Source organism: Chryseobacterium sp. sg2396, assembly GCF_042610505.1.
Lineage (GTDB): Bacteria > Bacteroidota > Bacteroidia > Flavobacteriales > Weeksellaceae > Chryseobacterium.
The window spans coordinates 57672-115342 of the sequence record NZ_JBHGAQ010000016.1 but is presented as its reverse complement, the minus strand read 5'-3'; the positions used below and the strand labels follow the sequence as shown (position 1 = coordinate 115342).

The following is a 57671-nucleotide window of genomic DNA, read 5'->3' as shown; positions in this document are numbered from 1 at the left end:
TATGTTTACAAAAACTTAGTGGTAAAGGTTTCATTAATAGGCTTACACAAGCAGAAGGAAGACTTGTTCCTGATTTAACAGTAACTGAAATCAATCTTTTCCACATTATAGAACTTAGGACTGGACAATATAATCATCGTCCATACAATTTAGGATGGGGACATCATCATTGTAATGTTGTTTGTAAAGACTCAGGGATTTCTGAAACACTTAGATGGATAAAATCTATTTATGAAAGGAATTTAGAAGAGAGATTTGAGTATTAAGTTCTTAACTAATTTTCTCAGCATATACCATTTGAAAAAATTGATGATTAGTAAGCTTATTAATAATAGAATCACACCATTGTTTTTCTACGTCAATACTTATAGTTTTTCTATTTAAATTTTTAGCTGCAATTGCTGTATTACCTGAGCCAGCAAAGCAATCTAAAACTATATCGTGCTCATAGGTAGTTGCTAATATACAATGTTCAAGCATATCTAATGGTTTTTCAGCTGGATGTTTTCCTTTATAAGGTCTTACTGAACTAAAATTCCATACATCAGTAAACTCTATATTTGAATTTACATCAAATTTTCTTATAGCATCCTCATAAACAGGCATTGAGCTTATTTTCCCTGTATCTAAAAGAGCTTTACTAATTTTTTCATATTGTTCTCTACTAGGAATATTTCTACCTGCTTCCCAGTTAGAAACTGCCCCCCCATGATTAACTTTGCCATATGCGCCAACAATCTCAGTGAGTTTATTACCTGAGAGGCCTGCTATTTTTCTCTGATTACGTAAAAAATGACCAAAACTTGAACGCTTTAAATTACCTTCTTCTGCTACTTCAGCAAAAATTATTCTCTCAGAGTGTGGATACCATTGTCTTAAAGATTCTTTTTTTGCTTTACCTTTCCATCCATCAAAACCAGGTTCATTTGGCTTTGTCCAAACTATATTTGATAATATATTAAAATCTTGAGACATTTTCACTTCTAGTTTAGCAGACATTGCACTCGAGCAATACATAAATAGAGAACCATTAGGTTTTAAAATCCTTTTCCATTCCTTAAAAAATTTTGACATCCAGTCAATAAAGAGCTCATCAGTTGCAAACGACTTGTCATTAGTAATATTATTCTTTTTAGTCGAATGATAAGGAGGGTCTGTGAGAATTAGAGAAATTGAGTTATCTGGAATTAACTTTAAGATATTTAACGAATCTTCATTTATAACAAGATCATTAGGGCTACTATAAAAGCTTCCCTTACAAATATTTGCTTTTATTTTCTCAAACTGAACTCTTCTTAATTCTTCAAAAGTCATACCATGCTAATTATAGTATGCAAATATAAATGATTTTTTAGATAAAAAAAAATAGATTTAAATATTTACTATATAAGACGAGACTGTCTCAAAAGTAAAACAGCCTCGTTTTTTATTGCTACATTATCAAAATTTCAATCATTTGAATCATGAATTTTTTTAAATCATAAAAATACACCTGATTCTACCTTTTCATCAATGTTTAAATTCAAGTTTTGACTTTGATAGAGCCTCTTTTTAACGTAAAAACCAATGATAATTAGAATCACCATTGAGACTTTGTTGAATACCTTTAGTAAAGTCAAAAGCATTCAATTTCTATCTAAAAATGTATGTATATAACTGCACTACTTCTGCAAAAATTTTCATCTTCATAATAATCTTTTGTAATGGTATTTATGACCTTCAGCAAATTTGAATAATGGCATCTTTAATTTTTTTATCGTAAGTAATGAAAAATATGTGATTTAATATGCAATCAAAAACTTAAAAGTTGTAAACAAATTGTATGCTTTTTAGATAACAAAATCAAACTTCAGTAAATAAAGTAATCTATTGAAAAAACAGCTTTAATAACCAAAAAAGCACCTACAACTGTAAGTGCTTTTCAACGTGGTCCCACTTGGGCTCGAACCAAGGACCACCTGATTATGAGTCAGGTGCTCTAACCAACTGAGCTATAGGACCTCAAAAATTTGGTTAAATTTTGTGATTGCAAAAATAGCAAAATTTCTGTTCCTACAAAATTATTTAGGGTTTTTCTTGGCACAATTCTATGAGGACACCGTTGGTGGATTTCGGGTGAAGGAAGACAACGAGTTTATTATCAGCACCTTCTTTGGGTTCTTCGGAGATAAATTCAAAGCCTTCTTTTTTCAGTCTTTGCACCTCGGCCGCGATATCGTCTACCCCGAATGCCAGGTGATGGATGCCTTCTCCTTTTTTACTGATGAATTTGGCGATCGGGCTTTCTTCCCGACTCGCTTCCAGCAGCTCGATTTTGCTTTCGCCGGCGGCATAGAATGAAGTGGTCACGCCTTCCCGTTCCACCGATTCTTTTTTATAGGATTCTTTTCCCAGCAGCTTGGCAAAAAGTTCGTCGGAAACCCCTAAGGATTGTACGGCAATACCGATATGTTCTAATTTCATAAAGAATAAAATAAATTAAGTCGTAATTTTGAAAGAGCCGCCGGATTTCGGGGCAGCAATTCAAACAAAAGTACTAAATTTGCAGAAATTATGGAAAGTAACAGACAAAGAAAAGTAGCCCAGATCATACAGGAAGATTTCGCAGAGCTTTTCCGCAAGCAGGCATCAGAAAGCAAGCAGAGCATTCTGGTAACGGTTTCGGATGTAAAGGTGACGCCGGATCTCAGCATTGCCAAGATTTATTTAAGCATCTTCCCGCAGGAGCACCGCAAGGCCGTGATGAAGGAGATCGAGGAAAACAAGGCGCAGTACCGGAATTTTATCGGCCAGAAAATGGCCAAGCAGGTACGTGTGATCCCGAATCTCAGCTTTTACCTGGATACGACGCTGGACGATGTGGAAAAACTGGAGCGCGAACTGAGAGGCGAAGGCGATAATCCGATTCTGTAAATTTTGAAAAACATTGCTTTTTATATTGCTTCCCGTTACCTTTTGTCAAAAAAAGGGAGCACGGCCGTGACCTTTATTACCTGGTTGGCGGTGGGTGCCATGACGGTAGCGGTAACGGCAATGTTTGTCATCATCTCGGTTTTTTCGGGCCTTGAGGATCTCAATAAAGACCTGATCTCCAACCTACACGCCGACCTGACCATCAAAAGCACTTCCGGCAAAACCTTGAAAGACCTGGACCAGATCACCACCGTTCTGAAAAACAACAAGGAGATCAGCCATTTTTCGAGGGTGATCGAAGAAAAAGTCTACATCAGCTTCAACGGCAAAGGCGACATTGCCTATCTGCGGGGTGTTGATTCGGCCTATACCAAAGTGAATCCCATCGATAAAGAAGTGTTCTTCGGTGTTTATCCGGGATTCAAGTACTCCAATGAAGTCCTGATGGAAAATTCGCTGGACATTCGGCTGTCCGTTCCGGTAGCCACGGAGAACGGATATGCCACGATATTCATGCCGAAGCCGGGAACCGGGATCATCAATAAGGAAGAAGACATCTACAACAAAAAAGACATTCTGGTCACCGGGCTTTTCCCCGGCAAGGACCAGCTGGACAATTACATCATTGCCCCGATCGAGCTGACGGAGGAATTGCTCAGCCTGCCGAAACATTCCGCTTATCAGATCGTCATTAAATTAAAGAATCCTGAAAACGCCGATGCCGTGAAACAACAGCTCACAATCTCACTCGGCGGCAACCTTCAGGGTGAAAAAACACCTTCGGGACAACAGATCGAAATCAAAACCAAGCAGGAGGAGAATGCCGCGTTCTGGAAAATGATCAACACCGAAAAATTATTTATCTATTTAATTTTTGCGCTGGTTATTTTCATTACGACCTTCAATCTTGCAGGAGCCATCATTATCCTCCAGCTGGATAAGAAAGAACAGGCTAAATCTCTCGTTTCGTTAGGTTTCCCGTTAAGCCATCTGCGGCAGGTGTATTTTTACACCGGGATCCTGATCGTTGTATTGGGAATCATTTCCGGGCTGATTCTGGGCACCGGTCTCTGCTACTTCCAGCAGTACACCGAATTTTTCAAGGCGAACGAAAGCCTTCCTTTCCCGGTAAAGATCGTCGGCAAAAACTACCTGATCGTGGCCCTTACCGCTTCCCTTTTCGGATTCGGTATTTCATGGGTATTTTCAAAAATAAGCAGGGAGTATATTACTAAAAATTAACACATTCCGTGTTCATTTTTTTGTACCTTTACGCCCCAATTTTTAAAAATGAAACGACATCTATTCCCCTATTTGCTGATTTTCGCGTTTGCCAGCACGTTTGCGCAGATTCCGACCGGTTATTACGACGGAACGGCAGGCCTTACCGGAGCGGCTTTAAAAACCAAACTTAAACAGATCATTACGAACGGCCATATTGATAACGGCTACAACGGTCTCTGGACCGGCTATCAGACCACGGACCGCGATAACATCGCCATGCCGGGCTATGAGAATGACAACACCATCCTGGATCTTTATTCCGAAAACCCAAACGGTACAGACCCTTACACTTATAATTATCCAAGCGGACAATGCAGTGGAAACAGCGGACCGGAAGGACTTTGCTACAACAGGGAACACGTAGTTCCCCAAAGTTTATTCAACAGCAATGCACCGATGGTTTCGGACATTCATTTTATAAGACCTACAGATGCCAAAGTAAATGGAATGCGATCCAACTTCCCTTATGGAAAAGTAGGGTCCGCCTCGTACACTTCCCAGAACGGATCGAAATTAGGAACCTCCATTTCCCCGGGATATTCGGGGACGGTTTTTGAGCCGATCGACGCCTTTAAAGGAGATATTGCGAGAATGATCCTGTATTTTGTGACCCGATACGAATCCCAGCTTTCCGGTTTCGGAACGGGCAATATGCTGGGAGGTTCCGCTTTTCCGGGATTACAGACCTGGGAACTGAACCAGCTGCTGGCGTGGCATGTGGCAGATCCTGTTTCCGCCACCGAAATCGCCAGGAACAATGCCTCTTATAACTATCAGGGAAACCGGAACCCGTATATCGATCATCCAGAATACGTAGCGCAGATCTGGGGAACACCGGTAGCCGATACCCAAGCTCCGACCACGCCTACGAATTTAGCGACGAGCAATCCATCTTCAAACTCCATTTCGTTAAGCTGGACAGCGTCTACGGATAACGTTGGAGTCGCTGGTTATGACATTTACAAAGACGGAACATTCTATACAACGGTAACCGGAACAACGGCAACTGTTTCCGGATTGAATCCGTCCACTACTTATAATTTCTATGTTATTGCAAAAGACGCAGCAGGAAACTCGTCTACGGCAAGCAATACCGCACAGGGAACCACCCTCGCAGGCGGACAGCCGGGCGGAAGCTGCGGAACGGAAGACTTTTCAAACATTCCGGCAGCATCCTCTTCTTATGCTACCCAGACCTGGACCGGCAATAATATTACCTGGACAGCCACCGATGCAAGAACAGACCAGACGATCAACGGTAAAGCCATTACCATCAGAAACGGGAACCTTACAAGTTCTACCATTTCAGGAGGGATCGGCTCTTTAACGGTTACCACCAAACTTCCTTTCTCGGATACCTCAGGAAATCTTACCTTACAGATCAACGGAAACAATGTGGGTACAATTCCTTTCGGGACTTCAGCTGCCACGACCACCGTTAACAACATCAATGTTGCCGGAAACGTAGTGATCAAAATCATCAATTCCGAAACAGGAAAGAGAATTTCCATTGACGATCTGAGCTGGACCTGTTACAGTGCACTGGGAACCGCGGAAACAACGAAAGATAAAAATGCTTTCAGTATCTATCCTAATCCTGTAAAAAACAATGAATTGTCTGTAAAAGGGGAAAATCTGGACAGAATCTCAAAAGCACAGATCTATGATTTCTCAGGAAAACTGATTGAAACCATTGAGAATCCTTTTAAACATTCAAATAAAATCAATCTCAAAGGCCTGGTAAAAGGGAATTACATCCTGAAAACCGATGCCTTCGCAGCGAAATTCATCGTAGACTAAGATTTAAAAAATATTTCATTATGAAGACCGGTTTTTTCCGGTCTTTTTTTTATTTTTATCCCATGGATTCCAATAAAAAACTAGGGCTTATCGGAAAAAACATTTCCTATTCCTTTTCAAAAAAGTACTTTGAAGACAAATTCCAGAAGCTGATGCTGAAAGGCTATTCGTATAGCATTTTCGATCTGCCGGAAATCCATGAGATAGAGAATCTTTTTTCCAGTCCTGAACTATTGGGATTCAATGTCACGATTCCATACAAAGAAAAAATCATTGATTACCTGGATGAATTGAGTGATGAAGCCCGTGAAATAGGCGCCGTCAACTGTGTCCGGATTGAAAACGGTAAAAAAACAGGCTATAATACGGATGCATTCGGATTTGAAAAAACCCTGATGCTCCATAAAAAGCAGCACCAAAATTCAGCAATCATTCTGGGAAATGGCGGGGCTGCCAAAGCTGTCAAGTATATTCTTGATAAACATGAAATTCCTAACATAACCGTTTCAAGAACTACGGAAATCAATTATGAAAATCTTGATAAAGAAATGGTGGAACAGCATAAACTCATAATTCAGTGTACACCGGTAGGAACTTTCCCCAATGTGGAAGACTGCCTGGAGTTCCCTTTCGAAGCACTCACCAGCGATCACCTGATCATTGACCTGATTTACAACCCGAATTACACGAAATTCATCATCAATGCCTCTGAAAAAGGTGCCAAAACAGTGAATGGTTACTATATGCTCGAACAGCAGGCAGAAAAAGCCTGGGAAATTTGGAATTTTCAAAAAAAATAACTTAACTTAGTATTGTATTTGGCTTTTTAGCCATATATTTAGAGGATATTATAATGCCACTCACATAAACGATTTGCTATGATTACAGAAAACAACCTTTCTGAAAACGGGGAAAATAAGAACGACCAGGAAATTCCTCAGGAAAAAACATCAGAAAATGTTGCATCTCAGGATGAAAACATTCCGCATGAAGAAACAGAACATGAAGAAGAGCACGAAGAGGTAGATATTACCCTCGCTGATGCGCTGAAAGAAATGGAAAAAATCATCAATGCGCCGAATGCCGGTGAAGATTTCAAGAAATTCAATCAGCTGAAGGAAAAAGCAAGTCATTACATCCATGATGAAGTGGAAGACAAAAAGCATGAATATACAGAAGCCGGAAATGCACCTGAAAACTTCAGCTACGAACATCCTATGCAGGCAAGATTCTCTGCTTTGGTAAATATTTTCAGAGAAAAGCACGACGATTTCCAGAAAGGCCAGGAGGAAGAGCAAAAGAAAAACCTGGAACACCGCCAGGGCATCATCGAAAGACTGAAGAACCTGTACACCAATTCCGAGCCGGGAACCAATCTTTTCAAATCGATCCGTGAGATCAAGGAAGACTGGTCCAACGCCGGACAGGTAGCCAAATCCGAATTCAGGATCCTTAATAATAATTATTTCCATCACCTGAACCAGTTTTATCAGATGCTGGACCTGAATAAAGAATTTCTGGAGCAGGAGTACAGCCATAATCTTGAAAAAAGACAACACATCATCGAGCGTGCCAAGCAGCTTGAGCATGAGCCGGTAATCCAGAAGGCACTGAACGAGCTTCAGTACCTTCACAAGCTTTGGAAGGAGGAGGCAGAACCGGTGGCAGAAGAATTCCGTGAAAAAACATGGGAAGAATTCAAGGAAATTTCCAATAAGATACACGAAAGAAAATCCGAACTTTCGGCAGCAATCGAAACGGAACAGACCGGTAATCTTGAAAAGAAAAACCAGATTATCTCAGAAATCAAAAAATTATCTGAGCCCGCCGAAAAGCCGAACCACAATTACTGGCAGAATGCCATCAGAAAAGTGGAAGATCTCCGTACGGAATTCCTTAAAACCGGAAGCGTACCGAGAAAACTTTCCAACCAGAACTGGAATGATTTCAAAACCACGCTCAGAAATTTCAACACAACAAAAAATACTTATTATAAGTCATTAAAAGGTTCCCAACAGGCCAACCTGGAAGAAAAATTAAAGCTCATCCAGACGGCAAAGGACAACCAGAACAACGAAGAATGGGACATCGCCGTTCCTTTATTTAAAAAGCTTCAGGAAGACTGGAAAAAGATCGGGCATGTTCCTAAGAGCATGACCAACAAAATCTGGGATGAATTCCGTGATGCCTGCAACGCTTTCTTCAACAATTACCGTGAAAAAAGCAATGCTTCCGCCGACAACTGGAAAGAAAACTACAAGCATAAAAAAGCCATCCTGGAAGACCTTAAAACCGTAAGCAACGAAGAAGGCAGCATCGAAAGAATTGAAGCTATTAAAACGGCCTGGAACAATATCGGAAAAGTACCGAGGGATAAAATTTCCATCAATACCGAATTCAACAAAACATTGAGGGAAAAGCTGAAGCTGAACAAGATCAATGAATTTGAGCTTAAAGAAGAAGGATTATCTGAAAATCAGCTGACCGACAAAGCAAGAAAGATGAAGAGCCAGATCTCTGATCTTGAAGCGGAAATCGTGAAACTGGAAAACAACCTGGCATTTTTCAAGAACCCGTCCAGAGAAAATCCGCTGCTGAAAGATACTTACGATTCAATTGATGAGAAAAAAGCCCATGTTGAAACATTAAAACAAAACCTTCACAGCATTATTGCCGGAGAATAAAAAATAATCTTAAATCTTAAAAGCGGAGCAAAGCCATTTGACTTCGCTTTTTTCATGAAATATGGAGGACGAAGTATTTATTAAAAGAGGAATTGAATTAGCTCAAAAAGCCATTGGCAAAACCTACCCCAATCCTTTGGTGGGAAGCGTAATTGTACACAACGGTAACATTATTGGAGAAGGCTATCACCGCAAAGCCGGAGAAAACCATGCGGAAATCAACGCCATTGAATCGGTGGAGAATAAATCCCTGATTCCGGAATCCACCATTTACGTTACTCTTGAGCCGTGTGCCCATTACGGGAAAACACCACCTTGTGCTCTGAAAATAAAAGAACTGGGCTTTCGGAAAGTCGTGATCGGAGCCATGGATTCTCATGACAAAGTAAACGGAAAAGGCAAAAAAATCATTCAGGATGCCGGAATCGAGGTGGTGTCCGGAGTTTTAGAGAAAGAATGCATCGAACTGAACAAAAGGTTTTTCACTTATCATGAAAAAAAGAGGCCTTACATCATCCTGAAATGGGCCCAGTCAGCGGACGGTTTACTGGATAAGGATTTTCAGCCGACTTCCATCTCGAATCCGTTGGCCAATCAATTTGTCCATCAGCTGAGAGCCGACGAACATGCAATCCTGGTGGGAACCCAAACTGCGTTGAACGACAACCCTGCCCTTACGGCAAGAAACGTGGAAGGGGTAAATCCGGTACGGATTTTAATTGATTTTGACCTGAAAGTTCCTTATGATTTCAATATTTACAACAGAGAAGCTAAAACCATTGTCATCAATTCTGTTAAAGAAGAAATTCAGGAACACATTCATTTTATTAAAATTAAAAAAGAAAATTTCCTGCAGGAACTGATGGATGCTCTGTACAAAGCGCAGATCCAGTCGGTGATTATCGAAGGCGGGAGGTTTACGCTGCAGCAGTTCATTAACGGAAATCTCTGGGATGAAGCTATCGTGATCCGCAATGAAAACCTGAATCTGGAAAACGGGACAAAAGCTCCGGTTTTATTGGATATCCAGCCGTTCAAAAAGGAAAATTTCAGAGATAACAGTCTGGCATTTTATAAAAATAAACAATATAAGGCTTTAATTATCAGAACTTATCGTAGCAAATATTTTTAATTTATCACCATACTTTGAAATTAATTCCGTACCTTCATGATCCATTTAAACCAATATCTCATGAAAAATTTAAGAAAATTATCAAAGAAAGAATTAAAATCTGTAAACGGGGGAATCCAGGCCTGTAACCAATATTGCCCTACGGGAACTTACAGATGCTGTATTCCGCGGGAAACTTATTATTGTGCGCTTGACGGCAGTCCTTGTGTAAAGCGTACAGGTCCGGGTAACCCGGGTGAGCCGGCAGATGGAGAATAAAATAATACAGAAAGGGAATCTCAACGGTTCTCTTTTTTGTTATCTTGTTTTTGAGTCTTTCCCTTAAAAAATTTTACCTTTGGAAAATAATTCCAGAATCCATTCAGAATCATTTTTCCAATTTCTTATGTTCAATTTTAAAACAATAGAATCTCCGGTTAAAAATATATTATTAAAAGAAAAAGGAAGCAAGTTCATCGGCTTTGCTTTCCCTGTAAATAATGAGGAAGAGCTTAAAACCGCTTTGGAGAAGATCCGCTCCGAACATCCGAAAGCAACGCATCATTGTTACGCATTCAGAATGGGGCTGCATGGGGAAAACTACCGCGCCAATGACGACGGCGAACCTTCGGGAAGTGCCGGACTGCCGATCTATAACCAGCTTCTGGCCAATGAGATTACAAACGTCCTTGTGATTTCCGTCCGCTATTACGGCGGGACAAAACTGGGCGTTTCCGGTTTGGTAAAAGCTTATAAGGAATCGGCAAAGATTACGCTGGAAGAAGCCCATATCATTACCCGGGAACTGGAAACGACAATTGAAATTCAGTTTAATTTTAACCAGCAAAATCTTATTTTCACATTACTTTCGAAATACGATGCAATGGTTTTACAGTTTGATGCTCACGAGAAATGTATTGTTACCGCATCTCTGAAGCTTTCCCAAAAAGAAAGCATCTCGGAAAAGCTTTCCGAGATGCAGTATGTTTCATTTAAATATAAAGATTAATTCCTTCTTCCTCCCATCAAAAGAGAAATAAAGTACAATAGCTGAACCAGAGAGCCGATCGCTGCTACAACGTAGGTTCTGGCTGCCCACTTAAGACTATCCTTTACACCGATATATTCTTCCGTAGTAACCGTCCCGGTATCCCTCAGCCATTTCATCGCACGATTACTCGCATCATATTCCACAGGAAGTGTTACAAAGGCAAAAAGCGTAGTTAAAGCAAACATAACAACACCAATTGTCAGGATCAGCTTGTTGCCGCTCATCATCATTACAAGGATCCCTCCCATGATAACAAACTGCATCAGGTTTGAGCTGATGCTTACTACCGGTACCAGCTTGGAACGGAGCTGCAACATGGAATACCCGACTTTATGCTGAACCGCATGTCCGCATTCATGGGCTGCAACTGCCGCTGCTGCAGCATTTCGTTGCATATAGACCGCTTCGGAAAGATTTACCGTTTTATTTTCAGGATTGTAATGATCGGTAAGCTGTCCCGGAACCGACATTACCTGTACGTCGTTGATTCCATTGTCCCGCAGCATTTTTTCCGCCACCTCTTTTCCCGACATTCCATTACGGAGATGTATATGCGAGTAATGTTCAAATTTCGACTTCAGCCGCCAGGAGACAAACCAACTTACGGCCATCGAAAGTATGATGATTATATAATATCCGCTCATCTATAAACTTGTAATCTATTTTTTCATACCGAATGATGTAAAAACTGTGCCAAAGTATTGTATTAATTTATTTATATTTGTTCCATAATTCGCACAGAAATCATGTCAGAAATTTCCGTTATTGAAGTAAAAAATGCCGATCAGCTCAAGGAGTTCGTAAGGTTTCCGATGGATCTTTATAAGAATAATCCTTATTATGTTCCTTCTTTCGTGAATGAGGAAATCAATATCTGGAATCCTGCTGAAAATCCGGCCCTTCAATATTCTGAAGCCAAACAATTCCTGGCATTTAAAAACAATACGGTTGTCGGGAGGATAGCGCTGATAATCAACCACAAGGAAGAACGTGAACTAGGGATCAGAAAAGTGCGTTTCGGGTGGATCGATTTCATTGATGATGAAAAGGTTTCCCAGGCTCTTATTCAGAAAGCCATCGATTATGCCATAGAAAAAAATATCGGGAAAATTGAAGGACCGATGGGTTTTACCAATCTTGATAAAGCAGGAATGCTGACCATGGGCTTCGACAAGCTGGCTACGATGATCGGGATTTATAACCACGCCTATTATCCGAAGCATCTGGAAAAGCTGGGCCTGACGAAAGAAAAAGAATGGGTGGAATTCGAGTTGCAGTTCCCGGAAGTACTGCCTGAAAAAATACACAAGTTCAACGAACTGATTTCCCAGAAATACAAACTCAAAGTTTTAAACTTTAAATCGAAAGAGGAGATTATCGAATACGTGGATCCCATGTTTGACCTCCTGGATGAAACCTATAAGCATCTGTCTACTTACACCCCTATTTCCGACGAACAGCGTAAAACGTATAAAGAGAAATATTTTAAACTTATCGACAAGGATTATATTGTCTGTGTCGCTGACGATGCCAATCAGCTGGTTGCCTTTGCCATCACCATGCCTTCTTATTCCGGCGCCCTGCAGAAATCCAAAGGAAAGCTGTTGCCTTTCGGATGGTGGCACTTCCTGAGAGCCGGAAAAAAGAACGACCGGGCGAATTTTTACCTGATCGGGATTCATCCCGACTATCAGAGAAGAGGCGTTACTTCTATTATTTTCAAGGAAATCTGGAAACTCTTCAGGAAAAAAGGAGTCAAATACCTGGAAACCAATCCTGAACTGGAAGAAAACAAAAGCGTCCAGCTTTTATGGCAGGATTACGATCCGGTGAACCATAAGAGACGACGGACCTATTCTATGGAGATCAAATAATTCCATTGTTGAAAAGTAGACTTATCAGAAATTTGAAGATATGAAACCACACCTAATTGTTTTCGGGATTTTGATTGCCGGATTTATCGCCTACAATTTATTTTTCCGGATCGGTGACGAAAGAACGAACACCGCAGTCAATATCATTTATGCCAGTGTGCTTTTTGCATACATTTCATTTATGGCATATTCTCTCCTCAGAAAAATGAAGAAATAATCCTTATTTTTACTGATTCTAAATTATACGTTTCATCTATTTTGAAGCGACTTTTAACCACATAAATTTCATGCTTTCTTGTTTATTCGCTAAATTTGCAAATTGAGATAATAATGCAAAAATGAATTTACCTGAAAGTTATATTCCAATCCTTTTACAGGCAGGTGTCGCGATAGGTTTCGTAGCCATTTCTTTGCTTGGAGCGCATTTTTTAGGTCCTAAACAGAAAAAAGGAAATTCTGTGAAAAACCAGAGCTGGGAATGTGGAGTCCCGGTGGAAGGAAATGCAAGAACGCCTTTTTCTATCAAATACTTTTTAACAGCAGTACTGTTTGTATTATTCGATATTGAAATCGTATTCTTCTATCCTTATGCCGTCAACTTCAGAGAATTCGGGATGGAAGGCTTCCTGGCGGTGCTTACTTTTGTAGCAATCTTCTTTATGGCATTTTTCTATGTCTGGAAGAGAGGGGCACTGGATTGGGATAAGTAAAGAAATAGAAATTGTAAATGACCGTTTTAGACAGGACAATTAGGTTTAATGACTAACATTAACACGTATCCGGGATCTAAATTAAATCTTAAATCAATCAAATGTCAGATAACAAACCAGTAATAAGAACAGATGCACCGGCTCCGGAAGGATTTGAAGGAGAAGGGTTTTTCGCAACGAAACTGAGCAGCGTCATCGGGATGGCCAGAAAATTCTCTCTTTGGCCGTTGCCTTTCGCAACCTCTTGTTGTGGCATCGAGTTTATGGCAACCCTTAACCCAACGTATGACGCTTCAAGATTCGGGATGGAAAGAAACTCTTTTTCCCCGAGACAGGCAGACTTACTGATGGTGTGCGGAACCATATCCAAGAAATTAGGACCGGTCCTAAAAGAAGTGTACACCCAGATGGCCGAGCCGAAATGGGTGGTTGCCGTAGGAGCTTGTGCTTCGAGCGGCGGTATTTTTGACACTTACTCCGTATTGCAGGGAATCGATAAAATAATTCCGGTAGACGTCTATGTTCCGGGATGCCCTCCCCGACCTGAGCAGATCATCGAAGGGGTAATGCAGGTTCAGGCCCTGGCTGAAAGCGAAAGCATCAGAAGAAGAGACACTCCTGAATATCAGAAATTATTAGATTCTTACAATATTAGCAACTAACGGAAATGACCAACGAATTTGTATTAGAAGCCATCACAAGAGAATTTCCGGAATCTGTTATTGCCAGTTCAGAACCGTATGGAATGCTGACGGTTGAAGTAAAGAAAGAAGACCTGAAGAAAATCGTTCATTACCTGAAAGATTCGTCACTGGAAATCAATTTCCTGACGGATATCTGCGGGATCCATTATCCTGAATTTCCGGAGAAGGAAATCGGTGTGGTGTATCACCTGCATAATATGATGACGAACTTCAGACTGCGTCTGAAAATTTTTATGTCCAGGGAAAATGTGGAGGTTGATTCTTTAGTGGATCTTTACGCCGGAGCCAACTGGATGGAAAGGGAAACGTATGATTTCTTCGGAATTAAATTTAAAGGACACCCTGATCTGAGACCTATCCTGAATATGGAAGACCTCGGCTATCACCCTATGCTGAAGGAATATCGTCTGGAAGACGGCACAAGAACCGACAAGAACGACGATATGTTCGGAAGATAATATAGCTTCTGGTGAATGGCAATTAGCCGATAGCCAAAAGCAAATAGCTAAAAGCAAATATTATGAAAGATAACTCATTATCTAATATACTTAACCAATACGACAGTAAGGAACAGATTGACGGACAGTTGTATACCCTCAATCTAGGACCTACCCACCCAGCTACCCACGGGATTTTCCAGAATGTCCTGACCATGGACGGAGAAAGAATCCTTCACGCAGAGCAGACCGTAGGCTATATCCACAGGGCATTTGAGAAAATTTCCGAAAGAAGGAATTATTCCCAGATCACTACCCTTACCGATCGTATGAATTACTGTTCTGCGCCGATTAACAACTTAGGCTGGCACATGACGGTTGAAAAGCTGATCGGGGTTGAAGTTCCGAAACGTGTAGACTATATGCGTGTTATTTTAATGGAGCTTGCCAGAATCGGTGACCACCTGATCTGCAACGGGGTAACCGGGATGGACTCAGGTGCAATTACAGGACTTACCTATATGTTCATCGAAAGAGAACGTATTTATGACATGTACGAACAGATCTGCGGAGCGAGGATGACGACCAATATGGGAAGGATCGGAGGTTTTGAAAGAGATTTCACTCCGAAGTTCCATGAGCTGATCAAGGATTTCCTTAAAACGTTCCCGCCGAGATTTAAAGAATTCTGTACGCTTCTTGAGAGAAACAGAATCTTTATGGACAGAACCATCGGTGCAGGAGGCATTTCTGCAGAAAGAGCATTAAGCTATGGTTTCACAGGTCCGAATTTACGTGCAACAGGTGTGGATTATGACGTGAGAGTTGCGCAGCCTTATTCTTCTTACGAGGATTTCGACTTTATCATTCCGGTGGGAACTTCCGGAGATACCTACGACCGTTTCATGGTTCGTCAGCAGGAAATCTGGGAATCTATTAAAATCATCAAACAAGCATACGAAAACCTTCCTGAAGGACCATTCCACGCGGATGTTCCGGATTTCTACCTTCCTGAAAAGGCAGATGTTTACCAGAAAATGGAAGCCCTGATCTACCACTTCAAGATCGTCATGGGAGAAACCGACGTTCCGAAAGGAGAAGTTTACCATGCCGTGGAAGGAGGAAACGGTGAATTAGGGTTCTATTTAGTAAGTGACGGCGGAAGAAGCCCTTACCGACTGCATTTCAGAAGACCTTGTTTTATTTACTACCAGGCGTATCCTGAAATGATTACAGGTTCTGTGATCTCCGATGCGATCGTTACCATGTGTAGTATGAATATTATTGCGGGCGAATTAGACGCATAAAACGGTAAAAAGTACAATGTATTGATATACAATGTACTTGGAAAATATAAACAGATAATAATACTTTGTACTTTGTACAATGTACATTTTACAACCAAATAAAATGAGCGAAACAATAGCTTTTAAACCGGAAAGTTTAGCACAGGTGCATAAGATGATGGCAAGATATCCCGAGGGAAGACAAAAATCGGCCCTTATTCCTGTTCTTCACCTGGCACAGAAAGAATTCGGCGGATGGCTGGACGTTCCGGTAATGGATTATGTTGCGGAACTACTGAGCATCAAGCCGATCGAAGTATATGAAGTGGCGACTTTCTACACCATGTTCAATATGAAGCCTGTGGGTAAATATGTGCTGGAAGTCTGCAGAACGGGACCTTGCATGGTTTCGGGAAGCGAAAAGATCCTGAACCACATCAGAACTAAACTGAACATTAAAGACGGGGAAACGACGGAAGACGGAATGTTCACGTTAAAGCCCGCAGAATGCCTTGGTGCGTGCGGATATGCCCCGATGATGCAGCTGGGAAAATTCTTCCACGAAAATTTAACGATAGAAAAAGTAGACGAAATCCTTGATCTTTGCAGAGAGGGGCAGGTTGCTTTGGACTAATAGAAAATTTTAAATTCTATATTTTAGATTTTAAATGATTCACTTAACGTTTAATACTAATTAATGCAAGACGCTAAAAGCCAATTGCAATAAGCACATAAAAATGAGTAAAAAACTTTTACTTAAAGACGCACATATCGAAGGCATACGCTATTTTGAAACCTACCGCAAGCAGGGAGGTTACGGAGCAGCAGAAAAAGCCCTGAAAATGACACCGGACGAAATCCTGGAAGAAGTGAAAGCTTCGGGACTTCGCGGACGTGGAGGAGCCGGATTCCCGACCGGGATGAAATGGAGCTTCCTGGCAAAGCCTGAAGGCGTTCCAAGACACCTTGTGGTAAATGCCGACGAATCCGAGCCGGGAACATTCAAAGACCGATACCTGATGGAATTCCTTCCGCATCTTTTGATCGAGGGAATGCTGATTTCATCATACTGTTTAGGTTCCAACACTTCATACATCTATATCCGTGGGGAATATTCATGGATTCCGGATATTTTGGAAGAAGCGATTGAAGAAGCGAAGGCCGCAGGGTTTTTAGGTAAAAATATTTTAGGAACAGGTTTCGATCTTGAAATCTATGTTCAGAGAGGTGCCGGAGCCTACATCTGCGGCGAAGAAACCGCATTGCTCGAATCTCTTGAAGGGAAAAGAGGAAACCCAAGACTTAAACCGCCATTCCCGGCTGTAAAAGGACTTTGGGAAAGACCAACCGTAGTGAACAACGTGGAATCAATCGCAGCGATTGTTCCGATCATCGATATTACCGGAGCGGAATATGCCAAAATCGGCGTAGGAAGATCTACCGGGACCAAACTGATTTCAGCCTGTGGAAACATCAATAAACCGGGCGTTTATGAAATCGATATGACGATTACCGTTGAAGAATTCATTTACTCTGACGAATACTGTGGCGGAATTAAGGACGGAAAAAGACTGAAAGCCTGTATTCCGGGTGGAAGCTCCGTTCCGATCGTTCCTGCCAATTTATTACTGAAAACCGTGAACGGAGAACCGAGATACATGAACTACGAATCTTTGGCTGACGGTGGTTTTGCTACCGGAACCATGATGGGTTCAGGAGGTTTTATTGTACTGGATGAAGATCAGTGTGTGGTGGAACATACCATGACCCTGGCGAGATTCTACAACCACGAAAGCTGCGGACAATGTACGCCTTGCCGTGAAGGTACGGGATGGATGTATAAGATTCTGAAAAAAATCGAGAAAGGAGAAGGAAAAATGGAAGATATCGATCTGCTTTGGGACATCCAGAGAAAGATCGAAGGAAATACGATCTGCCCATTGGGTGATGCGGCGGCATGGCCGGTAGCAGCAGCGATCCGTCACTTCAGAGACGAGTTTGAATGGCACGTGAAAAACCCTGAGTTGTGTAAGACACAGAACTATGGGCTGGCCCATTATGCAGATCCAATCCCTGCTGTTGAGAAAAATGCTTAGGATGAAAAGTTTACTGGCTGCCGGGTTAATGATTTCGGGTTTTGTTTTTGGACAAAGAGCGACAAATGATACCTTACCGAAAGAAAGATCCCTTGAAGAAGCTATTGGATATGTGAATGTTGCCAATCAATCCAAAAAGATTACAATTGAAACAGTTCCATTCCAGAATGAAAAGAAAGAAAAACCCTTACCATTAAGCAAAAAAGGACAGATGTTCGCTTTCTTCGGTTGGAACAGAGGGGCTTTTAGCAACTCGGACATTCATTTCAGCGGAAACGGCTATGATTTTCAGCTGAACAATGTATCGGCGAGAGACAGACCTACGAAATTGGGGATTGTATATATCGACCCGTCTTGGTTTACGGTAGTCCAATATAATTTCAGAGCAGGTTATTTTATTAAAGATAATTTGGCCTTAGTGCTAGGAATCGATCACATGAAATATGTAATGAATCAAAACCAAACGGTTGGTTTTTCAGGAAATATTTCAGATCCGAAATATGCAGCCATGGTACAGAACGGACAGGTAAATTTATCTGATGAGCAGTTCCTTACCTTTGAGCATACAGACGGTCTTAATTATGAAAATTTAGGCCTTGAAAAATATAAAAGTCTTGTTCACAAGAAAAATATAGACCTGGTATGGTCTTACGGAGCCGGTCTAGGTTTCATGTTTCCTAAGAGTAATGTAAAACTTTTCGGCAATGAAAGAAGCGACCGTTTCCATGTAGCCGGTATGGCAACCGATCTGAGATCGAGTTTAAACCTGGTTTTCTGGAATCACTGGATGATCAGGGCAGAAGCCAAAGCCGGATACATCAACATGTGGGATATTAAAACCACATTGAACAACAAACCGGATAAAGCCCGTCAGGATTTTGTTTTCGGACAGGTGCTGGCAGGAATCGGGTACACATTTAATACGAAAAAGTATAATTAAACAGAGCTTAATGGCTAAGGCATAAGCGAAAAGCATAGAATATGAGCGAAGAGGTTAAAAAATTTAAAATAACTATAGACGGACAGACCACCGAAGTTTTGCCTGGAACTTCTATCCTGGAAGCTGCCAGACAGATCGGCGGAAAATCCGTACCTCCGGCAATGTGCTATTACAGCAAATTGGAAACCAGCGGAGGAAGATGCAGAACTTGCTTAGTGGAAGTTTCCAAAGGATCTGAAGCAGATCCGCGTCCTATGCCGAAATTGGTGGCAAGCTGTAGAACCAATGTCATGGACGGGATGGAAGTAAAAAACCTTTCTTCCGAAAAGGCACAGGAAGGCAGAAAAGCCGTAACTGAGTTTTTGTTGCTAAATCACCCGTTGGATTGCCCGATCTGTGACCAGGCGGGAGAATGCCACCTTCAGGATCTTGGTTATGAGCATGGTGTGGAGAGCACCAGAACGGAATTCGAAAGAAATACCTACGATGCCGACGACTTAGGTCCTCACATCAAACTGAATATGAACCGTTGCATCCTGTGTGCAAGATGTGTACTGGCTGCTAATCAGCTTACCGGAGAAAGAGAGCACGGAATCCTTTTCAGAGGAGATCACGCTGAAATTTCAACGTATCTGAATAAAGCCCTTGATAATGATTTTATCGGAAACGTAATCGACGTTTGTCCGGTAGGTGCATTAACGGACAGAACCGCACGTTTTGCGAGCAGGGTTTGGTTTACCAAGCCGATGAATGCTTCTTGCAATTGTGGAAAATGTTCCGGAAAAGCAGTGGTTTGGATGAAAGGTGACGAAATTGTAAGGGTAACGGCCCGAAAAGACCAGTGGGGAGAAGTAGAAGAATTCATTTGCGATACCTGCCGTTTCGAGAGAAAGAGCTTAAGCGACTGGAACATAGAAGGCCCAAGACATATCGACCGGCATTCGGTAATTTCCCTGAACCACTACGAGAAGCCTAAAGACGAATTAAGAGTCCTGGACAATCCGATGGCGAAAGAAATCAGCGAAAAAGACGAAAAATAAAAAAGTTGGATGCTGAAGGAAGGAAGCTGGAAGTTTAACCTACTGCTTCCAACATCAGCTGTCTAAGAATATAAAAAATTGGTAATGTGATGATGAGTTGATACCACAGTGTACTGAACATCCGGCTTACGGCTCCCATCTTCAAAACATTTAAATTAAAAAATGGATTTAATTACATTTAAACTTATACTTGTATTAGCCCTTTTCCTGCTTTCATTGACGATTGCAGCCTACTCTACCTGGGCGGAACGGAAAGTGGCCTCGATCATGCAGGACAGGATCGGTCCCAACAGAGCAGGACCTTTCGGATTGCTACAGCCTCTTGCGGATGGTGGAAAGTTTTTCTTTAAAGAAGACTTCACCCCTGCCAATGCGGAAAAATTCCTTTTCGTATTGGGCCCTGCTTTGGTGATGTTTATTTCACTGATTACCGGAGCGGTTATTCCTTGGGGTAAAAGTTTAAATATTGCCGGTACCTCTTACGATCTGCAGGTTGCCAACATCGACGTGGGGGTTCTTTTCATTATCGGAATGGCTTCCATCGGGGTTTACGGAATTATGATCGGAGGCTGGGCTTCCAACAACAAATATTCATTATTAGGAGCCATCCGTGCTTCTTCACAGATGATTTCCTACGAACTGGCGATGGGATTGGCTTTGCTTTCCATCATTATGATGACGGGAAGTCTTGATCTTAAAGAAATTACGGCTAGCCAGACCAACGGAAAATTGTGGGGCTTTATTCCATGGGTTTCCGGACTGAACTGGAATATCTTCTATCAGCCGATCGCTTTCCTTGTGTTCTTCGTTGCTGCTTTGGCAGAAACCAACAGACACCCTTTCGATTTACCGGAGTGTGAATCCGAACTGGTAACCGGATATTCTACAGAATATTCATCAATGAAACTGGGACTGTATATGTTCGGTGAATATGTGAATATGTTCATCTCCAACGCTTTTATGGTGGTTCTTTTCTTCGGAGGATACAACTATCCTGGAATTGAGTGGGTAACGCAGCACTGGGGCGAAAACACCGCAGGAATCCTGAGCGTTGTGGCATTCTTAATCAAAACAATAATCGGAATTCTGATCTTTATGTGGATCAGATGGACGCTGCCGAGATTCAGATACGATCAATTGATGCACTTAGGATGGAAAACATTAATTCCAATGGCATTGGTAAACTTATTAATTACAGGAGCGGTAATTTTAGCTTTTGCGAATTAATAATTTGGAATAAATTAATTTGAAAATTTGATAATGTGACGATGAGTTGGTGTGGTGATGCAATATACTTCCATCTCCCGGCTTCCATCTTCTAACATTTAATAATAAAAAAATAATGAAACTTACAAACAGATCAAAAGTTGTTTCCAATAAAGAAATGACCCTTGCTGAAAAAATCTACCTGCCCGCCATTTTTACGGGGATGGGGATTACCTTTAAGCATGCTGTAAGAACCGTACTGAAAGGGGCTCCCGCAGTATATGCGTATCCCGAAGTACAGAAGCCGAGGGCAGAAATCTGGAGAGGCCAGCACGTTTTGAAAAGAGACGAGGAGGGCCGCGAAAGATGTACCGCCTGCGGACTTTGTGCGGTGGCATGTCCTGCAGAGGCCATTACCATGACGGCTGCAGAAAGAACGAAGGAGGAAAAGAACCTGTACAGAGAAGAAAAATACGCATCGGTCTATGAAATTAATATGCTGAGATGTATTTTCTGCGGAATGTGTGAAGAAGCCTGCCCGAAATCCGCGATCTATCTTACCGACAGACTCGTAGATGTAGAAACCAACAGAGGTTCTTTCATTTACGGAAAAGATAAATTGGTAGAAAAAATAAATGAAAGGATTGACATCACTGAAAGACAGTCCGAGAAACAAAAAAATGCGGTAAAATAATGGATCAGTTTTTATTTTTCTTGGTGGCATTTTTAGCAGTGGCAAGTGCGGTGTATTTCGTGTTTGCAAGAAATCCTCTCTATGCTATTCTGTCATTAATTGTTACGATGTTTTCGATCGCCGGCATGTACATCCTTCTGAATGCACAGTTCCTTGCGATTATCCAGATCATTGTCTATGCAGGAGCCATCATGGTATTGTTCCTGTATATCCTCATGATGCTTAACCTTAATAAGCAAGACGAAAGTAAGAAGAACAATACTTTAAAATTCGTCGGTGTTTTTACAGCCGGTCTTTTACTGATCGGTGTGTTGGGTGTTTTCAGAGGCGTACAGCAGAACCACGTAGCCGTAGCAAATGCAGACGGAAGCATCGGGCTTACCAAAAACCTGGGAAGACTTTTGTTCAATGAATATGTTTTACCGTTTGAGCTTGCATCCATCCTCATTCTGGCAGGTATCGTAGGTGCGGTATTAATCGGTAAAAAAGATTTATAAAATTATGGGAGAAGTAAATACATTTATACAAAGCATCCCTCTGAACTACTTCATCATTCTTTCGTCAGTATTATTCTGTCTGGGCGTGTTGGGCGTATTGCTGAGAAAAAATGCGATTGTTATTCTGGGTTGTGTAGAGCTTATGCTGAATTCTGTAAACCTTTTGCTGGCTGCATTTTCAGCCTACAAAGGGAACGGAGACGGACAACTTTTAGTTTTCTTCATTATGGTGGTGGCTGCTGCGGAAGTGGCGGTAGGTCTGGCAATTATTGCTATGCTATATCGAAATACCCGTTCTGTTGATGTAAGTATATTTAATAAATTAAGAGGATAAGAATGGAAAATTTAGTGTATGCAATAATACTTTTACCCCTTTTAGGTTTTCTTATTAACGGACTGTTCGGGAAAAATCTTCCGAAAATTGTGGTGGGTAGCCTGGCTACGGCAATGGTTTTTGCTTCTTTCTGCATCGCAGTTAGCATTTTCCTGGGTTTCAATTCAGAGAGCCAGCCCGTTATTGTAAAAGCTTTTGAATGGTTCAGGGTAAATGGTATTCAGATCAATTTCGGGTTCCAGATCGACCAGCTGTCTTTAATGATGGTGATGATCATTACGGGAATCGGTTCTTTAATCCACCTCTACTCTATCGGATACATGAGCCACGACAAAGGGTTCTATAAGTTTTTCACTTATTTAAATCTCTTCATTTTCTCCATGCTGTTACTGGTAATGGGAAGCAACTACCTGATCCTTTTCATCGGATGGGAAGGTGTAGGATTGTGTTCTTATTTACTGATCGGTTTCTGGTATACCAACGAAGAATACGGTAAAGCGGCAAGAAAGGCATTTATTATGAACAGAATCGGTGACCTTGCGTTACTGATCGGAATTTTCATGCTTGCTTCTCAGACGAATGCTGTAGATTATTTAACCATAAAAGAAAATGCCGGTAAATTTGAACTGGACGGAAGCGTTATCATCTTTATCACGGCGAGTTTATTTATCGGAGCTACCGGTAAATCGGCTCAGGTTCCTCTATATACCTGGCTTCCTGATGCAATGGCAGGTCCTACCCCGGTTTCTGCATTGATTCACGCGGCAACGATGGTAACGGCAGGGATCTATCTGGTCGTAAGATCTAACTTTTTATTCACATTGGCACCAAGCGTTCAGGACGGGATCTTATTCATCGGATTCCTAACGGCGGCATTGGCCGGATTCTACGCACTGCGCCAGAACGATATTAAAAAAGTACTGGCCTACTCTACCGTTTCACAGCTTGGATTTATGTTCATTGCTTTGGGATTGGGTGCTTATACCACTGCAATGTTCCACGTGATGACACATGCTTTCTTTAAAGCATTATTGTTCCTTGGAGCAGGTTCTGTGATCCACGCGATGAGCAACGAGCAGGATATGCGTTTCATGGGTGGCCTGAGAAAATACATTCCTATTACGCATGCCACATTCCTGATCGGTACACTGGCCATTTCCGGGTTCCCTCTGTTATCCGGGATGATTTCAAAAGACGAAATTCTCGTAGCTGCTTTTTCTAAAAACCCGATCTATTGGGTAATGTTATTTATTTTAGCGGCAGTTACGGCAACTTATATGTTCAGACTGTATTATCTTACTTTCCACGGGGAGTTCAGAGGTACGGAAGAGCAAAAGCACCATTTACATGAAAGCCCGTCTAATATGACGCTGCCTTTGATCGTATTGGCCATCTTTTCCGTAATAGGCGGTTTTATCAACCTTCCTCACTTCATCGGACACGGTCATTACGCCAAATTAATGGAATGGCTGAAGCCGGTGCTTACTGAGGAGAGCTACAACCAGATGGAAGCTACCCTTTCAGGAGTTCCTTTCGGTACTGAAATGATCCTTTTAGGTGCAACGGTTCTGATGTTCTTCTGTGTTTGGTTTTTTGTTAAAAATACATACGTCAACAAGAAAAAGCAGGCTCTTCCGGAAGAAATGTACACCGGATGGGAGAAACTGTCTGCCAAGAAATTATACGTTGACGAACTTTACAATGCGATTGTTGTAAAAACTGTTGAAGGATTAGGACGCGGAGGAAGAATGTTTGATAAAGGAATCCTTGACCGTTTTGTAGACTTCGTAGGCGATGGCGCTGAAGACAGCGGAAGAGCTATGAAGCGTATCCAGAACGGAAATGTGGAGAACTATATTCTTATCATGTCTTTAGCGGTGGGAATTATATTAATTGTTAACTTTTTATTACAATAATAATGTCGGGTTTGTTATTAACATTATTGCTATTACCTCTTGTAGGTTCGGGATTAGTTTTTGCCTGGAAAAACAATTCCAGCAAATATTTGGCACTGGGAATTGCGTTGGTACAAATGCTGGTTACCTTCTACATCGCAGCGGATTTTGATTATAATCCGACGGTAGACAGCGTACTGCAGCACGAGATCAATTACCCCTGGTCACAATTTATGAAGAGTTCCCTTCACTTCGGAATCGACGGGATGAGCCTTCTTCTTTTATTGCTGACAAATATTTTAACGCCGATCATTATCTTATCTTCTTTTAATGAAAATGTAAGCTACAGAAATACCTTCTACGGACTGATTCTGATGATGCAGTTCGGTCTGGTAGGTGTTTTCACTTCTCTGGACGGATTGCTGTTCTATATTTTCTGGGAAGTAACTCTGATCCCGATCTGGTTTATTGCCGGGCTTTGGGGACAGGAAAATAAAAGATTTGAATTCACAACGAAATTCTTCGTATATACTTTTGTAGGATCCTTATTCATGCTGGCCGGATTGATCTATGTGTACAACCACTCTGCATCATTCGCGCTTACGGATTTATACAATGCCCAGCTGAACGAAACGCAGCAAACGGTGGTATTCTGGTTTATCTTCTTTGCTTTCGCAGTGAAATTGCCGGTATTCCCTTTCCACACGTGGCAGCCTGATACCTATACATATTCTCCGACACAGGGATCAATGCTTTTATCGGGGATTATGCTTAAAATGGCAGTGTATGGAGTGATGCGTTATTTATTACCAATCACACCAATTCCGATTGCCGGGATTTCCGGACAAATCGTTATCATCCTGGCGATTGTTGGGATTGTACACGGTGCTCTGATCGCGATCATCCAGACGGATATGAAGAAAATCATTGCCTATTCATCTTTCTCCCATGTTGGACTGATGGTAGCAGGTATTTTTGCCTCTGCCGTAATTTCCCTGAGAGGAACGTTCAACATCGAAGGAGCGGAAGGAGCTTTGGTACAGACTTTTGCCCACGGGATTAACGTGGTGGGTCTGTTCTACTGCTGTGACATTTTATATAAGAGATTTAAATCCAGAGACATCCGACAGATGGGAGGACTTGCAAAAGTAGCGCCTAAGTTTGCCGTGTTGTTCCTGATTATTATACTGGGTTCCATGGGTGTTCCGTTAACCAACGGTTTCATCGGAGAATTTATCCTGCTGAAATCGGTGTACGATTTTAACGGATTGGCGGCAGTTATTGCCGGACTTACGGTAATCCTTGCCGCAGTCTATCTGTTGAGGTTTTACGGAAAAGCGATGTTCGGACAGGGTGATGAAGCGGTTTTGAGTACAGCCAAAGACCTTTCTGCCGTAGAATTCTCGGTATTGGCAAGTTTAGCGGTTTTTGTGATCGTATTCGGTATTTTCCCGCAACCGATCATCGAAATGGTGAATAGTTCGTTGAAGTTTATCTACCAGTCAATGGTAAGCTAATTTGATATTTTAAGAAATGAGTGTTTTAATTATTGTTTTCCTAACGGCAGTTGTTGCGTTATTTTCAGGAGTTTTTGAACAAGGGAAATTCGCAAGATACATTGGGATTTTGGGATTAATCATCGCATTATGGGTAAGTTTCATGCCGGAACTTTCGTTCTTCGGACAGTACAGGCATATGTATGACTACACAGAAAATACTGCGCTTTTTACTAAAATATCAATCGTAACCACTTTATTACTGTTCTTTCTGGGAGGTTTTGCATTCAGCAACCACAGAAGCCACCAGTCGGAACTGTACGCTTTGATGCTTTTTGCCCTTTGTGGAGGGATCATCCTTTTCGGATACCAGAATATGGTCACGCTGTTCTTAGGCGTTGAGATCCTTTCAATTCCTCTGTATGTAATGGCAGGAGCGAATAAAACAGATTTAAGGTCTAATGAAGCTTCGATCAAATATTTCCTGATGGGTGCGTTTGCCACAGGTTTCTTACTGTTTGGTATTGCATTTATTTATGGAAGTGTGGGAAGTTTCGATTTATATAAAATCCAGGATTTCGGAGTTTCGAATCCTAAAGATGTGATGTTTATTCTTGGGGTGTTGCTTATTCTTTGTGCCCTTGCATTTAAAGTAGCATTGGCACCTTTCCACATGTGGAGCCCGGATGTGTATTACGGAGCACCTTCACTGATCACAGCCTTTATGGCAAGTGTTGTGAAGATCTCAGGATTCTTTGCCCTGTTCAGACTGATGACCATCGGATTTGGAGGGGTTACAGCAGAATGGATCAACGTTTTCGGAGTATTCCTGATCATCACTTTACTATTGGCGAATGTAATGGGTCTTGCCCAGACCAACGCCAAAAGAATGCTGGCTTATTCTTCCGTTTCCCATGCAGGATATATCGGATTGGTATTTTTCGGAATGACCAGTCTTTCCACGTATAATTTAGCATTTTATTTATTTGCATATGCTTTATCTACCGTAGGGGTTTTCATGTGCCTGATCTATGTAGAAAAACTGAAGAGAGAAACTTCTTTCGGCGCTTTTAAAGGATTGGCGAAAACGGAGCCTTTACTGGCAACGGCAGCAGCGATCTCCATGCTTTCTATGGCGGGGATTCCTTTGACGGCTGGATTTATGGGGAAATTTGCTTTATTCTCCCAGGCAATGAATTCTAAGCACGGCGTATTCCTTGTATTGGTCGCGGTATTGGGGTCTGCCCTTTCTATTGCTTATTATTTAAGACTGATCATTTCCATGTTCTTCTTTAAAGAAAGCACATTCAAATCTTCAGAAAAAGTAACGGTTACTTACAATATAGTTGGCGTATTCGTTATCGCTTCAGTAGTTGTTTTGGGCGTTTTCCCTGACTTATTTGCAAAACTCTTCGGATTGTAAAAAATATTTATAAATCATTATAAAAAGCACAGCCTGAGGTTGTGCTTTTTTGTATGGCGTATTGGAAAATAATTCTTTACTATTTCGATTTGTCAGCTATTTTAAAAAATCCACAATTTATAATACGCAGGGAAGAGACGCTTACTTATTAAATCTTTTATCCTGTTTTTTTCTTCTAGGTTAAAATTACCATTACGATACCCTGATCTTCCATATCAATCATGGTTTTTTCATACCTTTACTCTAAATTTCAGCTTTGTCGGACTTCTATAAAAAAGATACTCCTTTTCAGGTGTATATCTCATTTAAAAAATATTTGGATGTACTGGAACATATCCGGTACAACGATCGTCTGGAGTACCGCGTTAATTATGCTGAATCGCTGATTGAAAAGACAAAAAATTTCCGGGAACTGAGGGATGGCTTTCAGGACATTTCCCTGCTGGAAAAAAGTGAAGACCTTATCCGCCTTCTGCTCGCAGACCTCTTTCCTACCGGACTTACCCATAATGAAATAAAAGCAGCCGGTATCCCGCTGTCCAATGTTACATTTAATTATACCGAACGGTTCAAATCGATACTGAAAGACGCCGGAAAAGATTTTGAAATCGAGCTGAGGAATATTGATGATGATGAGTTTTATGTTTTCTGCTGCTGCCTGATCCTCCAGGCCTATTTTAAAAGAGACATTAAAAGCACGCTCCCGTTGTACTATGATATTCCCAACAGACTGGGTATCATGAAGCATTATAAAATATCAGTAAATGTCGATTTTACAGAAGTATATCCTACGGAAGATGCACGGATCCCCTCGGAGGAAGTCATCGATATGCTGTTGGAAAACCTCGACGATTACAGGCTCTGGAAAAAATATTTCCCCTCAAAATCCTGGGTTCTGAAAGGTTTTTCCATTATTTCCCTTGTCGACTGCACCTCTGAGGTTGCCCTGTCAGATCTTAAATCCAGCATGATCCGGATTGATCCGGAAAATATAAAGCCGGATGAAAATCTGACAGAAATCTTCAAATCATATTTTGATGTTGCACAACTCAGCTTCGGGCTCATGCTTTTTAACGGAAAAGACCAGCGGCTGGAAAAGCTCCCGATCTATGAAAATGTATTCACCAATTATATTCTGGATTTCTGGATCAATACATTTGATTCGGAAACCAGAAAGAAAACATTTACCAACTTAAACCATAATTCGAAGCCCATCGTGGTTTCCAATATCGAAAATCTGGACCACGAGATCAAGTCTCTTCCTTCATTCAGTATTTTAAGAGACAACGAAATCAACAGTTTTATGGTCATTCCTATCATGAAGGACAACGAACTGATTGCCATCATGGAGTTTACTTCCCCTATTCCAAACAGTTTCAACGGACTTAAGCTTAAAAAAATTGAATTTTTCACGGATATGATCCTGTTTTCCCTTAACCGTTTCAGCTTTGAAAAAAATTATCAGATCGAAGCCATCATCCAGCGGGAATATACCACCATCCACGACAGTGTGGTCTGGAAATTCAGGAATGAAGCCGAGAAATATTTCAATGCTTCATTGGGAAAAAAAATATATTCGCTAAAACAGATTTCCTTTAAAAATTTAACTCCGCTCTTCGGCTTTTCAGACATCCGCTCTTCTTCCGAGAAACGGTACCAGCTGATGCTGGAGGATCTCAACAGGCAGATTGACGCTCTCCGGGAAATTTTCTCAATGATTAATTCAGATTCCGAAAAATACATATTGGCACTGGATATTTTTGAGAATGAGCTGGACCACGAAATAAAGGCAGATACCGAACAGCGTTTTCAAAGGCTGCTAAGGGATGAGATCCACCCTTTTTTGCAGGGCAGGCTCGAGGTAAAATCCTCCAGTGAAGTAAAGGCAAAAATTAAAGATTATTTTTCTCTTATTTTTATGCAAAGCGGGCTTTTCTACAACAACAGAAAAAGCCTGGATGATTCCATTACCTTGGTGAACCGGAAACTGGCAGATGTGCTGGACGAAGCACAGATCACGGCCCAGCAGATCTTTCCGCATTATTATGAAAGATTTAAATCCGACGGCATCGAACATAATTTATATATCGGACAGAATATTGCTCCCGGATTACATTACCACTCCAAAGTGGTCCATAAACTGAGGTACTGGCAGCTGAAAACCATCTGTAATATGGAGCTGGAATTCCGCAACTTCAGGAAAGACCTTCCGGTTGATCTTGAGATTGCCTCCCTGATTTTTGTATATAATGAAAAAATTGATATCCGTTTCAGGATGGATGAAAAGCGCTTCGATGTAGACGGAGCCTATAATTCTTATTATGAGATCATTAAAAAGCGGCTGGACAAAGCCCATGTAAAAGACTCCGGCGAACGCATTACCTGCCCCGGAAAAATCACCGTTGTTTATTTCGGAATGGAAAACCAGCGGGAATACCTCGACTACATCGGCAGGCTGCAGAAAAAAGGGATTCTTCAGAGTGACATTGAGTTTTTAAAAGTCGAAGACCTGCAGGGCATCACGGGACTTCTGGCTTTAAGGGTTTCCTTGGTGCAATGAAAAGTAAGTGGGAATCAATCTATCAAGGATCTCAAGGATTTTCACAGATAGATGATCACGCTTTAATTTTAACACATAAGTCACAGAGAGAATTTTAATCGTTTGAAAATATTTTAGAACACATCAGATAAAAAATCAAAGATTTTTAAAAACTTTTGAGCGATTTTATCAGTACGCATCATTAAACTTCTTTATACAGCATTAATATCTTTTGTGACTTTTGTAGTGAAATTTTCTCTTACCGATTAGATCAACCACCCCGTCAAAAATTCTTTGAATTTTCGCCACCCCTCCACGGGAGGAAATTTTGATCCTTATGATATTTAATATTTTGTATTCAATTTACTCTTCTTATGTCTTAATGGCTTAGCACGTTCCGAAATCCACCTGCTTTATAACCTATCACATAAAAATCAAAGATTTTTAAAAACTTATGTGCTCTGAAATGTTTTCAAAGCTTTCATTTTATATCTTCTATTTCTAATGTGTTTAAAAAGCTTTTGTGTCTTTTGTGGTAAAATTCTCCCACGACTCACTTTGCTTTCTCTTGACTATCGGACATTAGCTTTTCTGGATTCTACAGGCTCAGGAAAGCATATCCGAAAGAAAGCACGGAAATAATAATCCCGGCCATAAAGATCTGATACGTTATTGAAAGCAGCCTGTACTTCCGGTCCAGCACTTTACCCAGGTAATACAGATCCTTTACCATAGAATCATAGATATAATCCCGGTCTTTGATCAGGATATTCATCGCCGAATGGTAGTCATCAAACATCATCCGGTTAAAGTTTCCGAAAAACAAAAGATTGACCTTCCGGTCGGCAACATCCTGGGCGGTAAATCTTACCTTGGTTACGTTCGGTTTAGTCGATAAAATGGCAAAAACGATCGTCAATACACTTGATACCAGAAGGATAAAACTCGGGATAATCAGGTGCGAATTTTTAGGTGCATCAAGTTTCGGAACCAATACGGAAAGGCAGACCGAAATGATAATTGCATTCACCGAAAGGAGGATATTCGCCTTGCTGTCGGCAATATCGCTCAGCCGGGTATGATTTCCCAACGTTACCCTGAATAAGGTGTCTACGCTTCGGTCGGATTTCGGCTCTTTCTCTTTTTTACTTTCGGAAGATTCTTTCATGCCGTCATCCTTCTCAAGCTTTTTCTCGATCTTCTTAATGTTCTTTTCCTTCAGGGGCTGCCAATGCTGCTTTGCATAATCGGTGTAGAAACGATGCCTGTTTTTCAGCATATCGAGGTTGCCGGCATTCCACTCATCGTTGGAATAGCACCTTACGTTCGTCAGTTCCCACTCTTTTCGCAACGCATCGGAAATCTCATTGTAATCGCGGCTTGCAAAATGGCTGTAATCGGCATCCTTTACGATTTTTTCCAGGAGGTTCTGGGGTTCATACATAATCTTGGTGGCCAGGATCAGCTGCGATACCTCATCGACGTATTCTTCAGGATACCTTTCATTTTGCAGAAAATCTTTTGCAATTTTTACCCCGGCTTCTTCATGATCTTTGGCACATTCTATGTACCCGGTATCATGAAACCACATGGCCAGCAGTACTTTTTCCCGATCTTTTTCAGAAACGCCTGTATTGTTAAGGATCTCCTCCGCTTTGTTTACCGTGAAAGTAGTATGTATGAAATTATGATAAAAATATACCGAAGATAGTTTATCTTTGAATAGGCTTTCCACATAATCTTTGGCCTTGTGTAAAATATTCATCACCGAGATTTTATTAATGTAAATTTATGAATTTATACTTGAAAACGCATCTAAAAAATACTTCCGTTGCTTTCAGGCTTTTTCTGTCTGCCGGCGTTCTGTATTCATGCGCAACATATAACGTAAAAAAAGGCAAAAACTTATCCGAGGTAAGCCGTTCCGAAACCCTGTCCGGAAACGATTTCAAGCTTTTCCTGGTCGGTGATGCGGGAAATGCGGATGAGCCACAGGGGCAACGGACTCTGGATATGCTGAAAAGCCAGTTGGAAACCGCAGACAGCAACTCGATGCTGATTTTCCTGGGAGATAACATTTATCCGAAAGGAATGCCCGACAAATCCGATAAAAACTACGAAACGGCCAAAAAGAAACTGGAAGACCAGCTGGCCATCGTGAAAAACTTCAAAGGTAGAGCACTCGTTATCCCCGGAAACCACGACTGGTACAGCGGACTTGAAGGCCTCAAAGCACAGGAAGATTTCGTAAAAGACTATTTAAACGATAAAAAAGCTTTTCTTCCTAAAAACTCCTGCCCGATTGACGACATCAGCCTCACCAAAGATATTAAACTGATTGTCATCGATTCCGAATGGGCCTTGCTGAACTGGGACAAATACCCGGGTATCAATAAAAACTGTGACATCAAAACCCGCGAAGACCTGTTTGTTGAATTTAAAGATCTAATCAATAAAAACCAGGATAAAAGGATCATCGTAGCGATGCATCATCCTTTGATCAGCACCGGAACCCATGCCGGATTTACTTCTGCCCGATCCAACCTTTATCCTTTAAAAAGCAGGATTCCGGTGCCCGGTGTGGCAAGTCTTATTAATATCTTGAGAAGTTCTTCCGGAGCCAGTCCGGAGGACATTACCAACCAGCATTACGCAGATCTTGCCGGCCGTATCCGAAGCATTGTTCAGGATAAGGAAAACATCATTTTTGTTTCCGGGCACGACCACAACCTGCAGTATCATAAAAACAGGAACATCCGGCAGATCGTCAGTGGTGCCGGTTCCAAAGTAGAACCTGCTTCCATTCGTGAAGACAGTGATTTTTCTTACGGAGGAAGCGGTTTTGCCGTATTAAATCTCCGGAAAGACCAAAGTTCCGATGTGGAATATTTTTCCACAAAAGACAATTCCCCGGAAAGCCTTTCCCACATTCAGGTAATAGCTCAGCCGAAAGAATTTGTAAATAACTTTCCTGATTCTTTTCCATCAACCGTTTCATCTACTATTTACCCTGAAAAATTAACCCGGAAAGGAAAGTTCTATACCTGGCTTTGGGGTGAGCATTACCGGAAATATTACGGTATGCCGGTAGAAGCACCGACTGCCGATATTTCAATGCTTGACGGCGGTTATACCCCGTTCCGTGAAGGAGGCGGGAACCAGTCGAACAGCCTGAGGCTGAAAGCAAAGGACGGGCAGGAATTCGTGATGCGGGGCGTAAAGAAAAGTGCCGTGCGTTTCCTTAACAATATGGCTTTCCGGAAAAGTACTTTCGGAAATGAGCTGGACAATACCTTCCCGGAAAAGTTCCTTCTGGATTTTTACACGACCAACCATCCTTTTACCCCGTTTGCCGTGGGAAATATGGCAGATAAGATCGGGCTTTACCACAGCAATCCCAGACTATTCTATATTCCAAAGCAAAAAACCCTGGGTGAATATAATACGCATTTCGGGGATGAAATGTATATGATCGAGGAGCGTTTTTCATCAGATCCGAAAACCCTGGCTTCGCTGGACGGCGCAGAGGATATCGTTTCTACAGACGACGTGCTGAAAAATTTTAATAAAAGCTATAAATATACCGTCGATCAGGAAACCTACATTCGGGCACGGATTTTCGATATGTTGATCGGCGACTGGGACCGGCATGCCGACCAGTGGAAATGGGCGGAATACAAAAATGGTGATAAGGTGATCTACAAGCCGATTCCGAGAGACCGGGATCAGGCTTTCAGCAAATATGATGGTGCAGCCTTCAAAATCATCATGAATATTCCGGCCATCCGCCACATGAAAACGTTTAAGGATGATCTTAAAAATGTGAAATGGTTTTCCATGGAGCCTTATCCGCTGGATCTGGTGTTCCTGAAAGGGGCTACGGAAGCAGACTGGAAAGCCCAGGCGAAATATATACAGGAACATCTTACGGATCAGGATATCGACGAAGCCTTCAGGAATCTGCCGAAAGAAGTACAGGATGAAACCCTTGCCGATATTCAGCGGAAATTAAAATCAAGAAAAGCAAAACTCGGGATCTATGCATCCCAGTATTATGACGTACTCCAGAAAAAAGTACCGCTGGCAGGAACCGTTCATCCCGATAAATTTTTGATTACAAAAAACGGCAATACGGTTAATGTCAAACAATACAAACTCAATAAAAAACAGGAAAATCCCGAACTGGTTTTTGAAAAGACTTACGACGATTCCAAAACGAGAGAGCTCTGGATCTACGGTCTTGAAGATGATGATGTTTACGAAGTTTCAGGCGAAGGAAAACCGAAGATCAACATCCGCCTGATCGGAGGCTATAATCATGACACCTATAACGTGGCCGATGGACGCCGGGTTAAGATCTACGATTTCAAATCCCAGAAAAATACTTACCATACAAAAGGTACTTCAGAACATATTTCGGATGATTACAATGTTAATACATACGATTACAAACATCCGAAGTACAATTTCTTTGCAGGCTATCCTAATGCGAATTTCAATCCGGATGACGGAATTATTTTAGGTGTAGTTGCCAATTATACCGTGAATAATTTCATCCGTGATCCGTTTACCCAGAAACATACCCTAAGGGCCAATATATATACCGCAACGGGCGGATTTAATCTCGGCTATAAAGGCGTCTTTAAAAAAGCCATCGGAGGCTGGGACGCCGGCATCGACGCTTCATACACCACTCCGTTTTTTGCAAGAACGTTCTTTGGGCTGGGCAATGAAACCGTGTATGATGAGGAAGCGGTAGAAAGGGATTATAACCGGGTTCGTATTTCGCAGTTCAAATTGGCACCTTCCGTTTCAACTACGAGCTGGCACGGACTGAAACACCAGTTTCAACTGAGCTTCGAACAGGCAAAAGTGCAGCGGAACGACGACCGTTTCATCGCCGTTTCATCAGATGTAAATCCTGAAGTATTTAAAGGGCAGCAATTTGCAGGAGCCAATTATACCTTCGGCTTCAGAAACCTTGACAACACGGCTTTCCCAACCCTCGGACTGGAGCTGGCCCTGAATGCAGGGTGGAAAGCAAATTTATCGGAATTCAACCAGAACTTCGCTTCATTCCAGGGAACGCTGAATATCTTTCACCGGATCGATAAGCGCGGAAAATTCGTATTGGCCAATTCTGCCAATGCCATGATCATCAACAATAATAATTTTGAATTTTACCAGGCTGCCGCCATCGGAGGAAACAATAAGATGCGGGCCTACCGGAACGAAAGGTTTGCCGGAAAATCCTATGTCGTGAACAACACGGAAATCCGTTGGGATTTCGGACGTATTAAAAACAGTATTGCCCCGGCAAATATGGGCGTGCTGATCGGCTATGATCTCGGAAGGGTGTGGATGGACCGTGAATCCTCAGCCAAATGGCATCAGGGCGTAGGTGCCGGATTCTGGCTAAATATCGTGGAAATGTTTTCTGCAAGAATAGATTATTTTACCGGAGAAGACGGAGGTAGAATTTCGGGCGGTGTGGGACTTGCATTCTAATGTATTAGCAATCAGCAATTAGCAATTAGCAATTAGCAATTAGCAATTAGCAATTAGCAATTAGCAATTAGCAATTAGCAATTAGCAATTAGCAATTAGCAATTAGCAATTAGCAATTAGCAATTAGCAATTAGCAATTAGCAATTAGCAATTAGCAATTAGCAATTAGCAATTAGCAATTAGCAATTAGCAATTAGCAATTAGCAATTAGCAATTAGCAATTAGCAATTAGCAATTAGCAATTAGCAATTAGCAATTAGCAATTAGCAATTAGCAATTAGCAATTAGCAATTAGCAATTAGCAATTAGCAATTAGCAATTAGCAATTAGCAATTAGCAATTAGCAATTAGCAATTAGCAATTAGCAATTAGCAATTAGCAATTAGCAATTAGCAATTAGCAATTAGCAATTAGCAATTAGCAATTAGCAATTAGCAATTAGCAATTAGCAATTAGCAATTAGCAATTAGCAATTAGCAATTAGCAATTAGCAATTAGCAATTAGCAATTAGCAATTAGCAATTAGCAATTAGCAATTAGCAATTAGCAATTAGCAATTAGCAATTAGCAATTAGCAATTAGCAATTAGCAATTAGCAATTAGCAATTAGCAATTAGCAATTAGCAATTAGCAATTAGCAATTAGCAATTAGCAATTAGCAATTAGCAATTAGCAATTAGCAATTAGCAATTAGCAATTAGCAATTAGCAATTAGCAAAATTAAAATTTATGGCAAGGTTCAAAAAATGACTTTGCCATTTTTTTACGTTAAAAACTTTCAAAAAAATCTGCGCGATCTGCAAAGTATGCGTGAGATTTATTTAACGCAAAGTTTTTACTTCCTGGATAAATATTCCAAGGCAGCAAAGAAGAAATCAGCAAACTGATTGATGAAGGTTACGTGTGCTTCGCGCAGCAGACTTGTCTGCCTTTGCCACCTAAAATCAGCGATATCAAACATCAATCTTTGCGTTGAAAACTCTCAAAAAAATCTGCGCAATCTGCAAAGTATGCGTGAGATTTATTTAACGTAAAGTTTTTACTTCCTGGATAAATATTCCAAGGCAGCAAAAAAGAAATCAGCAAACTGATTGCTGAAGGTTACGTGTGCTTCGCGCAGCAGACTTGTTTGCCTTTGCCACCTAAAATCAGCGATATCAAGCATCAATCTTTGCGTTGAAAACTCTCAAAAAAATCTGCGCAATCTGCAAAGTATGCGTGAGATTTATTTAACTTAAAGTTTTTACTTCCTGGATCAATATTCCAAGGCAGCAAAGAGGAATCAGCAAACTGATTGATGAAGGGGGCGGCCGCTCCGCAAAGCAGGCTTGTTTGCCTTTGCCGCCTAAAATCAGCGATATCAAACATCAATCTTTGCGTTGAAAACTCTCAAAAAAATCTGCGCAATCTGCAAAGTATGCGTGAGATTTATTTAACGTAAAGTTTTTACTTCCTGGATAAATATTCCAAGGCAGCAAAGAGGAATCAGCAAACTGATTGATGAAGGGGTCGGCCGCTCCGCAAAGCAGGCTTGTTTGCCTTTGCCTCCTAAAATCAGCGATATCAAACATCAATCTTTGCGTTGAAAACTCTCAAAAAAATCTGCGCAATCTGCAAAGTATGCGTGAGATTTATTTAACTTAAAGTTTTTACTTCCTGGATAAATATTCCAAGGCAGCAAAGAGGAATCAGCAAACTGATTGATGAAGGGGGCGGCCGCTCCGCAAAGCAGGCTTGTTTGCCTTTGCCTCCTAAAATCAGCGATATCAAACATCAATTTTTGCGTTGAAAATCTTCAACAAAATCTGCGCGATCTGCAAAGTATGCGTGAGATTTATTTAACGCAAAGTTTTTATCTTTAAGGATGAATTTTCCAAGGCAACAAAGAAGAAATACAGCAAGCTGATTGATGAAGGTTACGTCTGCTTCACCCAGCAGACTTGTCTGCCTTTACCACCTAAAATCAGCGATATCAAACATCAATCTTTGCGTTGAAAACTCTCAAAAAAATCTACGCAATCTGCAAAATCTGCTTGATGTATTTTTTCTTTGCATCTCAAAATCCTGTAGCCAAAACGATGAGTCGGATCTGATTTTACTTCAGATTAAACCTATATACCTTTCCACCCGTTTTTTTGTCTTTTTCATCGGCGATCATTAAAGTATGGTCATCAAAAAAGGCAACGGATTCTTTTTGGGAATTATGGTTCAGGGAAACGGTACGGATTTTTGTTTTGCTGAAATCATCAGGACTAAAACCGGTCAGCACCTGGATGTTTTTGTGGTTTAATAAAACGATCTGGTTTTTGGTACTGTTGATAGCGGCGGAAGTAATGGCGGCATCGCTGTATCCGCCTTTCAGCTTCAGTCGCCTTATTAATTTTGCTTCAAAATCCCCTTCCTGGTTCGGAACTTTAAAAACAAGAAACGTCCCATCGAAACCTTTGCTCCGGTTTTTGGTAAACAGGTAAAAATTTCCGTTCATCTCTACAAAAGCTTCACAGTCGTACAGCAGGTTGGATTTTTTGGGTGGAAATTCAGTTTGTCCTTCGTAATAGAATTTTGTTTCCTGTATTACCTTCGTGGACTTTTGGGAATCATTTTTAAGGTCAATTTTTAAAATCGATAAATTTCGTCTGTCATTGTCATTGTTCCCGAAGTCACCGATATAAAGATTTCCCTGCGGATCTGCCGTGATATCTTCCCAGTCGTGGTTTTCTGCATTCTCCACCAAAACGTCCGCTGTTGGGTCACCCTGCAGATTCAGACCGTAGACCATATTCTTGTTTCCCTGGTCCTCAATGGTCCAGATGGTCTTTTTATCCGGAGATAAAGCCATACCGGAAACTTCCTTCAGTTTTTTCGGCAGAGAGAATTCCACTTTTAATTTATCGGTGGCAGACGAATCCTGAGCTTTCGGGTTACAGCTCCAAAGAAGAAATGCAGAAACAATAACGACGCGCAACATATTTATTTTTTTAATTTTTTAAACTGGAAATAAGAGAACCTGATATTCTTCTCTAAGTTATTAATAATCCGCTGATGATGGAGAAAAAATCCTGCCGCAAGACCGAGCAGGCTTCCGATAATGGTATCGATCAGACGGGCCTGCATCAGGATTTCGACGTTGTGATGGGCATCACTTGCCGTTTCCGCCAGCAGGATCGTCAGCGGTGTAATAAAGATAACGGCCAGACCATAGTTCCGAACTACCAAAAATTCAATGATAAACTGCAATACCGTAATGGTAATGATCATGGTTATTTTATCGGGATTGAATAAGAGCATGAGCCATACCAGACCGATTCCTATAAAAGTCCCAAGGATCCGGTGCATATTCCGCTGCCGGACGTGTTCAAAGTTTCGCCCCTGGATAATGGCAACGGTGGCAATCGAAATCCAGTAGGTATTTTTAAACGCTAGAAGATGGCCGATGATCAGGGTCATGGCCATAAAAAATCCGATGATCGTGCTTTCGACGAATTTGGTATACCTTCTTTTATTGAAAGTTCTTCTCGGGACCGTCACCATTTCGCTTTTTTCAACAAAGACCGAGTACAGGAAGGCCAGTGAGCATGACAAAACAGCGCCCATGGCCACAAGTCCGACCCTTGCAGGGATCAGTTCCGGGTCAAGCGGATACGTGCCTGCCATCGCCGCAACCATGATAAAGAAAAAATTGCCGGGGGGCGGAATTTTAAAATAGGATGAAATAAAATGCGCCAGAAAAGAAATAATGGCGACCGCCAAAGAAGCAAAATAGATATTAAACCCGAAAAATGAACTCACCGCAAAGGAAAATATGATCCCTACTGCACAAACCGCCAGGTGGATCATCCGCTGAGCCATCGGGGCCGAAGTGAAATACAGGATCGTTAATGCTCCTAAACTCGCGAGTGCCCCGTAATTGGGCTTACCGGTAAAATAGCCAATAAACAGACAGCTGCCGATGCACAGTGCGGCGAGAAAGGGAAAATGCCATTTCCTTTCCGTTTCCTTGATTTCCAGCAGGTACTGAAACCGGTGATGCAAGGGATTTCTTACTTTCATTTACTGCAGGCGTTTGGCTTTTTCCCAGAGGACATCCATTTCTTCCAGAGACAGGTCGGCGAGGTTAATCCCCTGCTCCGAAGCCAGCTGTTCCATTTTCTGAAATCTGGAAATGAATTTAAGATTGGTGCGCTCCAATGCCGAATCCGGATTGATTCCTGAAATCCGTGCATAGTTGATCAGTGAGAAAAACACATCCCCAAATTCCTGTTCTTTTTTATTGGGGTCTGTTTCTGCATGAAACTCCTGTATTTCTTCATCTACCTTTTTCCAGGCATCTTCCGCATCGTGAAACTCGAATCCGATCCCTTTTACCTTATCCTGGATCCGGTAGGCTTTTACCATACTCGGCAGGCTTTTGGGAACGCCGCCCAGGATGGATTTGTTGCCTTCTTTCAGCTTCAGCTTTTCCCAGTTCTGCTTTACTTCTTCCTCATCCTTCACTTCGGTATCTCCGTAAATGTGGGGATGGCGGAAGATCAGCTTTTCATTTAGGGAATTGATGACATCGGCGATATCAAAGCTTTCTTTTTCAGAACCGATTTTAGCGTAGAACACCAGGTGCAGCAAAACATCACCGAGTTCTTTTTTTATTTCCTGAAGGTCATTCTGCAGAATCGCATCCGAGAGCTCATAGGTTTCTTCCAGGGTAAGATGGCGAAGGGATTCCAATGTCTGTTTTTGATCCCACGGGCATTTTGCGCGCAGATCGTCCATAATATCCAGTAATCTTCCGAAAGCTTCCAGCTTTTCCTGTTTGGTATTCATAGTTTGAAAATTCAAAGTCATACAAATTTAAGGTAAATATTCTGTTATGCTCTTTTGTCCCGAAACAAAAAGAACGAAAAGATCAAACTAAAAAAGTACCCTTAAATTGCCATGAAGTATTCTGATCATGGAAGTTTCCAACGCAGGTAAAAAATCTGCTGTCTAAGGAAACAAAATTCATTTTACAAAAAAACATCTATGATAATCAACAATTTATATTACTTTCAATTATTTTAACGAAGAAAATAGTGAATCTGGTTTCTTCAGACTATCCTTTTTTTATCCTTTTTTCTCGGAATCCTGTTCCAAAACTATACTTATTTTTTTGTGGTATCAGACTTATAATTCATTCATTTGCGTAAAAATATTTTACCTGAATGATCATCTTAGATTCAAAGTTTTGGAGAGCGGTACGCATATGTTTAAAAAACAAAATCCCTCTGAAATTACAAGATATCAAATCTGTTATGGACACCATACATTGAACTGTACAACCTAAGCCTGCATGATAAGAAGATTCTGAAAACACGAAGCAGCCTGCAGAAATTAAATAAGAATAATTGAGCCGATATTCTCCCATCAATAAGCCTTTTATTTTTCATCAATACCCTAAAACAATCAACAGCCAGGCTTAGGTTTTTCATGACAGGCAAGAGAAAATAGAAATGTAGAAATTTTTAAACAAGATAAAATTAGAACATGAATAGAAAATTACACGTAATGGGAATATTTTTATTCTCCATTTCATGGGCAAATGCTCAGGTCGGCATCAACACCCAATCTCCTACAGCTGCCTTACACGTGGTAAGCAAAGGAAATGCGGCTACCACCCAAGCCCTGAAAGTGCATAATTCTGACGGAACCAATCTTCTGACGATTAATGATGACGGTACGGTTACCGGGTCTGCCGCTTCCAATCTCGGCGGAACGGGCAGCGGAACAAACGGTAAAAATGCACTGGTAAAGACCACCCCCGAAGCAGCCGGAGCCAATTGCAGCACCGGAGGGATCAAAATAGAAAGCGGGCTGGATAACAACAACAACGGGACTTTAGAAGTTTCGGAAATTACCGATACCAAATATGTCTGCAACGGAGCAGCGGGAGCAGATGGAAAATCCGTTTTAAACGGAACGGTAAACCCATCATCTTCAACAGGAAATAATGGCGATTTTTACGTTAACACGGCTACGAATTTCTTATTCGGTCCAAAAGCGGGAGGCAACTGGCCGGCAGGGGTTTCTCTTGTAGGTCCTGCAGGAGCCAACGGTGCTACAGGACCGGCGGGTATCGGATATGGAGGAACCTCCGCTTCTGCGAAAACGATCAGCTTAGGCAGTAAAACGTTTGCAGTACAAGCAGGGCTGGCATACATCCCCGGCCAGCGCATCCGTTTTGTGGATCCCACCAATGCTGCCAATTTCCTGGAAGGAATGATTACGTCTTACAGCTCAACAAGCATGGTGGTGAACATCGACAATAACGGTGGTTCAGGTACGATAGCAAATTGGAACCTTACCGTAGGCGGAAACTTAGGATCGGCAGGAGTTGGCGTACCGACAGGAGGAACAACCGGGCAGGTATTGGCAAAAGTGGATGGAACCAACTACAATACACAGTGGGTGACGCCAAGTGGGGGAGCAAGCGTTTATCCAAATATTGAATTAGATATTAGAAACAATGCTTCTCAATCTATTACGACTTTAGGAAACGGAACTTCTTCAAATTTGATTACTTTCTCTGGTAGTAATTCAGCAAATGCCTCTTTAACAGGAGGAAATACATGGAACGGAACAACCTTTACGGTAGGTTCAAACAGTGCTGGATGGTATCAAATAAATGTACAAATAATTGGAACACAAACTGATGGAGTAAGCTCAAGTAATATTGGAATACCTTTTTATATGGATTTAAATAATACTGTTGGAAGTACAATGTCTAGCGCTATATTATATCGTTCAAATTATTCTTCAAACACTAATGCTTCTCATTTAAAAAACAACAATACGATAACCACTTTATTGTATTTATCCGCTGGTAATACATTGAGTTTTTATGGTTTTAGTGCGAGTAATACAGTAGCAGGTAATACAAGCAATAATGGCAGCACGTACTTGAATATTGTGAGGATTAAATAAAAAAATTGAAATAAAAAACGAGGCGAAATCCTGAAAAGCCTATAATTAAAAGAGTAAAAATTCATAAAATATTGTTATATGTTAGAAATTAATACCCTGCTTTTTCATATTACCAGAAATGAAAATGCAAATTTAATTGAAGTTGGTGGAATACAACTTCAGGTTGGAAATGTAAATGCATATGGAAGAGGTTTCTACACGGTAGAAAACTTAGCAAATGTATTTCAGTGGAATCATGCAGATAATGCTGAAGACTTTTTGAATAATTATTCAGTTATTTTTAGTAGAGTAACTATAGAGACAGAAATTGATCTTGTAGCTCCGGTATTAGCTATTGATGGACCTTATGGACCGGGTGTCCTTCCATTAAGAAGAGGCGGTGATTTAGTATGGAGAAATTTCAATGGTACTATCCAAGGATCCCAAGCTCAAAACATAGAAGTTATAGGAAACCTAACTGTAAATACAATTAATAATATAGCAAATAATTTTTTAATACCTCAACCTATTAATGTTAATGGTTTAATTTTAAATAATATTGATCTAAATGCAATTCAAATTATAGCAAATATTAATGCTGTAATAGAAGATTTATAGAATAAATCTAATTTGCAATTTAAATTATAAGTTATGGGAGCAATAAGAGGTTTTATAAATAAAAATGATCAAGCAGACTCTTTAGTTAAAGAGCAAAATGCACATTTAGATTCTTTATCAGAAATGGCTAATATTAAAGTAAATTTATTTAAAGAAATAATAAACGATCGATTAATTAATGCAGGAACCGGTACAGATAAAACTGTGCCGATTACACAAATTCAAGATTTTATTTCGAATCTCAATACACTGAAATCATATGGTTTTCATTTTTGTCGGGATTACAAACAAACCGTTGAATACTATGTTATTACTAATTGCGGATAAGTACTCAGACCTATATAGTTTACATTAAAACTATCTCAATATTTTATTTAAAATATTTATTTTCAATTATTTAAACTTTTTATAATATAAACTAATTGAGGCCAGATACTTAAAGTATGAGATCAATAAATTATACTAAAAACGGGCCATGGCTGGCTCGTTTTTGCTTTTGCAATAATTATCCAGTTTGTCAATCCAAGACAATTTCAAAAGAAATACCCAATTAACTACAATGTTTATGACGGAAACATTCTCAAATAACACTCATTCAGTTTTATAGTAAAAATCTAAGGTCACTTTTTCATAGAAGCCCTTTCCACGATCAGCCACGCGGCATCAAGCATTTTTGTGAGTTGGAGAAACGGAATAATGATCCTGTCCTCCGCTGTACACACGGAATTCCCCAATGAGAAATACACCATTGCCGATAGAAACCCATCGAATTCTTCCCTACTACACGTCCTGAAAGCGTTTCGGAAGACCAGAACCGGATCCCGGTATTCTTCCTCCGGAGGGGAACCCGCCATTGTTTTGGAAAAGCGGGCTTTCGAAAGAATCCTGAACCTTCCTTTCTTTTCTTCTTTCCCGATCAGACGGCAGACGCGGAGCAGCGAACGCAACGCCTGGTACAGGTGGAAAACTTCAGCTGGGTCTTTCGTGATCCGGACATTCTTCTGTACCGAACACTGCATCATCATGCTGAGGGTTTCCTTTACTTCCGCCTGGCTGTTGAACTGGAAGAAGGTTTCCAGCAAACCCACCGCGGAATGTTTTCGGGTGCCGGACCAGAACCGGGCTTTAAAATCTTTTTTCTTTTTCATCACTCTGTTTTTCAGATTAAAAGGAGTACAGAACCCCAAAGGAATTTCCTGTGTGGTGCCGTGAATGTATTTGCCTGCTAAACACTTCGAGAGGAAGCATCACGTAGCCGGACCGTTGGCAGGGCAGATGATTATCGCTCTCGTAAAAACGGCTGCTGCTCTGCTGCTGAATGCAGGCTGTCTACTTTTTAAATTCCTTTCGTGACGAAAATAATTTGGAAAATTGATAGAAAGCCAGTACTTTTAAGGGATGAGTTTAAGCGTACTTCGGCTTTCCTTTTAGGCTTAAAGGAATTTCGGAGGGCGGCGGTTTTGGGTGCGGCTATACCCCGCCTTCCTGCACTTGCGGGCAGTTTCGGTATAGCGCTGTATCGGCTATTGCTGCACAGCTCCGGTCAGGCCGGTGGACCAGTAAGCAGCAGGGTGGAAATATTCTTTTTCATCATTTGGGTCTTAGGAGAGCTTGTCCCTGAAACCTGTACAAAAACCACCCTTTTGCCGACAGAAAAGTGATGTACTTTTCCAACAACCATTTCACGGGTTCCCCGATGAAAATTGTTGTGCCGGCTCGGAATGCGTCTTTTTAACGGGTCTTCAGAGGCTGTTATTGATTCGCTGATACAAATATAGTAACAATTTTTAATTGTGGCAATAAAACCACAATATTTTTTTTAAAGTATGGATGATAAATTTGCGACAATCTATAAAACAATCGGTGAAAATCTGAGAAATAAGCGAAAAGAAAATAATCTATCTCAACAACAATTGGCAGATTTAGCGGGTAAAATGGACCGTTCGAAAATCAGTGATATTGAAAATGGTAAGGAGGATTTTTTATTTTCTACTTTGTTGAAAATTTGTGGTGCGTTGGATATGGATATTGAACATTTATTTAAAAGCTGAAAAATTATTAGTTAGGTTCAAAGCAAGTCCATAACTTACGCTATGTTTTAAAAAATTCTTGAGTATTGTCAGGAATTTTTAATTGGGACATTATAAACGTATTACTGACATACATAATTTGAGATAACTTTCAAAGTGACACATTGCATTAATTAATATAATTTTATAGGGAGTGTCTGCTACTAATTATAAAATTCATTATCAATTGCACCGACAATATTTCTTCTTTTACCAGAAAAAGTTTCATTGATTCATTTTTAATTTTATACTGTGTATTTTACGAATCCTTTAGATAGTGATTACAGAAAATCTTCATTCAATATTGCAAATTTGTTTAATGGTAATTTCAAAAAAATATTGAAACCAAACAATAAAAACATCCGTATTTTTACGGAAAAAATATAAGAAAAAGTTATATTAATTTTGTAAAAAAATATGCAAAAAAATAATATTAAATTCTTGTTGATTGGACTTTGCTCAATATTTTTTATGATTATTGTTCTGTGGTTTAACTATCTATATGCTGTTAAATTGGGAAAAGACTATCAAGGAATATTTGGTGATATGTTTGGCGCTTCAAATGCTTTATTTACAGGATTGTCTTTTACCGGTTTAATTATTACAATTCTTTTACAAAGACAAGAGATAAAAGATACTAAAAATGAAGTTCGAAAACAAGCTAAAATAATTTCTATACAACAATTCGAAAACACATTTTTTACTTTAATATCATGCCATCATCAAATTATTGGAGATCTTAAATCTGATAGCTATTCTTTAAAAAATGGTGAGAAAAATTATATTTACTTTGAAGGTAGAAAGGTTTTTAAAAGTTTAGTTGAAACTATTTTTATCAATATAGAAAATGATGTAAATACTTTCAATACTAAATTTGCAAAATTACACGAAGGATTAGGTGATAGATATTTACATTATGTAAGAAATCTTTTTCAAATTATTAAGATAGTTGATGAATATAAATTTAATGATGATGAAAATATTAATACAAAAGAAAAGAAAAAATACATTGGAATAATCTGGCAACAATTGTCGGATAATGAAATTATCTTGATATTTTACAGTTGCGCTTATGAAAAAGAAAATCATGAATATAAAAATTTGATTGAAAAATATGCGCTTATGAAGAATTTAACAGAAATTTTTCTTCATGATGAAATTAAAAGTTTTTACTCCAAAAGTGCATTTAAATAATTTTTAATACACAAATATATAGGTGTAATATTTTTTGAAAATATGGACAAAACTTTCGTATTTGAAACAACTCAATTTGATTATGACTTTATCAATCATATCAAAAAGTTAAGAATGGAAAAAGGATTATCTCAGGAAAAATTAAGCCTGAAAATGGGTTTAGCACGAAGTTTTGTCGGTAATGTTGAAAACATAAAAGAAAACCATAAATACTCCACGCGCCACATTGCACTGCTGGCAAAAGCTTTCGGCTACAAAAATATTTCCGAACTGATGAACTTCCCTACTCCTGAATATGATCGGATTAAAGTTACCGTGAAGCAGGTTTATAATGAGAGTGGGACGAAGGTGATGGAGAGTGAGGTGGTGGGGATTGAGGGGATTAGGTGAATTAATAGCTAGTTTTTAATGTAAAATATTAAGCTATTATTTTAGTTATAAAACTTCTATTATTTAAGAATATTCTGCAATGTATGAATATTTAATTTTAAACTAAAATATGATTGCCTATTCACTCTATAAAGGACCAGCTGATAAAAAAACGTCATTTGACTATTTCCCTTTTTCTGACAAGAATCCTTGAATTTACACTGCAAATAATCTATATTTATGAATTACAACGACCCCCAAAAGCCTATTGATAAAATTGTAAAGCCTGTCCAGCGTTTCATCCAGCAGGAGAAATCGGGTGGGCTGCTTTTGGGAATCAGTGTCATTGTGGCCCTGCTATTAGCGAATACACCACTTTCCATACTTACCACGAAATCCTTGAGCAGTCATTCGGCTTCCGGTGGAACAATACTATCTATTTTGAGTACAACATCCACCATTGGATTAACGACGGGCTAATGTCGATCTTTTTTTTCGTGGTTGGGCTTGAGCTCAAGCGGGAAATCATCGGCGGTGAACTGTCCAATCTAAAAAAGGCTCTGCTCCCCATTATTGCAGCGGTGGGAGGAATGCTGATGCCTGCCCTCATTTACCTTCTGTTCAATCCTTCCGGTGAACCGCATAAAGGCTGGGGAATCCCGATGGCAACCGATATTGCTTTTGCACTGGGCGTTCTGTATTTGCTGGGAAACCGGATTCCGCTGGCGCTGAAAGTATTTCTTACCGCTCTGGCCATTGTAGATGATCTGGGAGCCGTATTGATTATTGCCTTCTTCTATACTGCCGAAATCAATATGATCTACCTGATGGCCGGCCTCATTATTCTGGCTGTGATATATCTGGGCAACAGGCTCGGAGTACGCTCCATCCTGTTTTATGCGCTGTTTGGAATCTGCGGTGTCTGGGCAGCTTTCCTGCTTTCGGGAGTTCATGCCACTATTGCAGCGGTGCTGGCTGCCTTTACCATCCCTGCCGATGTAAAGATCCCGGAAAATGTATTTATTTCCAAGATACAGGTGTATCTCGACCGGTTCAAGAATATTGACCCTACGGAAAATACACCAACTTTAACCAATGAACAGCTTCATGTTCTGGAACAGATAAATGAATCAACCCTTGCTGCTACACCGCCTTTACAAAGGCTGGAACATGCCATGCATCCGGCCGTATCGTTCCTTATAATTCCTGTTTTTGCCATTGCCAATGCAGGTATATCTTTGGATATCGATTTCGACAGTCTCTTCAACAATAATATTGCGCTGGGTACTGCATTTGGCCTTATCGGCGGTAAAGTGCTGGGCGTCGTAGGCTTCAGCTATGCTTTTATCCGGCTGAAGATAGCCGATGCCCCGGAAGGAATGAATTTCAGAAACCTGCTGGGGCTGGGTTTCCTGGCCTCCATCGGCTTTACAATGTCCCTGTTCATTACCTCTCTTGCCTTTTCGCATGAAGAATACCACACCCAGGCAAAAATCGGCATTTTTGCAGCTTCAATAACCGGCGGAATCATCGGATATATTATTCTTAATAAAAAAACACAACCATGATAAATAGTATTTTTAATTTTATCAACCTCCACAATGGAGAAGAACAAAAAGATAAAGTTCTCGAAAATGTAATCTCTAATATTTCTTTCCGCGGTTCCAATCTGTGGATTCTGGCCTGTGCGATCATTATTGCTTCCATCGGCCTGAACGTAAATTCTACGGCTGTCATCATCGGTGCCATGCTTATTTCCCCGCTGATGGGCCCGATCGTAGGAGCTGGATTTGCTTTGGGAACTTATAATTTTCCGCTACTGAAGAAATCGGTTAAAAGCCTTTTGATAGCAACTTTCGTAAGTCTTGCCGTATCAGCGGTTTACTTTTATATCAGTCCTTTCAAAGATGTGCAATCGGAACTCTTGTCGAGAACCTCTCCCAATATTTACGATGTACTTATTGCCTTTTTCGGCGGCCTGGTGGGCGTAATTGCCATCACGAGAGTGGAGAAAGGAAATCCGATTCCTGGAGTAGCCATCGCTACGGCCCTGATGCCCCCTCTGTGTACGGCAGGTTTCGGACTGGCAACATCCAATTTTTCATTTTTTTTCGGTGCCTTTACCTTTATACCATCAATTGTTTTTTCATCTGCATCGCGACTTTTTTTGTTGTGAAATTCCTGAAATATCCTTCCTCGATTATTGACAATAAATATGAAAAGCGAATCCGTTACGGGATTTCGGTCCTTATTCTGGTCATTATTGTCCCAAGCTTTTACCTCGCCTATAATCTTTTTAATGAAAAGAAATTTACCAAGACTGCTGAACAGTTTATTCAGAAGGAATTTGAAAACAATGGGTATACCGTCATCTATAAAAAAATAGCATACAATGCCAATCCGAAAACCATTGATATAGCCTTCTTAAATAAGACTTTCAATAAGGAACAGATTGCTTCATATAATAAAATGCTGGCCGATAATGGCCTGGTCAACACCAAGCTGAACATCCGCCAGGACGACACCGATATCAAATCCCAGATCTTAAATGAAATTAATAAGTTCGATACCAATGTTTCAGAAAAGGATGTTACCATCTCAAACCTGCGCCGGCAACTCGATACCTACAGGATTTCAGATTCATCATTCCTGAAAGAAATAAAAATTCTTTATCCTGAAATGCGTAATATCTCTTATGGCAAAACAGAAGAATACCCTGAAACAGACAGTGCCCGGCTACAGTTTACCTTTATGTATTCCGGAAATAATATTGACGGCATTAAACTTAAAAGCTGGCTTCATGAACGCCTTAAAGAAAAATACGTCACACTGGTAAATATTGCGGATAATAATGCAATTCCCGCCAGTACGCAGACGAATAAAAAGAAATAAAGATTTAAGAATATCTTCGAAAAAAGCAGGTTTCACATAAATGAAGCCTGTCTGTATTTGCGACTGAAAAACAATATTCCATTTTCAGCTATCATACTAATCCAACGCAATCTAATCGGATTTAATTCATTTTCAATTATTTAAATTAAGGATTAAAATTCAATGTGGCGAGTCAGGATTTTATATAAGGTTTCTGTAATACGATCAAACGATTTAACTACATAAAAAAAATTATAAATTTAATAACTGGAAAAAATTTGACTACTAAAATCAATGGTAGATGAAATAAGTCAAAATTTTAAAATTATCTTAAATGGTATAAATGATTATACTGAAATTTTTGAATATCTGTCAAAAGAATGGGTGAAAATAAAATGAATTATAAAATTTTAAATTTTAAGACGATTATACTCTTGATTTTTAATGCAATACTGCTATATCTTACTATTTCGGGTTATAAAGACTTATATAGAAAACAAGCAATTATGAAAAATCAGAAACCGGTAACCGTTCAGATTTTGGATACATTTGGTGGAAGAGGAAGGTCTTCCTGTAAAGTGAAATATAATAATCACATTTATAATGGTGTTACCCTGCCAAATCCAGATTTAAAAATAGGAAGCATAAACAGTGAGGATTTTTATTACAATAGTGAAAAAGACATTGTTTTCTCCAACAATTTACAAAGCCGTTCCATATATTTTATTATGATCCTCTTTGTAGCCTCTTTATTATTATGGATGATTCCAAAGAAATATTTATAGGCCTGCCATAAAATACTTAATCACGTTGCAGGACATTCATTTAGTCGTTTTGCCAGCAATCAATATTTAGATGAATTCCACTATTCCCTAATCTCAGCATTTCTTCTGGATTGAATTCAATTCCGCATTGCTGTTTATATTCATAAAGCATCCATAAAATAATTTTATCTCTTGTTATCCCAATTCCTTCTAAAGTATCAAACTTTGGTTCTAAAATATCAAGAAAATTATTTATAAAATCAAAATAAGGATCACGATCAGTTTCTATTACAACATAATTCCATGTATAGCATCTCTTGCCGGATATTTTATTCCTTTTATTTTCTGTAGGCTGAAGCTCCAATATTTTTGTTATCATATTGTAGATTTCGCTATTATTATTGGTATCTATTGACAATTTATAATACCTCATTTGTTTTTTGTTTGTAAGGATTTAGTATTTTCAAAAAAATTAAAGCGACCGATACTACTATTTCAAATCTGATATTTTAATATTAAATAAATCCTTTTAAATCTTCTAGAAAAGTCTTAAGACTTCATTGATACAAATATCTGGTTCAAACAGCTATCATCAGCCAAGTCGACTTTTATGACAGCTCTATACGTCGTTAACAATTTTGTAAATGTTCATTTTTTAAATTCTAAATTGCGGGTGGATTATACCAATGAAAAGTTAATCCATCATTATCCATTTTAAATATCTCAATATCAGCAAAAATTAACTCACTCTCATAACTTATTGCATATTTTATAATATCGTTTCTATTAGAATTGACTAATAAAATAATGTTACCTAAATAAAATTCTTCATCCTCGATTAGTAATTTTAATCCTTTTTCATCAATTTTAGATTTAAAATAATAGAAATAGGTATTTTCATAAGTTTTAACCTCTGCATAATCTTGCGAAAGATCTGCTCCAATAGAATCCTCGAATCTATATCTACTTAAAAAAGCTATTTCATTTTTTTCAAGTCTATTGTTGATAAGCAAAAATACTTTGTTCTTCCAAACCTCATCAAAATATTTGGTAAAACAACTTAAAACCATATTTTTTTTAAGATCTGTAATTTTAATCGTTTTATCAGCCATAATGCAATACTTTTCTTTAAATATAGTGAATTTTCGACTGATTATGTCCATCAGCCTGAGTTCGATTATGAAAGCAAGGGTAATTGATTTGTTTATAATCGAACTCAGTTTATTAAGATTTCACTCACTTGTTTTACGGTCGATATATAAGGGAGGAAATTAAGGGTCTTATGAGATTGAGATTTTTAAATCAGATTATATGTTGGAATGTGCAGGAGACGATTTAAAAAAATTGGGGATAGAATTTAAAACCAGATACCAAACTAATGGTATTCCTTTTTAATGAAATTCCATTTAGAATATAGTTATAAAAGCAAGATCTAACTTTTTAACTTACACACTTTATGGGAGAGTGTCGCTTTTCACTAAATCTGATAAATATTCCGGTAATTTCTGATCAAATTTCCAGGAAATGTCAAAAATATTGAACTCTGGTCTGCTAGACATTGATCTATATTATATTTAATACAACTTTGATTATAACAATATTTTTAATTATTTCTTGTATCAGTAAAATGCAATTTCGTGATCAGATAAAATAAATGAACGTGATCATTGCGGTTTACTGATTTGATAACTACCATCCCTTGACACTTGAACTACACCTTTGATTGATGAAAAAAAATTTTCAGCATCTGATATCGTTTTATTATCCGGAATGCTAACAGCAATAGCATTTATATTTTCATATTGATAAAAAACATCTGCACCATAAGCATTTGCCCTGCTGACTAGATCAGTTTTGCTAATTTTATTATTATAATAAATAATCAGACTTTTAGATCCTTTTTCGATTTTCTTGTTTTTATCAGAAGAATTTATTTGAGTATTTTTCACGGATTCACAACTAAATGTGATTACTAACAGGATAAAAAATATTATTCCTTTAAAAAACATTTTCATGTGGGATTATATAATATATAGAAATAGGTTAACAAAACAAATACCAATCCATTCTGGTTTTAAATTATATCCAATTTTATTTGAATCAGACTTGGTTAGTGAGTCATTACCTTTTGAAACATGTGTTGCATAACAGTGTATTCCATATTATACTGTGCGAGTAAATATCCAGGTTTTAATTGGTAAAACATGCTTTATTGTAAGCTATTTTGCTTCATGATTTTATCTGCGAGAATAATAAGTTCCTTTTGAGTTTCCTGATCTGCTTCATTGGATAACAAGACAATACCGGAATGCTCTTCGGGATAAAATATCATGTAGCTGCTAAATCCCAAACTCCCTCCGGTATGGGAAATACTTCTCCTGCCATCTTCTGTTATTTTTACTTTCCAGTTCAGTGCAACGGCACCATCCTCAATCTTACCAAAAGTAGGCTGATGACTCAGTGATACAACAGGATCTTTTTCATTCAATTGGAAAGCCATATATTTCAACATATCTGAAGTGGAGGATGCGATGCTGGCTGCTACTCTAAGGTCTTCCCAATCGATCACCGGCATTATTCGCCCTTTGCCATCGTAGCCCTTTGCCATTTTTAATGGGACTTCTCCTGATTTCAGCAGACAGGTATTTTTCATCTTTAATGGCTTTGCAAAATATTTTTTCAGAAGATTTTCATAATTGTCATTGTAAACACCCTCCATTATATATCCCAGCAACTGTGCTGCAGTATTGCAATGCTTCGACATGCTTCCCGGCTGCCCTTTTAATTTCACCTGATGAAGATCCCGGTAAAGATCCTGTCTGCTATATATCGTATGGACAGAATCTAAAATGTAGGGTATACTGTCCGGGTCTGCCTTTCCAAATAGATCCTTATCAGACATCCAATTGGGTAGTCCGGATGTGAGATTTGCCAGATTGAGCAGCGTGATCGGTTTTCCATCATATTCCAAATTAGGATAGTCGTCCTTCAGATATTTTCTAATATCATCATTCAGGTTTACCTTCTTATCAAGAACGGCCTTTGCCAGTAGCGTAGCACCGAATGTCTTTGTAATGGAAGCTAGTTCGTATATGGTATGTTCTGTCGGAAGATCCTGCTTATCTCTTTGAGTCGAGCCTTAATTATAGATAAACTTCTTCCCATTTTTTATGACACCTACTGAAATGCCGACTCTCGAATTATTCTGCATAAACGCAGAAACCGATCGATCTACCAGGGAATCCAATGCTGTTTTTAATTTATTGTCGGTAGGAAATTTTATGGAACCGGTCTGCGCAAAATAGCCTGATGTACAGATTAAAGTGAACATTAATAGCGTTTTTTTCATATAGGCTTAAGTTTTATAATGTGTTTACTGATACATTCTCATTTTTTATCTTTCAAATAATTGGCAGCATTGGTATTATCAGGATTCAGCTCTAACGATTTTCTGTAGTTAATGATGGCTTCCTTACGATTTCCAAGTGTTTCCAGTATTTCCCCATAGCTGTCGTAGACATTGGAACTTTTAGGAAACAACAGGGTATTCAATTTAAAAATTTCCATTGCTTCATTTTTTTTGCCTTGTTCTATAAGCTGATATCCCCAGGAATTGACTTCATCCTCGGTCAGACTAAAGTTTTTATCGTTTTTACTGATTTTATTGAAAATTTTATTGGCATCTTTAAAATCATTCTTTAACAGCTGCTGGCGAAGGAACTTCAGATTCTTACTTAGTCCGAAGCCGTTTTTTACTTTCATATCCGGAATATAGAAACCGGCAATTTCATCAATGAACTATTCGGGATTTGAGCCCTGAAGATTGGTTAACACGATTACCGATAAATTGTCCTGAGGATAGACAAACAGTGCGGAGCGCATTCCGCCAACGAGTGCCAATGCAGGGTGCTCTTCTCTGACCACTGTCGGCCAGCCCAGGGCATAACCATTGGTCAATTTATTGAATCCTCCGATATTTCCGTTATTCAGTCTGGCTGTAGCAAACATCTGATCCAGGCTTGACTGTTTTTTCAACAGTCTTTTGCTTTGAAGTGCAATAAGCCATTTGGCCAGATCCTCGGATGTCGAAATAATCCCGGTTGCAGTTCTGAAAAACAGAGGAAAAGTGGCATAGGCATTATGCAGCTTACCGTCATTAATCCACTTTCCTCCCTCATTGTAAATGGTGGAATATGAGTTTGAATTATTTGGAATGACATCGTTCGAATCGCCAAAACGGGTGGAGACCATACCGCAGGGCCTGAATTGATTTTCTTCACTGAACTTTGTGAAATGCTTGCCGCTGAGTTTGGTTATGACCTTTCCTAAAATATAATATCCTGTCTGATTGTAACTGAATTTGTCTCCGGGACTAAATTCCATTGGTAATTCCTAACCATTTCCCAGTTGCGATTTTCATCACCATCCCCCAATACCTGTTCCTTTTCGTCTATATTATTGGGGAGACCGGAAGTGTTCCAGGCTCGCAAAGCCGTAGTTTTTAAGTTTATCAATTTTTCCATTCCGTATAATTGCCAACTGAAGACCAGGAATGTTCGACTGTACCATTTTTTGTTTGATGAATAAATCAATACTGTCTGTGGTGTTTTGAGCAATCATTTGTTTGGAAAATGAAACTGCAAATAACAATAATCCAATCTCAACGGTTTTAAACAGCCTTCTCATTTTAATAGTTTAGTGGTTCACTAAATTAAAACAACTGAAGCAATAATTTTATTACATTGATCATTAAAAGTATAATCATCAGGCAATACATCAATTATAGATTTTACTTTATCGTCTTTTTTTAATACTACTGTCATCGTTTTGTGAGATTTAATTGCTTGTTTTACCAAACTTGTATATTAGATACTTCAATATCTTTAAAAAGTTAGGATAATCCAATCGCTAAAACTATTTCCTCCAATTCCTTAATATTCTTTGTATGAGATTCTATAATATTATCTAAATCTACACGAAGATTATCAAGCTGCGATAATTCAGCGTCGAATTTCTTTTTCATCTCTAAACATGTTGCCTTATCTTCCTCTAGAAGTTGCCTAAAACGGTTTAAATATTTAATTACTAATTCTTTATTCATAATTCAATAGATTATGGTTTCTTTTAGAGATAATAAGGTCCAGGAAATAAATTTCTTTTTAGCTCCAATGAATAAATATCATTAGCATAAGAAGTTGGTAATTTATCTCTTTTATTTATTATTGTACTATTAACCTCATAATTTTTGTTAATCTGATTACATTCGGTTAAGAGAGATTCCAAAAAAAATCAATCATATCTGAATATTTAGTATCTAAACCATGGGCTAAATCAAAGCCATTACCTACAATTATTAATTTATTCATAGTAGAATTTTATTATCTATCACGTTTGCATAAAGGAATATTCCATCATTATTTTGTGAGATATTTTTTAGAACATTAACTGATTTTTAGTTATTATAAAAAAAGAATTTCAAATCATGAATTTTTAAAGTATTTTTAGCAAAAAAAATGAAAAAAAATTATTCTGTTTTTGCTTTTATCTTAACTCTTCATCTTCTGATGTCTACGGACTGCTCAGGTTTTAATAATGGAATCGAGGAAATTCCAAATAAAATAAAAGTGAGTTTAGATAATTCAAAAATATACCATATCGGTGATACAATAACGATTCGAGGGCATGTATCGGTAAACGGACTAAACCTGGTTTCAAAGGATTCGGTAAAACTTAAAGGGAATCCCTTGTTTATGATCTCTGTATCTAAGTTAATACAGGGCCAAGCTTCTTATAACCTACAATATGCTCTGAACAAGTTTAAAATTATATCTAAAAATTTCCAGATTGATAATTATGTAAACTGTCCTAATTCTCATCTATATGTTTCGGCAACGGAAGATATGACGTCAAAATTATTTCGTTACGAAATAAAACTAATTCCTCAGGAAACAGGCGATTTTTCAATTTGTTTTGGTGAAAATTTTTCATTACAAAATAATAAAAAAGCAAGACCTTCTTCAAAGTTGTCCGGTCTCAGGAGCTAATTCTATGGTATTGAAAGGCTGTGCAAACAACAATATCTCGGCAAATCTTACCAAAGGAAATGTTTTATACAAGTTAATTAACCTATAAATTCCTATATCAAATGATTAATTTATCAATAAAAAAAGTAGTCGCGTGTTTTTTTATTTTACTATTAAGCAGTTGCAGTGGGTGTGACCACTGTGACGATCAGCCTGTTATATATAATTACAGCATTCAAAATAATTCCGGAGCAAAAGTAGAAATCATTCCCTATACTTCAAATTCATCAGGGGTTGAAGCAATGGTTTTGTCTGAAAAAATTACTATTGAGGATTCTAAAAGTGTTTCAAAAGAGTTCAAAGATTTGGCACCTTATGATGGTTTTAGTTTTAATGATTTCCTGAAATATCCAAGCAAAATTGATATTGTTTTCAATAATTCAAAAAAGATTACTTATGAAATCTGCGGTTTTAACGGTGTTCTTTGCAATAATTCCAGGAATATTTTTAATCATGAATTTAATAATGAGATCAATGAAATATACAAAATAACTGCTTCTGATTTTCAGAATGCTACCAGCTGTAATGGAAATTGTTACTAGTGATCTAGAAAATGCAGATTGAACAAATAAATGCACCAACATCTTTTTGGTGCATTTATTTGATGAGTCCGCCAGTAAAAAGTTTAAATTAGTTCTTTTATCAAATTTTGGAATAAATAGAAATTAGATTAAAAATCATATCCAATTTTGAAGCTAAGATCAAATACGGCTTCTGCAACCGTGTTGCCATTTTCAAATGCCGCAGCATATCCTAAGCCCGCTTTGAATTCATAATTAAAGTTTCCTGCAAAATTCCTTCTGAATCCATAAGTAGGAATAATATTCAACTGATTGGTAAGATTCAGATTATTAGTATTTGAAATAATAAACCAATCCGGTATATAACGAATTTGCAATCCTATATAATTTGCTGAATTATTTTTTATATTCTTTCCGTTTTCAGCACGTTTAGATATGTTGTAATAATATTTTGGCTGTAGTGTTAACGATGGATAAAACGCAAAACCCGTTTTTGCATACAAATCTCCGCCCCAAATTGCAGGAAAGAGACTTGCTTCGACTCGCAAAGTAGTCTTATCTGCAATTTTTGTTTCGTTATACAAATCCAATCCGAATAAACCAATTTGTCCACCTGTAATATTTTTTTCAACATTTTTTTGAATATTTGTTTCTTGCGCTTTACCTAAAAAAGATGCAACAACAAATGCCACTAATTAAATCTGTTTTATCATAGTTATATTTTATT

At 39.3% G+C, this 57671-nt stretch carries 55 protein-coding genes, 1 tRNA gene and 3 pseudogenes (1 of these 59 only partly in view); 39 read left to right on the top strand and 20 right to left on the bottom strand.

The annotated features are described in order from the left end of the window. A protein-coding gene (locus tag ACED20_RS16520) for a BstXI family restriction endonuclease (protein ID WP_378105808.1) crosses the window boundary here: on the top strand, positions 1–266 show its 3' end. 715 nt of this gene lie to the left of the window's left edge; only the last 266 of its 981 coding nucleotides appear in the window; the start codon falls outside the window, past its left edge; its stop codon occupies positions 264–266. Between the two features lie 4 nt (positions 267–270). Here ACED20_RS16520 and ACED20_RS16515 read toward each other — a convergent pair whose 3' ends face one another. From ACED20_RS16515 to mce, 3 genes are all read right to left on the bottom strand, one after another. Further along, positions 271–1314, bottom strand: coding sequence for a DNA methyltransferase (locus ACED20_RS16515; RefSeq protein ID WP_378105806.1), 1044 nt, complete (start codon positions 1312–1314; stop codon positions 271–273). A 613-nt stretch (positions 1315–1927) separates the two neighbouring features. Further along, positions 1928–2001 (bottom strand) — tRNA-Ile (locus ACED20_RS16510). Positions 2002–2064: 63 nt separating this feature from the next. Continuing rightward, positions 2065–2463, bottom strand: coding sequence for a methylmalonyl-CoA epimerase (gene mce, locus ACED20_RS16505; RefSeq protein WP_378105804.1), 399 nt, complete (start codon positions 2461–2463; stop codon positions 2065–2067). 90 nt (positions 2464–2553) lie between these two features. Between mce and rbfA the strand changes: the two genes are divergently transcribed. From rbfA to ACED20_RS16465, 8 genes are all read left to right on the top strand, one after another. Further along, positions 2554–2913, top strand: a complete 360-nt coding sequence (gene rbfA, locus ACED20_RS16500) for a 30S ribosome-binding factor RbfA (RefSeq protein ID WP_378105802.1) — start codon at positions 2554–2556, stop codon at positions 2911–2913. 3 nt (positions 2914–2916) lie between these two features. Beyond that, positions 2917–4155: an ABC transporter permease gene (locus ACED20_RS16495; protein ID WP_378105800.1), complete on the top strand. Its 1239-nt coding sequence runs from the start codon at positions 2917–2919 to the stop codon at positions 4153–4155. Positions 4156–4203: 48 nt separating this feature from the next. Continuing rightward, positions 4204–5997 carry an endonuclease gene (locus ACED20_RS16490; RefSeq protein WP_378105798.1) on the top strand — a complete coding sequence of 598 codons (1794 nt, stop codon included), beginning with the start codon at positions 4204–4206 and terminating at the stop codon, positions 5995–5997. A 62-nt stretch (positions 5998–6059) separates the two neighbouring features. Then, positions 6060–6797, top strand: coding sequence for a shikimate dehydrogenase (locus ACED20_RS16485; protein ID WP_294198560.1), 738 nt, complete (start codon positions 6060–6062; stop codon positions 6795–6797). A gap of 78 nt (positions 6798–6875) precedes the next feature. After that, positions 6876–8681: a DUF349 domain-containing protein gene (locus ACED20_RS16480; protein WP_294198559.1), complete on the top strand. Its 1806-nt coding sequence runs from the start codon at positions 6876–6878 to the stop codon at positions 8679–8681. Positions 8682–8742: 61 nt separating this feature from the next. Beyond that, complete coding sequence (gene ribD, locus ACED20_RS16475) at positions 8743–9813, top strand: bifunctional diaminohydroxyphosphoribosylaminopyrimidine deaminase/5-amino-6-(5-phosphoribosylamino)uracil reductase RibD (protein WP_378105796.1); 1071 nt, start codon at positions 8743–8745, stop codon at positions 9811–9813. A gap of 60 nt (positions 9814–9873) precedes the next feature. Then, a complete protein-coding gene (locus tag ACED20_RS16470; RefSeq protein WP_294222973.1) occupies positions 9874–10071 on the top strand; it encodes a bacteriocin in 198 nt (65 codons plus the stop codon). A 127-nt stretch (positions 10072–10198) separates the two neighbouring features. Continuing rightward, positions 10199–10801, top strand: a complete 603-nt coding sequence (locus ACED20_RS16465; protein WP_294232490.1) for a YigZ family protein — start codon at positions 10199–10201, stop codon at positions 10799–10801. Here the strand turns inward: ACED20_RS16465 and ACED20_RS16460 are convergent. Next, positions 10798–11487, bottom strand: a complete 690-nt coding sequence (locus ACED20_RS16460; RefSeq protein ID WP_294232493.1) for a zinc metallopeptidase — start codon at positions 11485–11487, stop codon at positions 10798–10800. The two genes, ACED20_RS16465 and ACED20_RS16460, sit on opposite strands and share 4 nt — an antisense overlap. 102 nt (positions 11488–11589) lie before the next feature. On the opposite strand from ACED20_RS16460, the gene ACED20_RS16455 reads away from it, so the two are divergent. From ACED20_RS16455 to ACED20_RS16370, 18 genes are all read left to right on the top strand, one after another. Beyond that, positions 11590–12717 carry a GNAT family N-acetyltransferase gene (locus tag ACED20_RS16455; protein WP_294198548.1) on the top strand — a complete coding sequence of 376 codons (1128 nt, stop codon included), beginning with the start codon at positions 11590–11592 and terminating at the stop codon, positions 12715–12717. Positions 12718–12757: 40 nt separating this feature from the next. After that, positions 12758–12934 carry a hypothetical protein gene (locus ACED20_RS16450; protein ID WP_294198546.1) on the top strand — a complete coding sequence of 59 codons (177 nt, stop codon included), beginning with the start codon at positions 12758–12760 and terminating at the stop codon, positions 12932–12934. A 121-nt stretch (positions 12935–13055) separates the two neighbouring features. Continuing rightward, on the top strand, positions 13056–13427 hold the full coding sequence (locus ACED20_RS16445) for an NADH-quinone oxidoreductase subunit A (RefSeq protein WP_100378322.1): 372 nt from the start codon (positions 13056–13058) through the stop codon (positions 13425–13427). A gap of 101 nt (positions 13428–13528) precedes the next feature. After that, positions 13529–14089 carry an NADH-quinone oxidoreductase subunit B gene (locus ACED20_RS16440; protein ID WP_294198529.1) on the top strand — a complete coding sequence of 187 codons (561 nt, stop codon included), beginning with the start codon at positions 13529–13531 and terminating at the stop codon, positions 14087–14089. A gap of 5 nt (positions 14090–14094) precedes the next feature. Next, positions 14095–14589 carry an NADH-quinone oxidoreductase subunit C gene (locus tag ACED20_RS16435; protein ID WP_294232495.1) on the top strand — a complete coding sequence of 165 codons (495 nt, stop codon included), beginning with the start codon at positions 14095–14097 and terminating at the stop codon, positions 14587–14589. Positions 14590–14651: 62 nt separating this feature from the next. Next, a complete protein-coding gene (nuoD, locus tag ACED20_RS16430; protein WP_042723044.1) occupies positions 14652–15875 on the top strand; it encodes an NADH dehydrogenase (quinone) subunit D in 1224 nt (407 codons plus the stop codon). A 103-nt stretch (positions 15876–15978) separates the two neighbouring features. After that, the gene (gene nuoE / locus ACED20_RS16425; RefSeq protein ID WP_294222961.1) at positions 15979–16488 is read left to right on the top strand and encodes an NAD(P)H-dependent oxidoreductase subunit E; all 510 of its coding nucleotides are present in this window, start codon (positions 15979–15981) and stop codon (positions 16486–16488) included. A gap of 103 nt (positions 16489–16591) precedes the next feature. Continuing rightward, positions 16592–17950 carry an NADH-quinone oxidoreductase subunit NuoF gene (gene nuoF, locus ACED20_RS16420; protein WP_294294175.1) on the top strand — a complete coding sequence of 453 codons (1359 nt, stop codon included), beginning with the start codon at positions 16592–16594 and terminating at the stop codon, positions 17948–17950. Between the two features lies 1 nt (position 17951). Beyond that, the gene (locus ACED20_RS16415; protein ID WP_378105790.1) at positions 17952–18890 is read left to right on the top strand and encodes a hypothetical protein; all 939 of its coding nucleotides are present in this window, start codon (positions 17952–17954) and stop codon (positions 18888–18890) included. A 41-nt stretch (positions 18891–18931) separates the two neighbouring features. After that, positions 18932–19930 (top strand): 2Fe-2S iron-sulfur cluster-binding protein, encoded by a 999-nt coding sequence (locus tag ACED20_RS16410; protein WP_294198518.1) that lies wholly within the window; start codon positions 18932–18934, stop codon positions 19928–19930. A 162-nt stretch (positions 19931–20092) separates the two neighbouring features. After that, positions 20093–21157, top strand: coding sequence for an NADH-quinone oxidoreductase subunit NuoH (nuoH, locus tag ACED20_RS16405; RefSeq protein ID WP_294198517.1), 1065 nt, complete (start codon positions 20093–20095; stop codon positions 21155–21157). Between the two features lie 115 nt (positions 21158–21272). Next, entirely contained in the window at positions 21273–21830 is a 558-nt protein-coding gene (locus tag ACED20_RS16400) for an NADH-quinone oxidoreductase subunit I (RefSeq protein WP_146943896.1), read from the top strand. Continuing rightward, positions 21830–22327 (top strand): NADH-quinone oxidoreductase subunit J, encoded by a 498-nt coding sequence (locus ACED20_RS16395; protein ID WP_294224830.1) that lies wholly within the window; start codon positions 21830–21832, stop codon positions 22325–22327. Before ACED20_RS16400 ends, ACED20_RS16395 begins: the two co-directional genes overlap by 1 nt. Before the next feature lie 4 nt (positions 22328–22331). Continuing rightward, on the top strand, positions 22332–22661 hold the full coding sequence (nuoK, locus tag ACED20_RS16390; RefSeq protein ID WP_027380123.1) for an NADH-quinone oxidoreductase subunit NuoK: 330 nt from the start codon (positions 22332–22334) through the stop codon (positions 22659–22661). Between the two features lie 2 nt (positions 22662–22663). Further along, positions 22664–24577: an NADH-quinone oxidoreductase subunit L gene (nuoL, locus tag ACED20_RS16385; RefSeq protein ID WP_294318016.1), complete on the top strand. Its 1914-nt coding sequence runs from the start codon at positions 22664–22666 to the stop codon at positions 24575–24577. 2 nt (positions 24578–24579) lie between these two features. Then, complete coding sequence (locus ACED20_RS16380; RefSeq protein WP_294224824.1) at positions 24580–26073, top strand: NuoM family protein; 1494 nt, start codon at positions 24580–24582, stop codon at positions 26071–26073. Between the two features lie 16 nt (positions 26074–26089). Next, positions 26090–27475, top strand: a complete 1386-nt coding sequence (locus ACED20_RS16375) for an NADH-quinone oxidoreductase subunit N (RefSeq protein ID WP_294232505.1) — start codon at positions 26090–26092, stop codon at positions 27473–27475. A gap of 256 nt (positions 27476–27731) precedes the next feature. Next, complete coding sequence (locus ACED20_RS16370) at positions 27732–30035, top strand: GAF domain-containing protein (RefSeq protein WP_378105782.1); 2304 nt, start codon at positions 27732–27734, stop codon at positions 30033–30035. A gap of 577 nt (positions 30036–30612) precedes the next feature. On the opposite strand, the gene ACED20_RS16365 is transcribed toward ACED20_RS16370, so the two are convergent. Continuing rightward, on the bottom strand, positions 30613–31779 hold the full coding sequence (locus ACED20_RS16365) for a Pycsar system effector family protein (protein ID WP_378105779.1): 1167 nt from the start codon (positions 31777–31779) through the stop codon (positions 30613–30615). Between the two features lie 38 nt (positions 31780–31817). On the opposite strand from ACED20_RS16365, the gene ACED20_RS16360 reads away from it, so the two are divergent. Continuing rightward, positions 31818–35522 (top strand): metallophosphoesterase, encoded by a 3705-nt coding sequence (locus ACED20_RS16360; RefSeq protein ID WP_378105777.1) that lies wholly within the window; start codon positions 31818–31820, stop codon positions 35520–35522. A 2095-nt stretch (positions 35523–37617) separates the two neighbouring features. Here the strand turns inward: ACED20_RS16360 and ACED20_RS16355 are convergent. From ACED20_RS16355 to mazG, 3 genes are read right to left on the bottom strand one after another with little or no spacing between them, the layout of a single operon-like run. After that, a complete protein-coding gene (locus ACED20_RS16355; protein WP_378105774.1) occupies positions 37618–38490 on the bottom strand; it encodes a hypothetical protein in 873 nt (290 codons plus the stop codon). Between the two features lie 2 nt (positions 38491–38492). After that, positions 38493–39572: an FUSC family protein gene (locus ACED20_RS16350; protein ID WP_378105771.1), complete on the bottom strand. Its 1080-nt coding sequence runs from the start codon at positions 39570–39572 to the stop codon at positions 38493–38495. Next, positions 39573–40340: a nucleoside triphosphate pyrophosphohydrolase gene (gene mazG, locus ACED20_RS16345; RefSeq protein WP_294226466.1), complete on the bottom strand. Its 768-nt coding sequence runs from the start codon at positions 40338–40340 to the stop codon at positions 39573–39575. Positions 40341–41039: 699 nt separating this feature from the next. Here mazG and ACED20_RS16340 point away from each other — a divergent pair. The 3 genes from ACED20_RS16340 to ACED20_RS16330 all read left to right on the top strand — a co-directional run bounded on the left by ACED20_RS16340 (position 41040) and on the right by ACED20_RS16330 (position 43400). Continuing rightward, positions 41040–42476: a hypothetical protein gene (locus tag ACED20_RS16340; RefSeq protein ID WP_378105769.1), complete on the top strand. Its 1437-nt coding sequence runs from the start codon at positions 41040–41042 to the stop codon at positions 42474–42476. A gap of 78 nt (positions 42477–42554) precedes the next feature. Beyond that, entirely contained in the window at positions 42555–43073 is a 519-nt protein-coding gene (locus ACED20_RS16335) for a hypothetical protein (protein ID WP_294232515.1), read from the top strand. A gap of 33 nt (positions 43074–43106) precedes the next feature. Then, the gene (locus ACED20_RS16330; RefSeq protein ID WP_294333490.1) at positions 43107–43400 is read left to right on the top strand and encodes a hypothetical protein; all 294 of its coding nucleotides are present in this window, start codon (positions 43107–43109) and stop codon (positions 43398–43400) included. Positions 43401–43693: 293 nt separating this feature from the next. Here the strand turns inward: ACED20_RS16330 and ACED20_RS16325 are convergent, their stop codons facing one another. Then, positions 43694–44221 (bottom strand): hypothetical protein, encoded by a 528-nt coding sequence (locus ACED20_RS16325; protein ID WP_378105766.1) that lies wholly within the window; start codon positions 44219–44221, stop codon positions 43694–43696. A gap of 678 nt (positions 44222–44899) precedes the next feature. Between ACED20_RS16325 and ACED20_RS16320 the strand changes: the two genes are divergently transcribed. From ACED20_RS16320 to ACED20_RS16295, 6 genes and pseudogenes are all read left to right on the top strand, one after another. Beyond that, positions 44900–45124, top strand: coding sequence for a helix-turn-helix transcriptional regulator (locus ACED20_RS16320; protein WP_345767225.1), 225 nt, complete (start codon positions 44900–44902; stop codon positions 45122–45124). Between the two features lie 435 nt (positions 45125–45559). Continuing rightward, the gene (locus ACED20_RS16315; RefSeq protein ID WP_345767224.1) at positions 45560–46336 is read left to right on the top strand and encodes a putative phage abortive infection protein; all 777 of its coding nucleotides are present in this window, start codon (positions 45560–45562) and stop codon (positions 46334–46336) included. 42 nt (positions 46337–46378) lie between these two features. Then, the gene (locus ACED20_RS16310) at positions 46379–46726 is read left to right on the top strand and encodes a helix-turn-helix transcriptional regulator (RefSeq protein ID WP_345767223.1); all 348 of its coding nucleotides are present in this window, start codon (positions 46379–46381) and stop codon (positions 46724–46726) included. A 219-nt stretch (positions 46727–46945) separates the two neighbouring features. After that, positions 46946–48273: pseudogene (nhaA, locus tag ACED20_RS16305) on the top strand (Na+/H+ antiporter NhaA). Beyond that, positions 48270–49597, top strand: a pseudogene (locus tag ACED20_RS16300) (DUF389 domain-containing protein). The pseudogenes nhaA and ACED20_RS16300 overlap by 4 nt, the downstream one beginning before the upstream one ends. A 485-nt stretch (positions 49598–50082) precedes the next feature. Next, complete coding sequence (locus tag ACED20_RS16295; RefSeq protein ID WP_378105763.1) at positions 50083–50361, top strand: hypothetical protein; 279 nt, start codon at positions 50083–50085, stop codon at positions 50359–50361. Between the two features lie 40 nt (positions 50362–50401). Here the strand turns inward: ACED20_RS16295 and ACED20_RS16290 are convergent, their stop codons facing one another. The 10 genes and pseudogenes from ACED20_RS16290 to ACED20_RS16245 form a co-directional block, all read right to left on the bottom strand. Next, on the bottom strand, positions 50402–50773 hold the full coding sequence (locus ACED20_RS16290) for a hypothetical protein (RefSeq protein ID WP_378105760.1): 372 nt from the start codon (positions 50771–50773) through the stop codon (positions 50402–50404). A gap of 229 nt (positions 50774–51002) precedes the next feature. Continuing rightward, positions 51003–51452, bottom strand: coding sequence for a hypothetical protein (locus ACED20_RS16285; RefSeq protein ID WP_378105757.1), 450 nt, complete (start codon positions 51450–51452; stop codon positions 51003–51005). Between the two features lie 552 nt (positions 51453–52004). Next, positions 52005–52355 carry a hypothetical protein gene (locus ACED20_RS16280; protein WP_294226496.1) on the bottom strand — a complete coding sequence of 117 codons (351 nt, stop codon included), beginning with the start codon at positions 52353–52355 and terminating at the stop codon, positions 52005–52007. A gap of 194 nt (positions 52356–52549) precedes the next feature. Next, a pseudogene (locus tag ACED20_RS16275) lies at positions 52550–53461 on the bottom strand (serine hydrolase domain-containing protein); the annotation flags it as partial. An 18-nt stretch (positions 53462–53479) separates the two neighbouring features. Beyond that, positions 53480–53689, bottom strand: coding sequence for a hypothetical protein (locus ACED20_RS16270; protein ID WP_345767218.1), 210 nt, complete (start codon positions 53687–53689; stop codon positions 53480–53482). Between the two features lie 38 nt (positions 53690–53727). Continuing rightward, positions 53728–54102, bottom strand: coding sequence for a tetratricopeptide repeat protein (locus ACED20_RS16265; RefSeq protein WP_378105754.1), 375 nt, complete (start codon positions 54100–54102; stop codon positions 53728–53730). A gap of 36 nt (positions 54103–54138) precedes the next feature. Next, the gene (locus tag ACED20_RS16260) at positions 54139–54723 is read right to left on the bottom strand and encodes a serine hydrolase domain-containing protein (RefSeq protein WP_378105751.1); all 585 of its coding nucleotides are present in this window, start codon (positions 54721–54723) and stop codon (positions 54139–54141) included. A 72-nt stretch (positions 54724–54795) separates the two neighbouring features. After that, the gene (locus ACED20_RS16255; RefSeq protein WP_378105748.1) at positions 54796–55026 is read right to left on the bottom strand and encodes a hypothetical protein; all 231 of its coding nucleotides are present in this window, start codon (positions 55024–55026) and stop codon (positions 54796–54798) included. A 205-nt stretch (positions 55027–55231) separates the two neighbouring features. Then, positions 55232–55441 carry a hypothetical protein gene (locus ACED20_RS16250; RefSeq protein ID WP_294234830.1) on the bottom strand — a complete coding sequence of 70 codons (210 nt, stop codon included), beginning with the start codon at positions 55439–55441 and terminating at the stop codon, positions 55232–55234. A gap of 166 nt (positions 55442–55607) precedes the next feature. Further along, on the bottom strand, positions 55608–55706 hold the full coding sequence (locus ACED20_RS16245; RefSeq protein ID WP_365988628.1) for an AbiH family protein: 99 nt from the start codon (positions 55704–55706) through the stop codon (positions 55608–55610). A 147-nt stretch (positions 55707–55853) separates the two neighbouring features. Here ACED20_RS16245 and ACED20_RS16240 point away from each other — a divergent pair, with 147 nt between their 5' ends. Beyond that, on the top strand, positions 55854–56384 hold the full coding sequence (locus ACED20_RS16240) for a hypothetical protein (RefSeq protein ID WP_378105743.1): 531 nt from the start codon (positions 55854–55856) through the stop codon (positions 56382–56384). A gap of 101 nt (positions 56385–56485) precedes the next feature. Beyond that, positions 56486–56965 carry a hypothetical protein gene (locus tag ACED20_RS16235; protein WP_345767215.1) on the top strand — a complete coding sequence of 160 codons (480 nt, stop codon included), beginning with the start codon at positions 56486–56488 and terminating at the stop codon, positions 56963–56965. A gap of 128 nt (positions 56966–57093) precedes the next feature. Here the strand turns inward: ACED20_RS16235 and ACED20_RS16230 are convergent, their stop codons facing one another. Continuing rightward, positions 57094–57636 carry a hypothetical protein gene (locus ACED20_RS16230; protein WP_294226513.1) on the bottom strand — a complete coding sequence of 181 codons (543 nt, stop codon included), beginning with the start codon at positions 57634–57636 and terminating at the stop codon, positions 57094–57096. Positions 57637–57671 lie beyond the last annotated feature (35 nt).

Coding starts and splice junctions, on each gene's coding strand:
- ACED20_RS16515 (WP_378105806.1), bottom strand. CDS start 1,314: ATGACTTTTGAAGAATTAAGAAGAGTTCAGTTTGAGAAAATAAAAGCA.
- mce (WP_378105804.1), bottom strand. CDS start 2,463: ATGAAATTAGAACATATCGGTATTGCCGTACAATCCTTAGGGGTTTCC.
- rbfA (WP_378105802.1), top strand. CDS start 2,554: ATGGAAAGTAACAGACAAAGAAAAGTAGCCCAGATCATACAGGAAGAT.
- ACED20_RS16490 (WP_378105798.1), top strand. CDS start 4,204: ATGAAACGACATCTATTCCCCTATTTGCTGATTTTCGCGTTTGCCAGC.
- ACED20_RS16485 (WP_294198560.1), top strand. CDS start 6,060: ATGGATTCCAATAAAAAACTAGGGCTTATCGGAAAAAACATTTCCTAT.
- ACED20_RS16480 (WP_294198559.1), top strand. CDS start 6,876: ATGATTACAGAAAACAACCTTTCTGAAAACGGGGAAAATAAGAACGAC.
- ribD (WP_378105796.1), top strand. CDS start 8,743: ATGGAGGACGAAGTATTTATTAAAAGAGGAATTGAATTAGCTCAAAAA.
- ACED20_RS16470 (WP_294222973.1), top strand. CDS start 9,874: ATGAAAAATTTAAGAAAATTATCAAAGAAAGAATTAAAATCTGTAAAC.
- ACED20_RS16465 (WP_294232490.1), top strand. CDS start 10,199: ATGTTCAATTTTAAAACAATAGAATCTCCGGTTAAAAATATATTATTA.
- ACED20_RS16460 (WP_294232493.1), bottom strand. CDS start 11,487: ATGAGCGGATATTATATAATCATCATACTTTCGATGGCCGTAAGTTGG.
- ACED20_RS16455 (WP_294198548.1), top strand. CDS start 11,590: ATGTCAGAAATTTCCGTTATTGAAGTAAAAAATGCCGATCAGCTCAAG.
- ACED20_RS16450 (WP_294198546.1), top strand. CDS start 12,758: ATGAAACCACACCTAATTGTTTTCGGGATTTTGATTGCCGGATTTATC.
- ACED20_RS16445 (WP_100378322.1), top strand. CDS start 13,056: ATGAATTTACCTGAAAGTTATATTCCAATCCTTTTACAGGCAGGTGTC.
- ACED20_RS16440 (WP_294198529.1), top strand. CDS start 13,529: ATGTCAGATAACAAACCAGTAATAAGAACAGATGCACCGGCTCCGGAA.
- ACED20_RS16435 (WP_294232495.1), top strand. CDS start 14,095: ATGACCAACGAATTTGTATTAGAAGCCATCACAAGAGAATTTCCGGAA.
- nuoD (WP_042723044.1), top strand. CDS start 14,652: ATGAAAGATAACTCATTATCTAATATACTTAACCAATACGACAGTAAG.
- nuoE (WP_294222961.1), top strand. CDS start 15,979: ATGAGCGAAACAATAGCTTTTAAACCGGAAAGTTTAGCACAGGTGCAT.
- nuoF (WP_294294175.1), top strand. CDS start 16,592: ATGAGTAAAAAACTTTTACTTAAAGACGCACATATCGAAGGCATACGC.
- ACED20_RS16415 (WP_378105790.1), top strand. CDS start 17,952: ATGAAAAGTTTACTGGCTGCCGGGTTAATGATTTCGGGTTTTGTTTTT.
- ACED20_RS16410 (WP_294198518.1), top strand. CDS start 18,932: ATGAGCGAAGAGGTTAAAAAATTTAAAATAACTATAGACGGACAGACC.
- nuoH (WP_294198517.1), top strand. CDS start 20,093: ATGGATTTAATTACATTTAAACTTATACTTGTATTAGCCCTTTTCCTG.
- ACED20_RS16400 (WP_146943896.1), top strand. CDS start 21,273: ATGAAACTTACAAACAGATCAAAAGTTGTTTCCAATAAAGAAATGACC.
- ACED20_RS16395 (WP_294224830.1), top strand. CDS start 21,830: ATGGATCAGTTTTTATTTTTCTTGGTGGCATTTTTAGCAGTGGCAAGT.
- nuoK (WP_027380123.1), top strand. CDS start 22,332: ATGGGAGAAGTAAATACATTTATACAAAGCATCCCTCTGAACTACTTC.
- nuoL (WP_294318016.1), top strand. CDS start 22,664: ATGGAAAATTTAGTGTATGCAATAATACTTTTACCCCTTTTAGGTTTT.
- ACED20_RS16380 (WP_294224824.1), top strand. CDS start 24,580: ATGTCGGGTTTGTTATTAACATTATTGCTATTACCTCTTGTAGGTTCG.
- ACED20_RS16375 (WP_294232505.1), top strand. CDS start 26,090: ATGAGTGTTTTAATTATTGTTTTCCTAACGGCAGTTGTTGCGTTATTT.
- ACED20_RS16365 (WP_378105779.1), bottom strand. CDS start 31,779: ATGAATATTTTACACAAGGCCAAAGATTATGTGGAAAGCCTATTCAAA.
- ACED20_RS16355 (WP_378105774.1), bottom strand. CDS start 38,490: ATGTTGCGCGTCGTTATTGTTTCTGCATTTCTTCTTTGGAGCTGTAAC.
- ACED20_RS16350 (WP_378105771.1), bottom strand. CDS start 39,572: ATGAAAGTAAGAAATCCCTTGCATCACCGGTTTCAGTACCTGCTGGAA.
- mazG (WP_294226466.1), bottom strand. CDS start 40,340: ATGAATACCAAACAGGAAAAGCTGGAAGCTTTCGGAAGATTACTGGAT.
- ACED20_RS16340 (WP_378105769.1), top strand. CDS start 41,040: ATGAATAGAAAATTACACGTAATGGGAATATTTTTATTCTCCATTTCA.
- ACED20_RS16335 (WP_294232515.1), top strand. CDS start 42,555: ATGTTAGAAATTAATACCCTGCTTTTTCATATTACCAGAAATGAAAAT.
- ACED20_RS16330 (WP_294333490.1), top strand. CDS start 43,107: ATGGGAGCAATAAGAGGTTTTATAAATAAAAATGATCAAGCAGACTCT.
- ACED20_RS16325 (WP_378105766.1), bottom strand. CDS start 44,221: ATGAAAAAGAAAAAAGATTTTAAAGCCCGGTTCTGGTCCGGCACCCGA.
- ACED20_RS16320 (WP_345767225.1), top strand. CDS start 44,900: ATGGATGATAAATTTGCGACAATCTATAAAACAATCGGTGAAAATCTG.
- ACED20_RS16315 (WP_345767224.1), top strand. CDS start 45,560: ATGCAAAAAAATAATATTAAATTCTTGTTGATTGGACTTTGCTCAATA.
- ACED20_RS16310 (WP_345767223.1), top strand. CDS start 46,379: ATGGACAAAACTTTCGTATTTGAAACAACTCAATTTGATTATGACTTT.
- ACED20_RS16295 (WP_378105763.1), top strand. CDS start 50,083: ATGAAAAATCAGAAACCGGTAACCGTTCAGATTTTGGATACATTTGGT.
- ACED20_RS16290 (WP_378105760.1), bottom strand. CDS start 50,773: ATGAGGTATTATAAATTGTCAATAGATACCAATAATAATAGCGAAATC.
- ACED20_RS16285 (WP_378105757.1), bottom strand. CDS start 51,452: ATGGCTGATAAAACGATTAAAATTACAGATCTTAAAAAAAATATGGTT.
- ACED20_RS16280 (WP_294226496.1), bottom strand. CDS start 52,355: ATGAAAATGTTTTTTAAAGGAATAATATTTTTTATCCTGTTAGTAATC.
- ACED20_RS16270 (WP_345767218.1), bottom strand. CDS start 53,689: ATGAAAAAAACGCTATTAATGTTCACTTTAATCTGTACATCAGGCTAT.
- ACED20_RS16265 (WP_378105754.1), bottom strand. CDS start 54,102: ATGAAAGTAAAAAACGGCTTCGGACTAAGTAAGAATCTGAAGTTCCTT.
- ACED20_RS16260 (WP_378105751.1), bottom strand. CDS start 54,723: ATGGAATTTAGTCCCGGAGACAAATTCAGTTACAATCAGACAGGATAT.
- ACED20_RS16255 (WP_378105748.1), bottom strand. CDS start 55,026: ATGAGAAGGCTGTTTAAAACCGTTGAGATTGGATTATTGTTATTTGCA.
- ACED20_RS16250 (WP_294234830.1), bottom strand. CDS start 55,441: ATGAATAAAGAATTAGTAATTAAATATTTAAACCGTTTTAGGCAACTT.
- ACED20_RS16245 (WP_365988628.1), bottom strand. CDS start 55,706: ATGAATAAATTAATAATTGTAGGTAATGGCTTTGATTTAGCCCATGGT.
- ACED20_RS16240 (WP_378105743.1), top strand. CDS start 55,854: ATGAAAAAAAATTATTCTGTTTTTGCTTTTATCTTAACTCTTCATCTT.
- ACED20_RS16235 (WP_345767215.1), top strand. CDS start 56,486: ATGATTAATTTATCAATAAAAAAAGTAGTCGCGTGTTTTTTTATTTTA.